General features: G+C 61.8%; 40 protein-coding genes and 5 pseudogenes. 30 read left to right on the top strand and 15 right to left on the bottom strand.

What is annotated here, in order from left to right; genetic code table 11:
• Positions 1 to 53: 53 nt before the first annotated feature.
• The 3 genes and pseudogenes from ACODTY_RS20890 to ACODTY_RS20880 all read left to right on the top strand — a co-directional run.
• Positions 54 to 260 (top strand): annotated as a pseudogene (locus tag ACODTY_RS20890) (YqaA family protein); the annotation flags it as partial.
• Positions 260 to 553 (top strand): hypothetical protein, encoded by a 294-nt coding sequence (locus tag ACODTY_RS20885; protein WP_488996119.1) that lies wholly within the window; start codon positions 260 to 262, stop codon positions 551 to 553. The pseudogene ACODTY_RS20890 and the gene ACODTY_RS20885, both read left to right, overlap by 1 nt.
• 256 nt (positions 554 to 809) lie before the next feature.
• Entirely contained in the window at positions 810 to 3,197 is a 2,388-nt protein-coding gene (locus ACODTY_RS20880; RefSeq protein WP_488996120.1) for a phosphoketolase family protein, read from the top strand.
• 32 nt (positions 3,198 to 3,229) lie between these two features.
• Here the strand turns inward: ACODTY_RS20880 and ACODTY_RS20875 are convergent, their stop codons facing one another.
• Together ACODTY_RS20875 and ACODTY_RS20870 are read right to left on the bottom strand one after the other, a co-directional pair.
• Positions 3,230 to 5,143 carry an acetate/propionate family kinase gene (locus ACODTY_RS20875; RefSeq protein WP_488996118.1) on the bottom strand — a complete coding sequence of 638 codons (1,914 nt, stop codon included), beginning with the start codon at positions 5,141 to 5,143 and terminating at the stop codon, positions 3,230 to 3,232.
• Positions 5,144 to 5,882: 739 nt separating this feature from the next.
• The gene (locus ACODTY_RS20870) at positions 5,883 to 6,350 is read right to left on the bottom strand and encodes an antitoxin Xre/MbcA/ParS-like domain-containing protein (protein WP_488996117.1); all 468 of its coding nucleotides are present in this window, start codon (positions 6,348 to 6,350) and stop codon (positions 5,883 to 5,885) included.
• A 495-nt stretch (positions 6,351 to 6,845) separates the two neighbouring features.
• On the opposite strand from ACODTY_RS20870, the gene ACODTY_RS20865 reads away from it, so the two are divergent.
• Positions 6,846 to 7,904, top strand: a complete 1,059-nt coding sequence (locus tag ACODTY_RS20865) for a porin (protein ID WP_488996116.1) — start codon at positions 6,846 to 6,848, stop codon at positions 7,902 to 7,904.
• Positions 7,905 to 9,292: 1,388 nt separating this feature from the next.
• Positions 9,293 to 9,526, top strand: coding sequence for a hypothetical protein (locus ACODTY_RS20860; RefSeq protein WP_488996115.1), 234 nt, complete (start codon positions 9,293 to 9,295; stop codon positions 9,524 to 9,526).
• Between the two features lie 237 nt (positions 9,527 to 9,763).
• Here the strand turns inward: ACODTY_RS20860 and ACODTY_RS20855 are convergent, their stop codons facing one another.
• From ACODTY_RS20855 to ACODTY_RS20830, 6 genes are all read right to left on the bottom strand, one after another.
• A complete protein-coding gene (locus ACODTY_RS20855) occupies positions 9,764 to 10,141 on the bottom strand; it encodes a hypothetical protein (protein ID WP_488996114.1) in 378 nt (125 codons plus the stop codon).
• A 15-nt stretch (positions 10,142 to 10,156) separates the two neighbouring features.
• Positions 10,157 to 10,849, bottom strand: a complete 693-nt coding sequence (locus ACODTY_RS20850; RefSeq protein WP_488996113.1) for an ABC transporter ATP-binding protein — start codon at positions 10,847 to 10,849, stop codon at positions 10,157 to 10,159.
• Between the two features lies 1 nt (position 10,850).
• Entirely contained in the window at positions 10,851 to 11,984 is a 1,134-nt protein-coding gene (locus ACODTY_RS20845; protein WP_488996112.1) for an ABC transporter permease, read from the bottom strand.
• The gene (locus ACODTY_RS20840; RefSeq protein WP_488996111.1) at positions 11,981 to 13,126 is read right to left on the bottom strand and encodes an efflux RND transporter periplasmic adaptor subunit; all 1,146 of its coding nucleotides are present in this window, start codon (positions 13,124 to 13,126) and stop codon (positions 11,981 to 11,983) included. Before ACODTY_RS20840 ends, ACODTY_RS20845 begins: the two co-directional genes overlap by 4 nt.
• Before the next feature lie 3 nt (positions 13,127 to 13,129).
• Positions 13,130 to 13,726, bottom strand: coding sequence for a TetR/AcrR family transcriptional regulator (locus ACODTY_RS20835; protein WP_488996110.1), 597 nt, complete (start codon positions 13,724 to 13,726; stop codon positions 13,130 to 13,132).
• A 416-nt stretch (positions 13,727 to 14,142) separates the two neighbouring features.
• Positions 14,143 to 14,352 carry a hypothetical protein gene (locus ACODTY_RS20830; protein WP_488996109.1) on the bottom strand — a complete coding sequence of 70 codons (210 nt, stop codon included), beginning with the start codon at positions 14,350 to 14,352 and terminating at the stop codon, positions 14,143 to 14,145.
• A gap of 629 nt (positions 14,353 to 14,981) precedes the next feature.
• Here ACODTY_RS20830 and ACODTY_RS20825 point away from each other — a divergent pair.
• The 6 genes and pseudogenes from ACODTY_RS20825 to ACODTY_RS20800 all read left to right on the top strand — a co-directional run bounded on the left by ACODTY_RS20825 (position 14,982) and on the right by ACODTY_RS20800 (position 18,311).
• The gene (locus tag ACODTY_RS20825) at positions 14,982 to 15,326 is read left to right on the top strand and encodes a DUF3085 domain-containing protein (protein ID WP_488996108.1); all 345 of its coding nucleotides are present in this window, start codon (positions 14,982 to 14,984) and stop codon (positions 15,324 to 15,326) included.
• A 40-nt stretch (positions 15,327 to 15,366) separates the two neighbouring features.
• Positions 15,367 to 16,052: pseudogene (locus ACODTY_RS20820) on the top strand (sensor histidine kinase); the annotation flags it as partial.
• A gap of 18 nt (positions 16,053 to 16,070) precedes the next feature.
• Positions 16,071 to 16,688: a response regulator FixJ gene (gene fixJ, locus ACODTY_RS20815; RefSeq protein ID WP_488996107.1), complete on the top strand. Its 618-nt coding sequence runs from the start codon at positions 16,071 to 16,073 to the stop codon at positions 16,686 to 16,688.
• A gap of 143 nt (positions 16,689 to 16,831) precedes the next feature.
• On the top strand, positions 16,832 to 17,179 hold the full coding sequence (locus ACODTY_RS20810) for a hypothetical protein (protein WP_488996106.1): 348 nt from the start codon (positions 16,832 to 16,834) through the stop codon (positions 17,177 to 17,179).
• 92 nt (positions 17,180 to 17,271) lie between these two features.
• Positions 17,272 to 17,547: pseudogene (locus ACODTY_RS20805) on the top strand (cyclic nucleotide-binding domain-containing protein); the annotation flags it as partial.
• Positions 17,548 to 17,723: 176 nt separating this feature from the next.
• Positions 17,724 to 18,311 carry a DUF1419 domain-containing protein gene (locus ACODTY_RS20800; RefSeq protein ID WP_488996105.1) on the top strand — a complete coding sequence of 196 codons (588 nt, stop codon included), beginning with the start codon at positions 17,724 to 17,726 and terminating at the stop codon, positions 18,309 to 18,311.
• On the opposite strand, the gene ACODTY_RS20795 is transcribed toward ACODTY_RS20800, so the two are convergent.
• Complete coding sequence (locus ACODTY_RS20795; RefSeq protein WP_488996104.1) at positions 18,262 to 18,729, bottom strand: hypothetical protein; 468 nt, start codon at positions 18,727 to 18,729, stop codon at positions 18,262 to 18,264. The two genes, ACODTY_RS20800 and ACODTY_RS20795, sit on opposite strands and share 50 nt — an antisense overlap.
• A gap of 59 nt (positions 18,730 to 18,788) precedes the next feature.
• Here ACODTY_RS20795 and ACODTY_RS20790 point away from each other — a divergent pair, with 59 nt between their 5' ends.
• Complete coding sequence (locus ACODTY_RS20790; RefSeq protein ID WP_488996103.1) at positions 18,789 to 23,882, top strand: N-6 DNA methylase; 5,094 nt, start codon at positions 18,789 to 18,791, stop codon at positions 23,880 to 23,882.
• A gap of 36 nt (positions 23,883 to 23,918) precedes the next feature.
• Here ACODTY_RS20790 and ACODTY_RS20785 read toward each other — a convergent pair whose 3' ends face one another.
• Complete coding sequence (locus ACODTY_RS20785; protein ID WP_488996102.1) at positions 23,919 to 24,422, bottom strand: RES family NAD+ phosphorylase; 504 nt, start codon at positions 24,420 to 24,422, stop codon at positions 23,919 to 23,921.
• 8 nt (positions 24,423 to 24,430) lie between these two features.
• Entirely contained in the window at positions 24,431 to 24,781 is a 351-nt protein-coding gene (locus ACODTY_RS20780; RefSeq protein WP_488996101.1) for an antitoxin Xre/MbcA/ParS toxin-binding domain-containing protein, read from the bottom strand.
• A 339-nt stretch (positions 24,782 to 25,120) separates the two neighbouring features.
• Between ACODTY_RS20780 and ACODTY_RS20775 the strand changes: the two genes are divergently transcribed.
• The 8 genes and pseudogenes from ACODTY_RS20775 (at position 25,121) to ACODTY_RS20740 (ending at position 31,590) form a co-directional block, all read left to right on the top strand.
• Positions 25,121 to 26,794: a ParB N-terminal domain-containing protein gene (locus tag ACODTY_RS20775; RefSeq protein WP_488996100.1), complete on the top strand. Its 1,674-nt coding sequence runs from the start codon at positions 25,121 to 25,123 to the stop codon at positions 26,792 to 26,794.
• Between the two features lie 87 nt (positions 26,795 to 26,881).
• Entirely contained in the window at positions 26,882 to 27,352 is a 471-nt protein-coding gene (locus ACODTY_RS20770; RefSeq protein ID WP_488996099.1) for a hypothetical protein, read from the top strand.
• A complete protein-coding gene (locus ACODTY_RS20765) occupies positions 27,349 to 28,236 on the top strand; it encodes a DUF7007 domain-containing protein (RefSeq protein WP_488996098.1) in 888 nt (295 codons plus the stop codon). Before ACODTY_RS20770 ends, ACODTY_RS20765 begins: the two co-directional genes overlap by 4 nt.
• Positions 28,233 to 28,589, top strand: a complete 357-nt coding sequence (locus tag ACODTY_RS20760) for a hypothetical protein (RefSeq protein ID WP_488996097.1) — start codon at positions 28,233 to 28,235, stop codon at positions 28,587 to 28,589. The genes ACODTY_RS20765 and ACODTY_RS20760 overlap by 4 nt, the downstream gene beginning before the upstream one ends.
• Positions 28,590 to 28,810: 221 nt before the next feature.
• A complete protein-coding gene (locus ACODTY_RS20755) occupies positions 28,811 to 29,002 on the top strand; it encodes a hypothetical protein (protein ID WP_488996096.1) in 192 nt (63 codons plus the stop codon).
• Between the two features lie 34 nt (positions 29,003 to 29,036).
• Positions 29,037 to 29,582 (top strand): annotated as a pseudogene (locus tag ACODTY_RS20750) (DUF7673 family protein).
• Positions 29,583 to 29,739: 157 nt separating this feature from the next.
• Positions 29,740 to 30,330, top strand: a complete 591-nt coding sequence (locus ACODTY_RS20745; RefSeq protein WP_488996095.1) for a hypothetical protein — start codon at positions 29,740 to 29,742, stop codon at positions 30,328 to 30,330.
• A gap of 333 nt (positions 30,331 to 30,663) precedes the next feature.
• The gene (locus ACODTY_RS20740) at positions 30,664 to 31,590 is read left to right on the top strand and encodes an ArdC family protein (RefSeq protein WP_488996094.1); all 927 of its coding nucleotides are present in this window, start codon (positions 30,664 to 30,666) and stop codon (positions 31,588 to 31,590) included.
• A 281-nt stretch (positions 31,591 to 31,871) separates the two neighbouring features.
• Here ACODTY_RS20740 and ACODTY_RS20735 read toward each other — a convergent pair whose 3' ends face one another.
• A complete protein-coding gene (locus ACODTY_RS20735) occupies positions 31,872 to 33,626 on the bottom strand; it encodes a putative bifunctional diguanylate cyclase/phosphodiesterase (RefSeq protein WP_488996093.1) in 1,755 nt (584 codons plus the stop codon).
• A 66-nt stretch (positions 33,627 to 33,692) separates the two neighbouring features.
• Positions 33,693 to 34,679 (bottom strand): GlxA family transcriptional regulator, encoded by a 987-nt coding sequence (locus ACODTY_RS20730; RefSeq protein ID WP_488996092.1) that lies wholly within the window; start codon positions 34,677 to 34,679, stop codon positions 33,693 to 33,695.
• Positions 34,680 to 35,088: 409 nt separating this feature from the next.
• On the opposite strand from ACODTY_RS20730, the gene ACODTY_RS20725 reads away from it, so the two are divergent.
• The 6 genes and pseudogenes from ACODTY_RS20725 (at position 35,089) to ACODTY_RS20700 (ending at position 37,954) form a co-directional block, all read left to right on the top strand.
• Positions 35,089 to 35,388: a type II toxin-antitoxin system RelB/DinJ family antitoxin gene (locus tag ACODTY_RS20725; protein ID WP_488996091.1), complete on the top strand. Its 300-nt coding sequence runs from the start codon at positions 35,089 to 35,091 to the stop codon at positions 35,386 to 35,388.
• A gap of 3 nt (positions 35,389 to 35,391) precedes the next feature.
• The gene (locus ACODTY_RS20720) at positions 35,392 to 35,685 is read left to right on the top strand and encodes a type II toxin-antitoxin system RelE/ParE family toxin (protein ID WP_488996090.1); all 294 of its coding nucleotides are present in this window, start codon (positions 35,392 to 35,394) and stop codon (positions 35,683 to 35,685) included.
• Between the two features lie 661 nt (positions 35,686 to 36,346).
• Entirely contained in the window at positions 36,347 to 36,667 is a 321-nt protein-coding gene (locus ACODTY_RS20715) for a DUF736 domain-containing protein (protein ID WP_488996089.1), read from the top strand.
• A 318-nt stretch (positions 36,668 to 36,985) separates the two neighbouring features.
• Positions 36,986 to 37,150: a hypothetical protein gene (locus ACODTY_RS20710; RefSeq protein ID WP_488996088.1), complete on the top strand. Its 165-nt coding sequence runs from the start codon at positions 36,986 to 36,988 to the stop codon at positions 37,148 to 37,150.
• A gap of 120 nt (positions 37,151 to 37,270) precedes the next feature.
• On the top strand, positions 37,271 to 37,540 hold the full coding sequence (locus tag ACODTY_RS20705; protein ID WP_488996087.1) for a type II toxin-antitoxin system Phd/YefM family antitoxin: 270 nt from the start codon (positions 37,271 to 37,273) through the stop codon (positions 37,538 to 37,540).
• Positions 37,537 to 37,954 (top strand): annotated as a pseudogene (locus ACODTY_RS20700) (hypothetical protein). Before ACODTY_RS20705 ends, ACODTY_RS20700 begins: the two are co-directional and overlap by 4 nt.
• Here ACODTY_RS20700 and ACODTY_RS20695 read toward each other — a convergent pair.
• Positions 37,938 to 38,243 carry a WGR domain-containing protein gene (locus ACODTY_RS20695; protein WP_488996086.1) on the bottom strand — a complete coding sequence of 102 codons (306 nt, stop codon included), beginning with the start codon at positions 38,241 to 38,243 and terminating at the stop codon, positions 37,938 to 37,940. The pseudogene ACODTY_RS20700 and the gene ACODTY_RS20695 overlap by 17 nt on opposite strands.
• Before the next feature lie 437 nt (positions 38,244 to 38,680).
• Positions 38,681 to 39,163, bottom strand: coding sequence for a helix-turn-helix domain-containing protein (locus tag ACODTY_RS20690; protein ID WP_488996085.1), 483 nt, complete (start codon positions 39,161 to 39,163; stop codon positions 38,681 to 38,683).
• 353 nt (positions 39,164 to 39,516) lie between these two features.
• On the opposite strand from ACODTY_RS20690, the gene ACODTY_RS20685 reads away from it, so the two are divergent.
• The 4 genes from ACODTY_RS20685 (at position 39,517) to ACODTY_RS20670 (ending at position 42,916) form a co-directional block, all read left to right on the top strand.
• Positions 39,517 to 39,903: a plasmid mobilization protein gene (locus ACODTY_RS20685; RefSeq protein WP_488996084.1), complete on the top strand. Its 387-nt coding sequence runs from the start codon at positions 39,517 to 39,519 to the stop codon at positions 39,901 to 39,903.
• A 215-nt stretch (positions 39,904 to 40,118) separates the two neighbouring features.
• Positions 40,119 to 41,741 (top strand): relaxase/mobilization nuclease domain-containing protein, encoded by a 1,623-nt coding sequence (locus ACODTY_RS20680; RefSeq protein ID WP_488996083.1) that lies wholly within the window; start codon positions 40,119 to 40,121, stop codon positions 41,739 to 41,741.
• A gap of 264 nt (positions 41,742 to 42,005) precedes the next feature.
• On the top strand, positions 42,006 to 42,449 hold the full coding sequence (locus ACODTY_RS20675; RefSeq protein ID WP_488996082.1) for an Xre family toxin-antitoxin system antitoxin: 444 nt from the start codon (positions 42,006 to 42,008) through the stop codon (positions 42,447 to 42,449).
• Positions 42,431 to 42,916: an RES family NAD+ phosphorylase gene (locus ACODTY_RS20670; RefSeq protein WP_488996081.1), complete on the top strand. Its 486-nt coding sequence runs from the start codon at positions 42,431 to 42,433 to the stop codon at positions 42,914 to 42,916. The genes ACODTY_RS20675 and ACODTY_RS20670 overlap by 19 nt, the downstream gene beginning before the upstream one ends.
• Positions 42,917 to 43,069: the final 153 nt, after the last annotated feature.

Genomic DNA, 43,069 nt, shown 5'->3' with positions numbered 1-43,069 from the left:
AACCGGGGTCCCTTTTACATGAAAAAAAAGGGTCCCGATTCCGCGGTCATTGACAGTCGGCCCTCGACCGCGCGACGGGATGGTATCGGCGATGGGGCCGGTGGAGCCTGCTGCTCTCTTGGACGCCGATCGGCGGCGATGCGTTGACCGTCGCCGCCGGCGTGCTGCGCGAGCCTTTCTGGAGCTTCCTGGTCCTCGTGACGATCGCGAAGGCAGGACGCTACATCGTCCTTGCGGCGATCACACTGGGACTGATGTGATGTGGCAGATCTATCGACAACTCGTTGCCGTCCAGCGCCAGATCTATCTCACCGGATCGACCGCGATCCTGCCGTGCGGGCTGGCCGTCTCGCTGCTGCTTTCTGCCGTTCATGCCGGCATGTCGGTGCTGATCGCACTGCTGTCATTGCCGCTGGTCTCGATAGCGCTCGGCAGCGTCGCCGCTGCTGGAGGCACTGAGCCGGGGCCTGCTCGCTACTTTGATCGCCATTTCGCGCATCGGCTTTTTCTCCTCGCGGTCCACCGCCATTTCACTATTGTAGCATCAAGATAACGCCTGGTGAGCAGAAACACGCTCATGAAACGGTTGCCTTGATTTCGATCATATATCGGCGGACCTATAGCCAATAGGATAACCTGATGATCGGACGCGGGCGTGATGCAGTCAGGATTGGCTTGGTCGAAGCAAGTAGGTGGCCGGCAGCGCTTGTGTAGTCGGCGGGGAAGGAGAGGCGGAGATTGCCGAAACAGCTGACGAGAGGCAATCAACAGCCTGGCTTACATCAGGTATTTCCACAACGGAGCTCGAGATGGCGGCCCTGGATGATGCGCAACTGGCTCTGATTGACCTCTACTGGCGCGCTACCAACTACGTATCGGTCGGCCAGATCTATCTGATGGACAATCCCCTGCTGCGCGAGCCGCTGAAGGCCGAGCACGTGAAGCCCCGGCTTCTCGGTCACTGGGGCACCACTCCTGGACTGAACTTCATCTACGTGCATCTGAATCGCATCATCCAGCAACACGGCGTCGACATCCTCTATGTCTGCGGCCCCGGTCATGGCGGACCCGCAATGGTTGCCAACACCTACCTCGAGGGTACCTACAGCGAGATTTACCCGGAGATCACGCCGGACGAGGAGGGTTTGCGCAAGCTGTTCCGGCAGTTCTCGTTCCCGGGCGGCGTCCCCAGCCACGTCGCCCCGGAGACGCCCGGCTCCATCCATGAGGGAGGCGAACTCGGCTACGCTCTTGTCCATGCCTTCGGTGCCGCGTTTGACAACCCCGACCTCACGGTCGCCTGCGTCGTCGGCGACGGGGAAGCCGAAACGGGCCCGCTCGCTGCCGCGTGGCACTCCAACAAGTTCCTGAATCCGAAAGTTGATGGCGCGGTCCTGCCGATCCTGCACCTCAACGGCTACAAGATCGCAAATCCCACTTTGCTTGCGCGCATGTCGGACGCGGAACTGTGCGATCTTTTCAGGGGCTACGGATACGAGCCGCTGTTCGTCGAGGGGCACGAGCCGGTCCCGATGCACCGCGCAATGGCGCAGTCCCTGGACCTGGCCATGGATCGTATCCGCGACATCCAGCGGATGGCGCGCGCCGAAGGCTGGCAAGGCGAGCGCCCTCGCTGGCCGATGATCGTCCTGCGTAGCCCCAAAGGCTGGACCGGACCAAAGGAGGTCGACGGCAAACGAGTCGAGGATTTCTGGCGCTCGCACCAGGTCCCGGTTTCCAACGCTCGCGGTGATGCCGGGCATCGCAAGATCCTGGAAGAGTGGCTGCGAAGCTATCGGCCGGAGGAACTGTTTGACGGCAATGGTCGCCTCATGCCGGAGATCGCCGTCTTGGCGCCTGAAGGCGGCAAGCGCATGGGAGCGCAGCCGCACGCCAATGGCGGATTGCTGATGAAGGAACTTGTCCTGCCTGATTGGAAGAGCCTCTCGATCGATGTCGGCAGGCCCGGGAAAACCATGGCCGAGGCCACCCGATTCATGGGGACATATCTGCGCGAGGTCATCCGCCTCAATGCCGAGGCAAGGAACTTCCGCCTAATGGGACCGGACGAAACCGCCTCGAACAGGCTTGATGCCGTCTTCGACGTCACCGACCGGGTCTGGATGGAGAAGATCGAATCCTACGACGTGCACCTGGCTCGCGAGGGCCGCGTGATGGAGGTGCTGTCGGAGCACCTCTGCCAGGGCTGGCTGGAGGGCTACCTGCTGACGGGGCGGCACGGCGTGTTCTCTTGCTACGAGGCCTTCATCCACATCGTGGATTCCATGGTCAATCAACACGCCAAGTGGCTGAAGGTCTCGGCCGAACTTCCCTGGCGCAAGCCGATCGCCTCACTCAACTATCTCCTGACCTCGCATGTCTGGCGGCAGGACCATAACGGTTTCAGCCACCAGGATCCGGGTTTCGCCGACTTCGTCGCCAACAAAAAGGCCGACACCGTCCGCCTCTATTTTCCGCCCGACGCCAATACGCTGCTCTGGGTCACGGACCACTGCCTGAGGACCTGGAACCGCATCAACGTGATCACGGCAGGCAAGCAGCCGCAACCGCAATGGCTCACTGCCGAGCAGGCGGAACGCCATTGCGAGGCGGGCGCCGGGATTTGGGAATGGGCCGGCGCCTGTGTCGCGGAGGAGGAGCCGGACGTGGTGATGGCCTGCTGCGGCGACGTGCCGACGCTGGAGACGCTTGCCGCGGTCGGCCTGCTGCGCCGCGAGCTACCTGATCTTCGCATCAGGGTGGTCAACGTCGTAGACCTGATGACGCTGCAATCCCACACAACACATCCGCACGGATTCACCGACGCGGAATTCGACGCTCTGTTCACGAGGGACAGGCCTGTGATCTTCGCCTACCACGGCTATCCCTATCTCATTCACCGCCTCACCTATAAGCGGACCAACCACGCCAATTTCCACGTCCATGGGTTTCAGGAAGAAGGCACGACCACCACCCCCTTCGACATGGCGGTCATGAACCAGCTCGACCGCTTCCATCTGACCATGGCCGCCGTCAGACGGCTGCCGAACCTTGGCGTGACTGGCGAACGGGTGGTCGAGAGGTGCGAGCAAGCGCTGGGTGAGCATGTCTCGTATGTCCGGCAATTCGGTGAAGACATGCCCGAGATCCAGGAATGGAGCTGGCCTTACAAGACGGCCGCGGAGGCACGAGCCTGATAGGGCTTGACTGGCGACGCCATGCGGTCGCTTCAGGCTTGGATGAGTTCACCGAGCGCGGCCACATCGATCCCTGCCGCATTGGCCTCGTCGGTGTCGATGTGCACCTCCGTGAAGGAGTGCGTGCCCACACGTACCAGCGTTCGCCCGAAGGTGAGGGCGCGATCATCGTCGGCGACGCGGACGTCGACATACTCGCCGTCCCGGATACCGAGCCGCGCTGCATCGGCGGGATTGGTATGGATGTGCCTTGCCGCGATGATGAGGCCGTCGGTGGTGAAGCTTCCGGCAGGCCCCTCTATCGTGACCTGAGGTGTAGCCTCGAGCCTGCCGCTGTCGCGCACGGGCACGTCGATGCCGAGCGCGAAACTGTCGGTGCGGGATACTTCGATTTGCGTTTGTTCGCGCAGCGGTCCGAGGATCGCGACACGCTCGAGCTTGCCGTTTGGCCCGATGAGCGCGACCCGTTCCGCTGCGGTCCAATGGCCCGGCTGTCGCAGCGGCGCCGCCTGGTCGAGCATGTAGCCCTTGCCGAACAGCCGATCGACGGCCTCGCGGGACAGGTGGACATGCCTCGCCGAGACCGCGATCGGCAGGCGCAACTGGCCCCCTGGCTTGCCAGCAGCGAGCGCTGCAGCCGTCTCGCGGGCGATCATGAGTTGTTCCGCCGTCTCCGTCACGAAGACGCGGACGCGGGAGCCGTAGGCCTGGATCTGCGGCGCCGCATTGCCTGACAGGTTCACGGCCGTGTTGCGGTCGTGGTCGAGTTGCAGGCCCATGAAGTTCAGTCCGTCGCAGACGCGCCGGCGCATGGAAGGGGAATTCTCGCCGATGCCCCCGGTGAAGACGATCGCGTCCAATCCTCCCATGGCTGCCGCATAGGCCCCGACATACTTCCTGGCGCGGTAGGCGTAGATCTCGATCGCGAGCTGGGCTTGGGGGTCCCCCTTCGCCGCCCTGTCCTCAATGTCGCGCATGTCGGGCGAGCCTGCCAGCCCCTTCAGCCCGCTGTCGTCATACAGGGCATCCTCGATCTCCTGTACCGACAAACCGAGTTCGCGCGACAGGAAGCCGAAAGCACCTGGATCCACGTCTCCGGAGCGGGTTCCCATCACCAGCCCCTCAAGCGGTGTCATGCCCATAGAGCTGTCCATGCTTTGCCCACGGTTGACGGCACAGACGCTGGCTCCATTGCCGAGATGGATGCTGACCAGTTGGAGGTCGGAAAGCGGCCGGCCGATCTCCGCGGCTGCTCGTTGAACCACGTATTTGTGTGAGGTTCCATGGAACCCGTAGCGGCGAAGGCCGGCATCTCGCCATCTCGCCGGTACCGCATAGGTGGTTGCGAAGGCTGGATTGCTGAGGTGGAAGGCCGTGTCGAACACCGCGAGTTGAGGTAGGTCCGGCCAGAGGCCGCGGCAGAGCCGCACGGCTTCCAGATTGGCTGGAAGGTGCAGCGGAGCAAGCGGCGTCAGCGCCGCGATGGCCTCGACCGTTTCGTTGTCCAGCGGTGTCGGCGAGGTAAATCTTGCGCCGCCATGAACGATCCGATGACCCACCGCGTCGATCGTGTCCAGGCCAAACCGCTTCAGCGCAACCGGGACTCCTTTCAGTGCTTCGCCGGGGCTGTTGAATTCAGCAAGTCCGCGCTCGTCGGTTTCGCCATGGCGGAAGCGGTATTCGCATCTGTCGTTCCCGAAGCGTTCGTAGGACCCCTTGAACACTTCACGCGTATCCGTTCCAATGCAGAAGACGCCGAACTTGAGGCTCGAACTACCGGCGTTGAACACGAGTATCTGCATGCACTGCCCCTTGCGCTGGGTGTTCGACGCGACCTTGTTCGCCGATTGTCTCGCAGCAGTCAAACGCCGGTAGGCCTGGCTTGCGTCCACCGTCTGGCTCGTGGGCGTTGTCCCGGTGCTTGCAGCGCTCGTGGTCGAGATCATGCGCAGCCTGCTGCACGGCCAGGTCGATCTGGATATCGGGGCGGCTCTGTCGATGTCGGCTGCGTTCCTGTTCAGCGAGAACGCTTGTGGCCGCCGTCGTCGCCGTCATGCATTCCGGCGGGGAGCGAGGACATCCCTCAAGGAGGGAACCGGTATTTGGAGCCAAACTTATAACAGCAAGAAGTGTTTCATGCGCGGATTGGTTGACGATATCGAGGTCCTAACCGAGGGGAAACTCATCTTGGCGACAGGCTCGGCCCGAGCCTGTCGCCAAGCTTTGGTCGGGCCGGGCCACCACCTCCGGCTTTAAGGTTGCAAACACATTGTTACACTGTTAAACAATCCGTGAGGCAGAGCCTTGATCTCCAGCAGAAACTGCCCGCTCACGCGGGCCTTTTTTGGTCTCGCAGAGAAGGTGACGCGTCACCGCCTCAAGTCGCGCCAACCTCGCGGCCTGCCGTGCAAAGCGTTCAGCGTTTCGACGAGGGCAACCTGCAACTCGCTGAGGCCGTCATAATGCGCCTTGAACGGCGTTAACCGCGCCTGCACAGCACTTCTCTCGCATTGTAACAGCATTGCCTGCCGCTCGATGCGAGCCTAGCTTCCCTTTCCAATGGAATCGGACCGCTTCGTTCTGGGTATGCAACAAAATAGGAACAAACCCCTTGGGGAGTCAAAGGCAGTGCTCAGGCAGCCGCGAAAGGCTACCGAGTGAGGTCACGCTTGACGGTGGGTCGCACTATTCCTCGCTTTGAGCGGCTTTAACCACCGATTCGACTTCGCCGCGCAGCAGGGCGTCTATTGGCGCGCCGTTGGTTATGGTGTTTTTCGTCACCAGCCACTGCCATGCCCGCCTCTGGTCGCCGAATATTGAAACCACGTCAGCAACGCCGTTTGCCGGACGTCCGTCAACGAATTGCTTCAGCGGAAAAACCGGCTTTCGGCTGGTCCGACTGCTGATCGCAACAACCTCATTGAGTTTCTGCCATCTATAGAGGGTAGATCTCGGAATACCGTAGTGTCGCTCAATCAAGGTCGGTCCTGCGACCGTTCCTGCCCAATCATCTGCAAGCTGCAATGTATCTTCTTGGATCGCTTCGGGACGGAAACGCTTCAGCTTTTTCCTGACCGACTGGGTTGCCGCCCCCACGACATCGGCCACGAAATCATTCGCAAAATCCGTTGCATCAGCCTCAAGCGACAACATGGAGCGTTGGATGACTTGCGTCTGCGACGCCAACTGCGAGGCTATAACAGCCGCGAGTCGAGATGCCACGCGGACTGCCGGCAACTGAATGGTAGGGTCGTTCTCTTTTAATATGCGTTCCAATTCAGCGTAAAGCGCGCTCTCCAGACTCACCCTTCTGGAAAGCTTTACTTTATGGGCGTTTCGCGAGAATCGACGTCGAGTTACCATTGGTCACAAACACCGGATTTCGGTCTTGGCGGGCCCGAAAGTTAACAAGAAGTTTCCCCACTACCCCAAATCGTGGCGTTTCTGCAACACCGGTTGGGGATAGAGTCCCTGCCGGCCCCAAACGAATGCAATCATTGTTGAACCCGGCGGATCGATGGGTAATGTCACTTTCGAAGGAGAGGCGCGGTGCGCGTCTTTTTCGGTAGTGGGGATGGGGCAGGGAACGCTGTCCTTCAGCAAAAAATACCCAGACCCGTTTTTTAACTTTTGACTGGAGGTCAGAAAATGAACATTAAGAGCCTTCTTCTCGGCTCCGCTGCGGCTCTGTTCGCAGTCTCCGGTGCGCGCGCCGCCGACGCTGTCGTCGTTGCCGAGCCGGAACCAGCTGAATACGTCAAGATCTGCGACGTTTACGGCACTGGCTATTTCTACATCCCCGGCACCGAGACCTGCCTGCGCATCGGCGGCTATGTCCGTTACGACATCGGCGTTGGCGATCGCGAAGGCCATCAGGACGTCACCGACGTTCGCGACGGCAGCCTGAACGACACCTACCACAAGCAGGCCCGTCTCTCGCTCCGCACCTGGACCGGTTCGGAAACCGAGCTCGGCACCCTGAAGACCTACACGGAAACCCGTTTCAACTTCCGTGACGGCCATGACACCAACCAGTCGACCTGGTCGCTGAACTTCGCCTGGATCCAGCTCGGCGGTCTCCGCGTTGGTAAGGACGAGTCGGTATTCTCGACCTTCACCGGTTACGCTGGTAACGTCATCGACGACACGATCGTTCCTTATGGTCCGTTCGACACCAACCTGATCAGCTACTACTTCGACGCTGGCAACGGCTTCTCGGCCGTGGTCTCGCTCGAAGAAGGCGCTGGTGTTGACTCGGTCGACAGCTACGTTCCGCACGTTGTTGTCGGCGCGAAGTACACCCAGGGCTGGGGCGGCATCTCCGCTGTTGGCGCTTACGACAGCAACTGGGAAGAGTTCACCGGCAAGGTTCGCTTGGACGTGAACGCTTCCGAGCAGCTCTCGCTCTTCGTGATGGGCGGCTGGGGCACGTCGGATGACGTGACCGACCTCCTGAACGGTGGCCAGAACTTCTACAAGAACTGGGGTGGCGATTGGGCTGTCTGGGGCGGCGCGTCCTACCAGGTCAACGAGAAGACTGCTCTCAACCTTCAGGCTTCTTATGACGACGCAGAGACCCTCGGCGTTGTTGCCAACGTTGCCTACACGGTTGTTCCGGGCTTCACCGTCACGGCTGAAGTCGACTACTACGACACGCCTGTTGACGATGGCATCGGCGGCATCCTGCGCTTCCAGCGCTCGTTCTAATCAGCTGACAAGCTGAGAAATACAGCCCGCGGTCTTCGGATCGCGGGCTTTTTTTGTTGGAGCAGGGGGCTGAGGCAACTCGGCAAGAACGGCCTCTACCGTCGGCGCTTCCCTTTCCCTTGACGCAACTGGTCAGTCGCATAGAGGCGTAGAGCCAACCAGCATCGCGCCACATGCCTCCGCGACCGCCAACTCCGCACGCCTCCTCGATTTCGCTATTCCAAAGCGTGGCGCATCGCTTCTTCCCGGCCGCAATTGTACTTGCGTGCAAACTATCGATCTGTGCTTGCCGCTGCTTCTCGCTCATCATTGCAAACACGGTGCGAACTTTAAGCCCGCTTGATGAAACAGTGCGCCGATGTGGCTTTCTGAGCCTTACACCTTTAATGGCTAGACGAGCATTCAAGCGAATATTACCGCTGCCGTGGCGAGCGCGGCCGAGGCCGGCAAAATCGCCGTCGGTTTCCCTGATGCCACCGTCGTGCCAATCAGCTTTAATGCAACTTGACGTTTGACTTCTGCTCTTCACAGGCCATTTCCGTTACGATCGCCGGAATCTCGTGCTCCCTTGAAGCTGCCGCTCGTCCGTGGTCGCCGCCTGAACGGTTGCGCCGCAACACAACCTCGCCTTTTCCGCACCTGTTGGGTCCTGGCGCTGTTACCTGTCTTACGGCAAGCACGGCGCCGGGGCCAAGACTCCGGACCGATTCAAATGAATGCCATTCTGGCAATCGCACACCTGCGAGGCAGTACCGAATGGCCTCGACGCGGGTAATGAGGTGAACGTTAAATACAGCCACACTTTTCCGATCAGGGGAACCAACAAGCTGCGGCGCTTCAAGGCGTGGGTACTGCCACTGGCTCCAAACGTCGCAATAAGCACGCCTCCACAAGGACGGGTAAAGGTGGCGACAATGTTTTTTCGCCTCAAGTCGGAAAGACTGCGATGTTCTGATGGCTAAATTAGCTGGTGCAAACGATCACTGCGGGGGCTATAGCTGACGGTGTGAAGCCAGCTATAGCCCGAGACCTAACCGGGTCGCTGTGCGACCAAAGTACCCACTCCCTTGCCACTCGCCGGAGATGTGCTTTACGCAGGGTAAGGAAGGATGCCGTGAGCCGCTTTTCGATTTTCTGTGCTCCGGATGGTCGATGGACCGTTTGGTATATTCGGGCCAAGGAGCCGGCGGTATTGTCTTGAACACCGCTGATCGATTTGCCAAAAACAAGAGCGGAAACACTGCGGCGGCTGCTAGAGCAACTCACCGATGGAGACCGTAAGCGTAAGCCCTCCCAGTAACAGGGCCGTCCCAATTCGGCACAGAGATAACCTAAATCAGTGGCATACAGCTTGCATTCGCCTTTTCCGATACGATCGGAGGAGCCATATGCGCATTGTTGCCCAGCCCGCAAAAAGACTAAACGGCACGGTCAAAGAGCTTTTTGACCGTCCCCTCGCGTTGCAAGATATCACTGTCGACGGTGAGGAAACCGTGGTTACCCTCATTGTAAAGGACATCTACAGCAAGGGGTCGAACCAGCGCTATACGATCACGCTGAGCGCCGATGACCTGGCGATGATCCTTGATGACAATCAATATCTGCTACAAGCTGCCGAGTAGCGAACCCCAGCCTGTCATCCTTGCTGGTCGCCGTCGATTAAGTTTATCCCGCCTCATGCAACGGCCCCGGCCGGTGCCGGGGAGCCATCTTCCGGCCCGCGGCAATCGCCATGCCGAGGACGGTGGGGAACGTGAGGGTTAGCGAGAGGTCGATGCGCGCGACGTGCTTCACGGCGGCTCTATGCCGGCGCGATCACGGCTTGGCGCCGCCGCTGCGTGGCTGGATGAAGGTTTTGATCAAGCGGCATTTTTGCGCCGCAAGGCAAGCGCTGCAACCACAGTCCAGATGCCGGTGCGCAGGATCATCGCGCCCATGGTGCGCGCTTCCCAGGCGCCACCATGCCAGACATGCCACAGAAAGGCGACGAATACAGCCAGCGTCGCCACGGCGATGCCGAGCGAAAGCAACGGCGCCCATACCGTGCTGCGCCACAAGCCGATCCCGGCCAGAACATAGGCGAACCCGGCAAGGAAGTTGAACCGTAGCACAAAGGGCACCGCCGCACCCATGTCCACACCGCCGAATATCGCCCTGCCTCCCGAAATAATGGTCAGCAGGCCGAAGATCACGGCCACGGCTGCTGCGACGGTCAGGGCGCGGGGTCTTGCGGGCATGGGAGGTCTCCGCAGTCAGGCGCCGGCGAGACGGCCATCGCGCAAATGGATCAGGCGGTCGAAACGGTCGAAGATCTTCTCGTCATGGGTGACGGTGACAATGCAGGCCTCCTGCTCAACGGCAAGCTTCCTCAGCAGGTCCATCACAAGCCCGGCCCGCGCGCTGTCGAGCGCGGCGGTCGGTTCGTCGGCAAGAATGATGCGGGGACGATTGGCCAGCGCGCGGGCGATCGCTACGCGCTGGGCCTCACCACCCGACAGCAGAGCAGGCTTGACCATCGCGCGGTGGTCGACCTCAAGATAGTCCAGCAGTTCGCGCGCCCGTACTCGCGCCTGGTTGGCGGACTGGCCAGCGAGGTTCAGCACGACCGCGACGTTCTCCTCGGCAGTAAGGAAGGGCAGGAGATTGTGCGCCTGGAAGATGAAGCCGATCTTGTCGAGCCTGAGACGCCTCAGGTCTCGCCGGAGCCATCTGCCGTCGAACACCGGCTCGCCATCCAGCACCACCCGTCCCGCCGACGGGGCGAGGATACAGCCGATGATGTTGAGCAGCGTCGTCTTGCCTGACCCAGAAGGCCCCAGCAGCGCGATCACCTCGCCAGCGCGCACTTCCAGATCGACGGAACGCAGGGCGTCGACGCGGGTCTCGCCCTCGCCGAAATGCTTGGCCACGCCCTTAACCTCGATCAGGGTATCGCCGAGCGCCATTTCAACTCCCGAGCGCAGTGGCCGGATCGACCTTCATCGCAGCCCGCACACCCAGCGCGGAGGACAAGAGGCAGACTGCGGCAATGATGCCGGCAAGGACCATGACGTTGAACGGCTCCAGCACCACGCGGCGTGGAAAGTAGTCCTTGACCGTCAGGATCAGTATCAGGCCGATCCCCCAGCCCGACGCGCCGAGGATCAGCGCCTGCTGCACGATCAGCGCAACGATGGTCCGATCAGGAGCGCCGATCAACTTCAGCGTGGCGATCTGCTTCAGCTTCTCCATGGTCATCGTATAAATGATAAGGGCGATCACGACGGCGCTGACGGAAAGCAGGATGCCGAGGAACAGCCCGATCTGGCGGCGTGCCTTGTCCACCACGGAGGCGAGCAGGAGTTCCTCCTGTTCGGCCTGGGTCATCGCGACGAGATGTTTCCACTGGCGCACGGTCGCGCTCAGTAAATCGACGTCGGCGCCCGGCTCCATCCGGGCGATGACGGCAGCGACGGAAGCGGACTTGACGGAGACAGTCCCGCGCGCGGCCTGCACCCGCTGGGCGGCCGGGTCGAGTTCGGTCTGAAGCGCCATCGCATCAGCAAGCGTCACATAGACAGCCGGATCGCCGCCCGAGTTCATTGCCCCCTCGACGAGCCCGACCACGGTGAAGCGGTGGCGGCCGAGCCGGATGGTCTCACCGGGCTCAAGGCCGGTCTTGTGGTCGGCCACCAGTTCGAAATGGCTGGCGCCGATGCCACGCCCCTCGGCTATCACCTGCGGACCGCCGGGGCGCCCCAGTTCGAAACCGACGATGTAGAGCCTCAGGGTGCGCCCGGCATGAGAAGCCTCGACATTCTGGTAATTGATTGCGCCAGCCCCGGCCACGCCGGGCATCCGCGCCACCGCGGCGCGAGTGTCCGCTGGGATGCTGGACGCTTCTGCAAAGGGGCCTTTTGTTCCGGCCTCCACCACCCAGACATCGGCCGCCGGCGCCTTCACCACCGCCAGCGCATCCTCGACAAGTCCGTTGTAGATGCCGATCATCGCCAGGACGACCGTCAACAACAGCCCCAGACCAAAACAGGTCAGGACGAAGCGGAACAGCCCGTGGCGGATGTCCTTGAGCGCGAGGTTCATGGCGCCGCGCCGACGCGAGCGCGCCGGCCTTCAGCTGCGCCTTTCGGTGGCCGGGCAACGATTGCGACCTCCTCGGGCAACCCGCCCGTAACCTCGACGCGGCCGCGATCGTCGCGGGCGCCGAAGGTCAGTTCCTCCCGCGCGAGGCGACCGTTCTTTACCGTCCAGACCGTGCCGCGGTGGCCGTCAAAGCCGACGATCGCCGTCTCCGGCACCATCAGCGCGCTGGTGCGCGTCCCGGTGGTGATACGCACCTCCGCCTGCTCGCCGAGAAACATCGCGGCCGGGCAGTCGGCGCAGGTCAGCCAGACGCGGCGCTCCTCGTTCACTCGGTCGCTTTCGAAGCCGATGCGGGCGATGACGCCGTGGAACTCGGCCGACGGTTGCGACCGCAGCCGGATGGTGCTGGGTTGGCCGAGGACAAGCTGGCCGGCGCGTTCCTCGTCGATATAAGCCTGAATCCAGATGGACGTCGGATCGATAAGGGTGAAGACCGGATCGCCAGCCTTCAACACCGCCCCAGCCTCGGCATGGCGGGCGACGATCACCGCGTCATAGGGCGCGACCAGCCGGTGGTGGGCGAGAAGGGTATCCTCTTGTTGCAACGCTGCGGCTGTGTCCAGGCTTTGTGCCCGGGTTACTGCCAGATCGGCCTCGACGACCGCCAGATCGGCGCGCGCCACATCCTCGTCACGCTGCGCCTCCTCGGCACGCTGGATTGTGGCGATGTCGCGCTGCGCCAGCCCCTGCTGGCGGCGGTTTGCCGCCTCGCGCTGCACCAGCATGGCGCGGGCGCGCACAACCGCTGCCTTGGCCTTGGCAAGATAGGCCTCGTTCGCGGCCACAGCAGCGCGAGCACGGGACACGCGCGCTTCCTGTTCGGCCGAGTGAAGAACCGCGAGTTCCTGCCCCCGGACCACGCTGTCCCCGGCATCGGCGGCAAGCAAGGTTAGGGCGGCGCCCACCTCGAAGCCCACGCGGCTGAGGATCCGCGCTTCGACCGTGCCCAGCCCATAAACGCGAAGGGCTACATCGTGTTCAGGTTGGACGATCGTCACCGTCAGTGGACGCTCGATAAGGAACAAGAAGCCGGCCCCGGCTGCGACCGCCAAAAGGAAGCCCAAAAGCCAGATGCGCCGCATGGTCTACTCTCCTTCCTCGGATAGAAGCTGGCGTTGCACATCGAAGAGCCGCAGCCCTTCGCGCTGCAGATCGAAGTCGCGCGTGCCGAGCGCCCAGCGGATTGCCATCCCCTGTACAAGCGAAGTCAGCAACGCCGCCGCGTCATTCGCGGCGATATCGTCGCGCAACAGTCCCGCTTTCTGTCCGGCATCGACCTCCCGTGCGAGCAGGCTGTGAAAGGCCATGAGCCTGCCACGAAACGTGGTGCGCAGCTCCGCGTTGGTGACATTCAGTTCGCGCGAGAACAGCAGCGTCGGAAGGGCAGGGGTCGCGGCGATCTGCGCAAACTGAGCAGCGACGAGTGCGCGCAGGCGGACAAGCGGCCCCTCGCTGGTCCTCAACGCGTCGTCCCAGGCCGATGCCAACCTATCGGCTACCTGCTCGGCCACAGCCTGCCATAGCGCGGCCTTGGTCGGGAAGTGCCGAAACAGCGCGGCTTGCGACACTCCGATCGCCGACGCCGCTGCCCCGGTGGTCACCCGGTCAGGTCCGATCCTGTCGGCCAACTCCAGAACGGTGGCGACGATCTCGGCCTTGCGAAGGTCCGCCGGCTTGCGCATGAGTTTTCCAATAAGTTAGTTATTAATCACGAACATAACTATGCTGATCCGTACCGTCCGTCAATCGCTGAGGGTCCCATTTTGGATAGATTGTCTGTACCTTGCCTCTGCTCCATCGCGCTGATCCCCTCTCGAAAGTTGCGCGACGTCATCCTCTAGATGCAGCGAGACTGAGTCTGGCCTCCATTGGGGCGAAAATAGCCCCAAGCAGGGGCCCTCATCCTGTGGAAATCACAGACGCGGCAAAAGAACCCCGGCCAAGGAGAGCCGGGGTTAATTGACAACGTCGCGTCTCCGAGAGGGACTCCGGAAACGCTTTCATATTTATCAACCGCACGTCAAACAGTCTTTGTGGTGGCGCAATAAAAGCAGGTGCCCTAGGCAGCAGGGGGAATAAGGGCAAATAGCTCGACGTTTCACGTGTCGATCGCGGAGCGCTTTAGGCGCGGCTTTTCAGTTTCTACGTTCACGGCCCAGTTCACCGCTTCCGGCACGGCATCCACTTCCCGCAGATAGCTCATCCACATGGGCTCGCCTTGGAAGATCATGTTCTCCGGATTGCCGTCGAGGGCGCATAGAGCGCGGGCTGCTCGTTCCCTTGGTCGACGTGGGTTCGGCTTTACCATGGCTGATCGTCCCACCTTACCTGACAGCTCACAACATGCACAAAAGCCGCAAACAGGCATAGTCTTCCGGACCCGTCGGCCTTCCCCTTGTCGTTTCAAGTACGGTATCTGCCTCATCGAGGTTGACTGGCCATAACAGCTTGCACTCAAACCTGGCATCCTCGGGCACGGCGACACGACGGCGCAGGGCCGTGCGCTGATTTCTCGTTCCGGTTAGGCTTGTTGGATCTGCCTGATCTGTGCCTCTTGCCGCCGAGTGCCACAAACAGCTCCACTCCAATCGGGCATTTCGCCAGCGAAAACAGGTAGATCGAGCACCTAGTAGAATTGTTGCGGAATGCAGGAGAGCGTTCCGAGTTTCAAATCTTCGTCGGCCCTCTCAACCCCAGTGCCGCCGGAAAGTATGATCGCTTCCCTCAACTCCATGCACTCATTCTTGCTCAGATCTTTCGCGACAAGAGTCATCTTGTTGCTGACCGCGTGGAGGAGGACATACAATTCCCCAGAGAATACGGAGCTGGTTGCCAAGCACATGACGGCGCAAGTCGCGATGGCAATAGAATGTCTCACTGTGCTGATCCATCTGTCTTCTGACAGCTAAGCACTGTGGCAGAGCTGCGGCAAGCAGGATGGCCTGTCCGTCCGTTGCTGAGTTTCTGAGTGGTCTCGGTTGTCGGTCGTCAGCCTCCCTTGCCGGCCATTGGATTTGCAAGATCACGTCCCCGCGTATCCAGGGTGCCGATCCCGACCAGCCGGTCGTAAACGATGGGCACGGCCTGCCGGTCTGCGGATGTTTCCGGGGGGGCGATATCGACTGGTGGAACTACAAGCGCCGGCATTTCGGGGGCGATGATGGCATCGAGTTCATTGAGGCGGGGCGCCTGATCCCGCTTTTCGACTGCAATATGCCGGCGATGCACCTCAATATTCAGCTCACCGAGACCGAAATCGCGCTCTCGCTGATCATCCGCTGAGCTTTTCCAACATTTGCACGTCCGCTCCCCTGGCCGGCTTGTCGCCCGCCTTGCACGACAGAATGAACTGGTAGAGATGGCCTCGACGCTTGCGCATGAGCTCAACCAGCCCCTTGCTGCCATCGCGAACTATTCGCAAGGCTGTGTCCGCTTCCTGAAGGAGATGGACGATGGAGCTGCCGCACATATCCGGGAGGCGCTGGAGGAGACGGCGAAACAGTCGCTCCGCGCCGGAGGCATCATTCGGCATCTCCGCGAGTTCGTCACACGCGGCGAAACAGAGAAATCCCCTGAAAATGTGCGCACGCTTGTTGAAGAAGCGGGGGCGCTGGCCCTCGTAGGTTCACGGAAATGGGCGTGCGCTCGGTGTTTGACTTCGCACCGAACACGGAGGATGTCCTGGTCGACAGGGTCCAGATTCAACAGGTGCTGCTCAACCTGATACGCAATGCCATGGAAGCCATGCGCGAGAGCGATAGGCGCGAGCTGCTCGTGCGGACCACTCGGGATGGCGACCGCTATGTTACGATCGAAGTGGCTGATTGCGGACCGGGCATATCGGACGGGGTAGCCCCTCGACTTTTCCAGCCTTTTGTCACGACAAAGGCGAATGGCATGGGCACCGGCCTTTCAATATCCAGGCGCATTATTGAGGCGCACGGCGGGCAGATCGTCGCCAGTCGGAATGGCAACGGCGGCGCCACGTTCCGGTTGTCCCTGCCTTAGCCGAGCAGGAGGCGTCAAATGCACGATAGCAACTATGTGGTCCACATCGTCGATGACGAGGAGCCTGTCCGCAAATCGCTCGCCTTCTTGCTGACGATGGTGGGTTTTACGGTCCGAGTGCATGACTCAGCGACAAGTTTTCTCGCGGCGGCATCGAACATAGGCAAAGCCTGCCTTGTCACCGACCTGAGGATGCCGGGCATGAGCGGTGTTGAGTTGTTGGAGCGGCTAAACCGACAAAATGGCATGATACCGGCTGTCGTTATTACCGGCCATGGTGATGTACCGATGGCGGTGGCCGCGATGAAGGCCGGGGCCGTTGATTTCATCGAGAAGCCATTTGAAGATGAAGTCTTGGTCGAGGCTATCAAAAAGGCGGCGAGCCGGCTTGGCGACCCCGAGACACGTGTCGAGGATATCACAGTGCTACGGGCCCGCCTCGAGCAGTTGTCTGAGCGGGAGCGTCAAGTCATGGCTCTGGTCGTGTCAGGCCTTCCGAACAAGACGATCGGCTACACTCTTTCGATAAGCTCACGTACGGTCGAGGTCCATAGAGCCAACATCATGCCGAAGATGCAGGCTCGCAGCTTGCCCGAACTTGTGCGCATGGCGATTTCGTTAGGCTTTGACGCCTGAGACGTCGGTGAAATCTGGCCGATACCGGGCCTTTAGTACTCTCGCCCCCCTCCACTTTGATCTGCCTCAATGCCCGACGTTGTCGGGATGTTTAGCCGTACAAGTCTGGTCCAAATCACACGACAATCGTGGAGTCCAATCAGATGGCCGGACCGATCGTTCTTGTGGCCGCCCCGGATGCGGTTTTCAGGCGCTCGATCGTTTTTGTACTGGCGAGTGAGCGTTTGGAGACAGATGCCCATCGCTACGCCGCCAGCGCTTTCGCGTCGCCTGAAGCCCGTCAGGCCGCTTGTGCGGTAATCGACGACGAAGCTGTCGAAAGCTGGAAGGATGCGCCCGCTCAATTCGAACAATTCGCCAGGCCCATCATCCTCCTGGTCAATCTCTTAGGGAAGGTCCCGGATGCACCCCTTCTAAGGCAACTGGTCAAACCGTTTCTTGGCGAGCCTCTCATCAGGACCGTGCGGGAGGCAATCGCTGGCTCATTCTGACACCAGTACGTGGATTCCCTTACGGACATAACCGAATTTCGGCAGGCTACATTTCGAGCGACTGTTCCCTTATGATCACTGAGGGACCAGCCATGAATACCTACGAGATTTCCAGGGCCTTCTTCCATGCAGGCGGAACGCCCGTGGGGCGGGACACGTTCCCGGCACCGTCGAGCGGCAACCTTCAGGCGCCCACGTTCTTTGCGGCCGGCAAGGAAATCTACGCGCAGGGTGAAACGTGCGGGAACCTTTACAAGGTCGAATTTGGCGGCGTGCGCGTCTACCGGCTCTTGTCGGATGGACGCCGTCAGATCTCCGCTTTCCACCTTGCTGGCGAGACGTTCGGATTCGAAGCTGACAAGACCCACTGTGAAATCGCGCCGGATAGCGACCCTACGCAAGACAGGCTTAATCTACTGATTTCATTACGAAAATGGTCGAGAGTTGAGGGACTCTAGAAGGCACCTATCATGGCCCTCAAAAATCTCGGGAAGAACAACTGAATCAACTATTTGAGTGTCCTCGTGCCCAGGGTCACTGTTCGGTGCAACTTCACAATCAGGGCATCGCCGATCACCGGCAGATGTTCCGCATGTTCGATCGCCACGCACAGCGACCAAACCGCTTCGAGGACGACGCAGCCACCCTCTACCGGGGCGAGTGGTTCGAGATTTCTCGGGCCGAGCACCATTACATGTTCAACGTTCTGCCGCCGCTGTTCATGCGGGGCGAGATGTTCGCGCTACGCGAATTTCTGACGGGCCGGATCACAAGCATCTTTTATGAGCTGAGCATCGGCGGCACGGTCCGGTTTTTCCATGCCTATTGCGATCTCGGAGAAACCGGCTCGCCGGATCGGATGCGCGATGCGATCTGCGACCGCGAGTTGAGACCGGTGCGGGCAATGACGCGCGAGGAGCGCATCGAGCACATCTGGTCGAGCACCCACGATGACTATCGCGGCTATGCCGACTGGCGCTTTCCGAACGACATGCGAGGAAAGCGCGTCGTCATCGTCTATCTCTCCGGTCAAGCCCATCCCTTCAAACTGCTCGACCAACTCACGGACGACGAGATCGCGGTCAAGCTGCCGGTGCATCTGCGCCACCTCCCTGACGCGATTGCTGCGTGATGGAGGGGACGATGTTCACGTTCCCCATCCTTGCGGTTGGCAAGGTCATCGAGCGCGGAATTGCCGACGAAGGCCAATGGCGGTTTCCGCCTTCCGCTTGGCCCTTTCTCGGCGGCCGTGCACGCCCGCCCCGGTTTGTGGCTGGTTGGAACCCAAGGGCGTCTACATCATGCCGGAAGGCGGCGAACCGCTCATTATCTATTCCGAGCAATGCCATCCCAAAGGCGATATCGACTGGTGGTAATGCAAGCGTCGCCATTTCGGCGGCGATGACGGCGTCGAGTTCATCGCAGCCAAGCAGTTGATCCCACTCTTCGACCGCAACCTTCGCGCCACGCATATCAACATGGATCTCACCGAGGACGAAATCGTGTTCTCGCTGACTATTCGCTGATTCCCCTTCAACCGCAGCACCCATCGAGCGGCCGGCTTGCCTGGCCGGTCGATCGCGTGCGCCTTAATCACGGAGAAATCCCGATGTCCAACGATCCCTTCACCATCGACCTCTTCGGCAACACCGCGCTTTCGTCCGGCCTCGGACTCGGCGTCACCGCCTTCGCGGGCGATTTCGATCCTGACGACGATCCCGATCCCTTGACCCCGGCTCCGGCCATGCCGCTGCCGAAAGCCGCGAAGCCGGAGCCGTCTGTCTCCCGGTCCCGTGGATCGAATTTCTGTCTTGGCGGCGATCGCGGGCTGGCGCGTGGCTGGAAGGAGCGGGCGCGAGACAATATCGCCGCCATCCGCCTTGCCGCCGAGATCGAGGCGGCAGAGCGGCCTGCCACGCTTGAGGAGCAGGAGACGCTGATCCGCTTTATCGGCTTCGGTGCATCCGACCTTGCAAACCACGTCTTCCGGCGACCCGGTGAGATCGAGTTCCGCAAAGGCTGGGACGAAATCGGCTCGGCGCTTGAGGACGCCGTCGGCGATACCGACTACGCTTCGCTAGCGCGTTGCACGCAGTATGCCCATTTCACGCCGGAGTTCATCGTGCGGGCGATCTGGTCCGGCCTCCAGCGTATGGGATGGCGGGGCGGTCGGGTGCTGGAGCCTGGAATTGGCACGGGACTGTTCCCGGCGTTGATGCCGGCAGGCCTGCGCGATGTCTCCCGCATCACCGGGATCGAACTTGACCCCGTCACGGCGCGCATCGCCCGGCTATTGCAGCCATGGGCAAGGATCCTCACCGGCGATTTCGCTCGTACCGAGCAGCCGGCGAGCTTCGACCTCGCCATCGGCAATCCACCCTTCTCCGACCGCACCGTGCGGTCGGACCCGGCATACCGCTCGCTCGGTCTTCGTCTGCACGATTATTTCATCGCGCGAGCGATAGACCTGTTGAAGCCGGGCGCGTTTGCCGCCTTCGTCACCAGCTCCGGAACCATGGAAAAGGCAGATTGTACGGCGCGCGAGCATATCGCGAAGTCGGCCGACCTGATCGCCGCCATTCGCCTGCCCGAGGGTAGTTTCCGCGCCGATGCCGGCACCGATGTCGTGGTCGACATCCTATTCCTCCGCAAGCGCAAGATCGGTGAGCCGGAAGGCGACCAGTCCTGGCTCGATACAGAGGAGGTGCGGCCGGCGACCGACGACGAGGGCGCGATCCGGACTAACCGTTGGTTCGCCCGCCATCCGGATTTCGTGCTTGGCACGCACGCACTGACCTCGGGTCCCTTCGGCGAGACCTACACATGCCTCCCGCGGAAGGGCGAGGAGCTGGCGGCCGCGCTCGACGTGGCCATCTCCCTGCTCCCGGAAGACCGCTATGACGGCCAGCCCACTGAGATCGATTGCGATCTGGAGCATGCGGTCGACAGCGCGCCGGTCGACCTCCCCTCCGAACGGCATGTCCGTGAAGGCAGCTTCTTCGTCGACAATGCCAAAGGCCTGATGCAGGTCATCGACGGTGAACCTGTCGCGGTGAAGGTCCGTAAGGGCCGAGATGCCGATGGCATGCCGGAGAAGCATGTCCGCATCGTCCAGAGGCTGATCCCGGTGCGCGACGCCGTGCGCGAGGTGCTGAAGTGCCAAGAACTCGACCAGCCCTGGAAGGAATTGCAGGTCAAACTGCGCATCGCCTGGTCGAGCTTCGTGCGCGATTTCGGCCCGATCAACCACACCACCGTCTCGATCGCGGAGGACGAGGAGACCGGCGAGGTGCGCGAGACGCACCGACGGCCCAACCTCGCGCCGTTCCTGGATGACCCCGATTGCTGGCTCGTCGCTGCAATAGAGGACTACGATCTGGAGAACGACACGGCGCGGCCCGGACCGATCTTCTCCGAACGGGTGATATCCCCGCCAGCGCCGCCGGTCATCGCAAGCGCCGCCGATGCGCTCGTTGTCGTGCTGAATGAACGCGGCCGCGTCGATCTCGATCACATCGCGGAGCTTCTGCATCGCGATCCGGACGATGTCGTCGCCGAGCTTGGCAGCGCTATCTTCCGCGACCCCGCCGATGGTTCCTGGCAGATGGCCGACGCTTATCTGTCCGGCCCTGTCCGCGATAAGCTGAAGGCGGCGGAAGCGGCCGCCGCACTCGATCCCGCCTATGAACGCAACGTCGTGGCCCTTCAGGCCGTGCAGCCGGTGGACCTTCGGCCCTCCGACATCACCGCGCGTCTCGGTGCGCCATGGATTCCTGCCGCCGATGTCGTCGCCTTCGTCAAGGAGACGATGGGCGCTGACATCAAGATCCACCACATACCGGAACTGGCGTCGTGGACGGTGCGGGCGGGCCAGCTCGCCTATCTCGCCGCCGGCACGTCCGAATGGGGCACAAACCGGCGACACGCGGGCGAGTTGCTGACCGACGCGCTCAACAGCCGCGTGCCGCAGATCTTCGACTCGGTCACGGAGAATGGCAAGGAACGCCGCGTCCTCAATGTGGTCGACACCGAAGCGGCCAAGGAAAAACTCCAGAAGATCAAGGACGCTTTCCAGCGCTGGATCTGGTCCGATCCGGATCGGACCGATCGGCTGGCACGCGTCTACAACGACCGCTTCAACAACATCGCGCCACGCAAGTTCGACGGTTCGCACCTTCAATTGCCGGGCGCCAGCGGAGCATTCACGCTCTACCCGCACCAGAAGCGTGGAATCTGGAGGATCATCGCGGCCGGGTCGACCTATCTCGCCCACGCCGTCGGCGCCGGCAAGACGATGACCTACGCGGCCGCGATCATGGAGCAGCGGCGGCTCGGCCTCATCAACAAGGCGATGGTGACGGTGCCCGGTCATTGCCTGGCCCAGGTCGCACGCGAGTTCCTGGCGCTCTATCCGATGGCCAGGATCCTCGTTGCCGACGAGACCAATTTCACCAAAGAGAAGCGCGCCCGGTTCCTGTCGCGTGCCGCCACTGCGAACTGGGACGCGATCATCATTACGCATTCGGCGTTCCGGTTCATCGGCGTGCCGGCCGTCTTCGAGCAGCAGATGATCCAGGACGAGCTGGAGCTTTACGAGAAGCTTCTTCTCGACGTCGACGACGAGGACCGGGTCTCGCGAAAGCGTCTTGAGCGCTTGAAGGAAGGCCTGCAGGAGCGTCTGGAGTCGCTTGCCACGCCCAAGGATGATCTCCTGACTATCGCCGAGATAGGCATAGATCAGATCATCGTCGACGAGGCGCAGGAGTTCAGGAAGCTCTCTTTCGCCACCAACATGAGCACGTTGAAGGGTGTCGACCCGAACGGCTCGCAGCGCGCCTGGGACCTCTATGTGAAGTCCCGTTTCATCGAGACGAAGAATCCCGGCCGGGCGCTTGTGTTCGCCTCCGGCACGCCCATCACAAATACGCTCGGCGAAATGTTCACCCTGCAGCGGCTTATGGACTTTGCCGCGTTGATGGAGCGCGGCCTGCACGAGTTCGACGCCTGGGCGTCGACCTTCGGCGAAACGGTGACGGAACTGGAGCTGCAGCCGTCGGGCAAATACAAGCCCGTCTCGCGCTTCGCCAGCTTCGTCAACGTGCCCGAGCTGATCGCCATGTTCCGGTCTTTCGCGGACGTGGTGATGCCGGAGGACTTGCGCCAATACGTGAAGGTCCCTGCAATCTCGACCGGCAAGCGCCAGATCGTGACGTCGAAGCCGACGCAAGATTTCAAGAACTACCAGTTGGTTTTGGCGGCGCGCATCAAGGCGATCGAGGAGCGCAACCGTCCGCCGCAGCCCGGCGACGACATTCTGCTCTCCGTCATCACCGATGGCCGGCACGCCGCGATCGACCTGCGCCTTGTCGATACCGACAACGACAACGAGCCTGATAACAAGCTGAACAGGCTCGTCGCCAACGCCTTCCGCATCTGGCAGGAGACGGCGGAAAACACCTACGTCCGCGCCGACGGCAAGCCGTACGAACTTCCGGGCGCGGCGCAGATGATCTTCTCCGACCTCGGCACGATCAGCGTCGAGAAGACTCGCGGATTCTCGGCCTATCGCTGGATCCGCGACGAGCTCGTCCGCCTCGGCGTGCCGGCCTCCGAGATCGCCTTCATGCAGGAGTACAAGAAGTCGGAGGCGAAGCAGCGGCTGTTCGGCGACACACGCGCCGGCAAGGTGCGATTCCTGATCGGGTCGTCCGAAACCATGGGCACCGGCGTCAACGCGCAGCTTCGGCTGAAGGCCCTGCACCATCTCGATGTCCCCTGGCTGCCGTCGCAGATCGAGCAACGCGAGGGTCGCATTGCGCGTCAGGGCAACCAGCATGACGTGGTCGACATCTACGCCTACGCCACCGAGGGCTCGCTGGACGCGACGATGTGGCAGAACAACGAGCGCAAGGCCCGGTTCATTGCCGCCGCACTTTCGGGCGATACCTCGATCCGCAAGCTGGAGGACCTCGGCGAGGGGCAGGCAAACCAGTTCGCCATGGCCAAGGCGATCGCCAGTGGTGACCAGCGTCTGATGCAGAAGGCCGGGCTCGAAGCCGACATAGCCCGGCTGGAGCGTCTGCGCGCGGCGCATATCGACGATCAGCATGCCGTCCGGCGGCAGCTTCGCGACGCTGAGCGCGAAATCGAACGCTGCACCCGCCGCGTTGCCGAAATCGGGCAAGACATTGAGCGTCTGGTTCCGACCGGTGGCGATGCCTTCGCTATGAGCGTTGGGGGCAAGTCCTACTCCGAGCGCAAGGATGCGGGCCGGGCGCTTATGAAGGAGATTCTGACCTTGGTGCAGCGCCAGCAGGAAGGTGAGAGCGTGATTGCCTCGATCGGCGGGTTCGATCTCGAATTTGCCGGCGAGCGGACCGGCGGGGAGGGATATCGCTACGCCACCTTGTTGCTGCGCGCAGGCGTACAGGACGAGACCGAGTTGCCAGTCACCGTGACGCCACTCGGCGCGGTTTCGCGCCTCGAGCACGCCATCGGCGGTTTCGAGAACGAGCAGGAGCGCTATCGCCAGCATCTCGCCGATGCGCAGCGCCGGCTCGCCTCCTACAAAGCCCATGGCGACGGCGGTGAGTTTGCGTTCGCCGGCGAGCTGGCCGAAAAGCGCCGGCAGCTCGCAGAGGTCGAGACGGCGCTGGCGAAGGATATCGACGGCATTCACGAGCCCGCCGCAATCGCAGCCTAGTTCTTCTGTAAGCTGGATGGGCGTATCAGCGTCCGGTCACCGGTATCGCGAAAGCCGGCTCTCGTCGTCGATCAATGTGAGGCGGGATGGCGCCGCCTCGCCCCATTTCCAAAGCACAAGATTGAGATCATCGCCGCCCGCGCCGGGCGCAAAGCTTCCGACCAGTAGTCCACTATATCCGGCCTCGACGAGCCGTCGGGCGAAAGCTTGCGTCCTAGCTTCCCCAGTCGCCTTCATCTGGTCGCGCCAGCTTGCGTCGGCGAGCGCCGCGGCGTCCATTCCTTGGTCGCCTAGAGCGGCATCGTCCCGGCAATCGAAAACACGCTCGATGTCGGCGTTATAAGACACCAACGTTGTGGGTTGGAGGTTTCCGACCTGGTTTGCCTCCCGCAGCGCAGTCATAACAGAGAGCGAGGTATAGAGCGCCGACATCCCCTTGCGATTGAAACGCCCCCCATAGAATTCCGCGCCACGACCCGATAGCGGTTCGCGTGCGTAGATCGGATTCAGCGCCCGATAGAGTGCCCCTTGGAAATGCATGGTCTGGATCAGGCGTAAACGCCGGCGTCGACCGCATCGATATAGTTGAGCACGTCATCGGCCTGACCGTCACGGACGAGCTGCATTGCCGTCAGACCGGAAAAGCCCGGCAACGGCTCCGAGCGATACCAGGCATAGGCCATCAGCGCCGAGCCGAAGCGCGGCTCAACCTTGTTGAGGATCTCCGTCACTTCGCGCAGACGGCGCTGGGTCCTATCGGACCGGATGCGGTCCTTGCGCTGGATCGCGTCTTTTCCAAGCCCGGCCGTGCGGGCGATCTCTTCGCTGGTGGTGCGCAAGGCGTCCGCGATCTTGCGCGGCGAAAACAGGCCATCGTCGGCATATTGAGCAAGGCCCATAGCGCTTACCTCCATTCCGGAAAGCCAATCATTATGACGCAATATAGCGTCAATTTCCGCGGACTTCAAAACAAATCTATGAAAAGGGGAAGGGAACAGAAAATAGAAGGCTCGCTCGCAGATCGGGTGGGCCGCTGGCGCTGGCGCTCAACCGCGCCGCTCGCGATCCCGGCCCGGCGTTCTGCGCAGGGCTGTAAGCCCCGCTTGGCCGGCCAGGCCCGGATGCTCGGCCGCAGTTGCACCGGCCCGACCGCTCCGCGGGCCGGAGGGGGTCTTCGGCAAGAAGACAGAGATGGACCGGCAAACGGCCGCGTCCATAACCCTGAAAAGGAGCATTCCATGTACCTCATGAAGATGGACCCGCGCGCTTTGGTGGAGAACCCCAACCACTCGCGCCAGACCAAGTCGTCGCCGCAGGCCGACGCCCTTCTGCTGGCCTCGATCAAGGTGATCGGCATCGTGCATCCGCCTGTTGTCACACCGCAGAGAGATGGCAGCAACGGCTTCGTCATCGAGGCCGGCCGGCGCCGCGTCAGGCTCGCGGTCAAGGCAGGCATCGAAGAGATCGACATCCTCGTCAACGATGCTGACAACGACAGCGCCACCACCGACGGAGCCATGCGCTCTTTCGCTGAGAACATCGCAAGGGAGCCGCTCAATCCCGTCGACCAGTGGCGGGCGATCGAGCGCCTGATCGCTCTCGGCTGGACGGAGGAGGCGATGGCGGTCGCATTGACCCTTACGCCGCGGCGGATCAAGCAGCTCAGGCTGTTCGCCAAGGTGCTGCCCGCCATGCTCGACCAGATGGCCAAGGGCGACATGCCCAACGAGCAGCAGCTTCGGACCATCGCGTGCGCCTCTCTCGACGAGCAGAAGGAAGTCTGGAAGGCGCACAAGCCATCCAAGGGCGATCCCAGAGTTGGTTGGTGGAACGTGGCGAACGCGCTGGCCAAGACCCGCATGTATGGCAAGGACGCCAGTTTCGACGACGAGCTGGCGCGCGCCTACGGCATCGAATGGGAGGAAGACCTGTTCGGCCCGGCCGACGAGGATGGTCGCTACACGACCAATGTCGAGGCGTTCTTGGGCGCGCAGCAGGAGTGGATGGCAAACCACCTGCCGAAGCGCGGCATCATTACCGAGGCCAACAATTGGGGCCAGCCGGTTCTGCCGCCCAAGGCCGAGCGCGTCTACAGCAGCAAGCCGGCAAAGTCCGATTGCGTGGCCATGTATCTCGACCGCGACGGCAAGGTGCAGAGCGTGACCTACCGCATGCTGGAGAAGAAGAAGGGCAAGGGCGCCGATGACGATATCGGCTCTGTCCCGAAGGCCCGGCCGCCCGTCACCAACAAGGGCCAGGACATGATCGGCGACTTCCGCACCGATGCGCTGCACGAGGCGCTCGACCGCGCTCCGATCGAGGACGACACGCTGATGGCGCTGCTGATCCTCGCCTTTTCGGGCCAGAACGTGTCGGTCAGGACCGATGGCGGCCAGTCGTTGTACGGCAACAGCCAGTTGGCGAAGCACGCTGCGACGCTCTTCGACGCCGCGGGCCAGCTTCAGTACACCGAGGAGACGTTGCGCGTTGCAGCACGCCTCACGCTGAGCGAGGTTCTGTCGTGCCGGCGCAATGCCTCCAACAGCGGCATCGTCGCGCGCGTTGCCGGCGACGCGATCGGCGCGAACGTGTTCCTGTCCAACATGGGCACCGACCAGTTCCTCTCGTGCTTGTCCCGGCAAGCGCTTGAGGCTGCCTGCACCGGCACGGCGGTGCTGCCGCGTGCGCGGGTGAAGGACACGCGCGCGGCCCTTGTCGACCACTTCAAGGAGGAGCGTTTCGTCCACGCGAGCGCGCTGTTCGCGCCGGACGAAACGAAACTGGCGGCCTGGCTCGCTACCAACGCTCCCGATCCGGAAGAGGACGAGCAACCCGAGACCGCCGACGAGGCGGCCGATGCCTCGGAAGATCCCCGTCAGGCTGAGGGCGAGTTCCGCGAAGCGGCCGAATAGACGCTTCCCATTCATCTCCGATCGACATCCCGCCGCCGGCCCGTCCGGCGGCGGCTTTGTTTTCACCATCCAGAGAAGGAGGACACCATGTCCGCTTCATTGATCTTAGACCTCGCGCCGCTCGGCGCAATCGTAAAATATTCCGACGGCACGCCGCGACCGCCGGAGCGTCATCGCAAGAAGCTTGCGACATGGAAACACCGCAACAGCGCCGGTCGCCTGGTCGCCAAGCAACCCAGTCGCGTCATCGGCAACACCACGATCGCGGACTCCTTCAAGCTCCACGAGGGTGACTTCGGTAAAGGCGCTGCCGTCGTGTTGCGCGTCTACCGCAGCTTCTCCATCGACAGCGACCTGTCCTTCACCCTGGTCGAACGGCCGGCCATCGGCTCGGTGATCGTGCTCGATCGTCCCGACGGCGAGTTGGTACACGTCGCCGAGAGCGAAGCGGCCGCTCAGACGTGGCTGCAAAGCCACGGCTATCCCCATGCGGTCCTGCAGCCGATCACCGCCGACGAGGTCGCCGCCGCTGTCGTCGAGGGGAGGGCGGCAGTATGACCGCGCTCGCTTCTTCGGCTCACAATAGCGAAGTCCCCGGATTTCCGGGGGTTTCATTCGGCATCAGCGCCGACGGCATGACCGTCGCGCTGGTCGGGGATCACGCTTATGGGATGGTTCCTGCCCGCGACGGCAAGCACTTTCTGGCCAGCAGCTGGCGCATGCGTCGCCCTATGCCCGAATGGACGCGGGAAGATTTCTACGGCCATTACGGCGAGCTTGCCGACGTGGCCGCGTTCCGCGTCGCCGTGCTCGAACGCGCGGAACACCAGCGCGAATTGACCTCGCTTACCCGCCGGGACGCGCACGTTACGGCCAGCACGCCGTGGGGGCCGTCCCAGAGCGCGACCTTCTACGCCGAGGATATCGTATTTCACAGCACGGCCGGCCACGGCGGGTTTCAGCTGTCGAGCGCCCGCAACGCCAAGGTCCACCCGATGCTGCGCGCGGCAGGCGGCTGGTACGAGGAAGACGAGGCCTGGGCTATCGTCGCCATCACCTTCCCGCACCTGTTCACCGCCTTCGAGCGGCGCTGCGCGGAGCGAACCCTCAAGGACAGCTGGCCCGACGCCTGGGAGAAAATCTTCGGCACGGTGCTCCAGCCGGGGGAATCCCGCACGAAGGACCAACGTGCCTTCGAGCGGAAACATAGAAACGACTGGATCGTCGTCTCGGCGATCACGTCCGAGCATGAAGAGGGCTTCGTCGAAGTTGTCGCCACGCCGGGTGGCAAGCGGGGCGCGGGGACGGAGGAACGCCGGTTCCTGGTTCCCTCGCAGGAATATGAGGTCGGCCGTTTCGGCTTTGTCATCGATGTGGGTCGGCATCCCGTCTATAGCGGCCCGTCGAGCTTCATCGGCTGGCAGGGGAGGAACGCGTCATGACCCGTCCACCCGAGCGCCACGCGCAGCTTGCCCGCATGGAGGAAGCACGCCGGCAGATCCAGCGCCAGCTCAATATGATCGAGCGGCAGATCACGCGGCGGATGACGGCGCTGATCCCGCAATTGCAGCCGCGTCGAACCGCCTATCGGTGCGGCAAGTCGCCCGATCCGAGCGCGTTCCTCGAACGCTACCGATCGAACCTTGCGGCGCTTACGGCCGAGCGCCAACCCGAGATTGATGCGCTTTCGCGCAAGCTCGCCCGGCAGGACCGGGCGATCCTGAAATTTCGCGAGCGTTTTGACGCCCAACCCGGTGAGGCGACATCGAGCGCCAGAAAACCACATGCAGCATGAAAGGAGACGAAGATGCCAATTTATACCGTGGAAACCACCTACCGTCTGCCAGTCTATCGCAGGCGGGACTACGAGGCCGCTACGCCTGAGGAAGCCTGTAGTCTTGCTCTCGACGACGAAGGCTGGGGAGACGCCGAGGAGGACGTTGATACGTCCGGCGAGACCTATGTCATCGGAATATGGAAGGGCAGGGATGCCGCGCATTCCGGCGAGAGATCGCGGTGCCGGAGGAATTTGGCGAAACCGTTCAGCGCAAGGCCGATCTGTTCGACACCTTGGTCGCGATCGTGCGGGAGCCAGCGCGGCCGATGGGTCTGTCGCAGCACCAGTTCGAGCACTGGCTTCCGCGCGCGCTTTCCGTTCTGGCGAAGGCCGATGCGATTGCAGGCGCCCCGGTGTCAGAGGGTCCGTGACGTGTTATAGCGCAACGGGCAGGGAGTATTCGCCATGGACGAACCGACACGCGAGGCATTTGAGCGCCTACTTCGCATCGCCCGCAGCGATACCGGCCAATCGCGCCGTGTCGCGGACTTCATCCTCGCATAGTGGAACGCGGACGGCCTCGGCGGCTTCGACCTGGCCGACGTCTTCGCAGTCGACAAGGCGATCGCCCGCGACATGACGAGCGTTTTCGCCTGGCTCGCCAGCCGGGTAGAAGCCGAGTATCCCGTCGACTATCGAGCGCAGATCGATGAGATCATTCGACTCTGGCGTCCCCAGGTTTGGAGCGGGCGTCGAAGACGGCCTGAGCCATATCGCGTAAGCCGCCGCACGGCGCGGGATCCGGCTTCTTCATCGGAGACCGCGGGACCGGATCCGTCATGCGGATCCTTTCCTGCCTGTGGTCTGTCGAAACGCCGGCCCTTGCCGGTCCCCTTCGGATCAAGGTGCGCTCGTAAACCGGCAGCCGTGCGCTTCAAGGCCGCTTCGCGCCGCCTTGCGGCCGGGCCGTCCGATCTCGCCAAGGCAGGCCCGCGTGTTGCGCGGGGCTGAAAAGCCCCGCTGGCACGCAAGCCGGCCTCGCTCGATTCCGTCCGCCCCGGACCCTGAAGCGCCCGTCTATCCGCCGGTTTTTCCCGAGCACGCCCGAAGGGAGGGCCGGCAAGGGCCGGCCCGAGCTTTCGGCCGAACCGAAGGAAAGGACATCCCCATGGCAAAGAAATCCGCTCCCGCACCGCGCCCGACCGCTCGCGTTGTCTCGCTGCGCAAGGGCACGACCCTCGAAATGGTCCGCCTCGCCTGCCCAGACGCCACGCAGGCCGCCCTAATCGCCGAGAATTTCGGATCCCCAGTGATCGACAGCGACGGCATCCGCGAGCTTCACGAGCGCATGATCGTCGAGACTGCCGATGCGCTCGGCGAAGGCCTCGGCGAGCGCGCAATGCAGATCCATCTACAACGCATCGTCGGCTCCTATGTCGGTTCCGCCCACGGTGCGGGCCAGTTCTATAGCCGGGCGGTGACGGAAGCGCGCGACCTGACGGCAAAGGCCGCCAATGACCTGCGCGACGAAGACCTCGACGGTCCGGTCGGATTCGAAAGCGCCGCCCAGCGCAAGCGCGAGTTCGCCGCCGACATGGGCATCCAGGCCCACGCGTTGCGCATGGCCGCCGAAGGTGCCGTCGCGGCTTACGAGCATGTCGTCGGTGAACGCTGGAAGCCTTTCGAGCACCCCGTCGAAAACCCCGGTCACACGCTCGACCGCAAGGCGGCGGAGATGCAGATGGCGGCTCTCGGTTGAGCCTCTATCGGGCGAGGCGTCGGCCTCGCCCCTTCTTCGATCTGAGCAGGCCGGTCCCGGACGGGGTCGGCCTGTTCCCGTGTCGCCGCATGCCCGAAAGCAAGGAAGGGAAGGGAGGGAAAGGGCTGCGCCCATCGCGGCCCGTCCCGGGGGGCGGTCCTGCCGGGGCCGGCGGTCCGCGCAACGGCTCTGCCGTCCTCCTCTTCGTTCCGGCCCTTCCCGCCCGTCGCGGTGCGACGGGCCCGGTCGGGTGCGCTGGCCCTCCTCATGGCCCCGGCACTGGACCTCCGCGACGGGCCGCGATGGGCGCAGCCCCGAAACGGAGAACAAGAAATGACCGACAGGAAATCCGGCCCACGCGCCGACGTCTATACCCGCATCACCGAACGCATCGTCGCCGATCTCGAAAAGGGTGTGCGCCCATGGGTCCAGCCATGGGGAGCGCGCAACGCCGGCGGCCGGGTCACGCGACCGCTGCGTCACAACGGGCAGCCCTATACCGGCCTCAACGTGCTGCTCCTCTGGTCGGATGCAATGGCGCGCGGCTTCGCCTCGCCGATGTGGATGACCTTCAGACAGGCCTCGGAACTCGGCGGATATGTGCGCAAGGACGAAACAGGCACGACCGTCGTCTACGCCAGCCGCTTCACCAAGACCGAAGTCGACGCGCATGGCGGCGAGGTCGAACGGGACATCCCGTTCCTCAAGGCCTACACCGTCTTCAACTGCGAGCAGATCGACGGTCTTCCCGATCACTACTACCACCGGCCCGAGCCGGCCATCGATCCGGTCGTGCGCATCGCCGAGGCGGAAAGCTTCTTCGCCAACACCGGCGCCGTGATCCGGCACGGCGGCACCAAGGCGTTCTTTTCGCCGTCCAGCGACCATGTGCAGATGCCACCGTTCGAGACGTTCCGCGACGCTGCGAGCTATTACGCGGTGCTCGGCCATGAATGCGTCCACTGGGCCGGCGCGAGCCATAGGCTCAACCGCGACCTCAGCCGCTACCACAAGGATCTCACTGAGCGCGCACGCGAGGAACTTGTCGCCGATATTGGCGCCAGCTTCCTCTGCGCGGATCTCGGCATCGTTCCCGAAATGGAGCTTCGCCCCGACCACGCCAGCTATGTCCAGTCGTGGCTTACCGTGCTGGAGGGCGACGGGAAGGCGATCTTCCAGGCCGCGGCCCACGCGCAGCGTGCCGTCGCCTATCTGCACGATCTCCAGCCGCAGGCGGAGACGGATCGGGAGGCGGCCTAGGTTTCCGCTGACATTGCCGCTGCTGCGCGGCGCTTGCTGGTCGGGTGCCGGCGGCCTGCTTCGGCGCCGGCGCGGAGTCCGCCGCTATACTCGTGATGCCGAGCTTGCCGGGCGGGCACTTCGTTTCTCAAGGTAAGAAATGACCGGATTCGACCCTTAATTGGACATTCGAGCCTCATCGGGAATTCACTGCAAGCTGCCATTCAGACGCCGCAGGTTCCATCCCTTGAGTATTGGCGGGCTGCTGTCTCGGCTTGTGAACGCAAAGCACCGAAGCGGTCTCACGCTGCGTCCGCTGGATCTGTCGAATTGCGCGCTGACCGAGCGGTAAAGCCTTCCTCATTCGTCGGGGCTCCGAACAAGTAGCCCTGGCCTACAGGACAGCCCATGTCGCAAAGCATATCCCGTTGTGCGTCTGTTTCGACGCCCTCAGCGACAACGGTCAGGCCAAGGGCGCGCCCCAACTCGATGACGGCGCGGACGATGATCCTCTTGGAGGACTTCGTCGCCAGTTCGCTAATAAAGGTGCGGTCGACCTTGATCTCCGTGACCGGAAACGTTTCTAGCGAGCGCAGGTTCGAATAGCCCGTGCCGAAGTCGTCGACCGAAAGTCCAACGCCGATCTGCCTCAGGCGCTCGAAGGGGTCTCTCACGCCGGGTGTGTAGTTGAGAAACATACTTTCAGTGATCTCCAGCGTCAGCCATGCGGGTTCGGCGCTGGTCAGATACAGCACACGGTCCAGCATTTCGGCCATGTCGTGCCGCAGGAATTCCCCCGCAGAAACATTCACCGAGAAGCGCAGTGGCTTCTCGCGCTGTGCATTGATGCGTCGGGCAAAGGTCGCGACCGTGGTCAGGCTTTGCTCGGTGAGATCCAGCAGCAGACCCGATCGTTCGGCAGTATCGATGAAACTGCCGGGCAGTTGACTGCCGAAGAGGGGGTGGTTCCAGCGGATCAGCGCTTCGGCCCCAAGCCACTCACCAGTGAGCAGGTCGACCTGAGGCTGGAAATGATACTCGAACTCGTTGTTGGCCACCGCCAGCTTCAACTCCCGCGTCAATCGCACGCGTCGGCGGGCCTGCTCATAGTCCACGTCGCGAAATCGGCGCGGACCAGCCAAGGGGTCGGACTTTGCCGCCCAGAGTGCGGTCCCGGCATTGCGAATGAGCGAAATCGCACTGCTCCCAGGCTGACCGATCGCGTAGCCGATCGCGAAACGAAGGGAGACATTGGCACCTGCCACCACGAAGTCTTCGGCCAGGGCAGCCGAGACCAAAGTGACGATCGCGTCGGCACTTGTCTCATCCGGGAGTTCGAAAGTCAGGGCAAACTCATTCGCCCCCATCCGGGCCACCAGCGCAGCGCCTACATCCCGCAGCCGCCGCCCGGTTTCGGCAAGCAGGGCATCGCCGACTTCGAAACCGTACCCGGTGTTGAGATCGTGAAAGCCAATCGCGTCAAGCTTCATGACGAGAAGCGTCGCAGCGTGCTTTGCAAACTGCGCCTCGGCAGCCAAGAGGAAAGATTGGCGGTTAAGGCAACCCGTCGTGCCATCAAGGTTGGCAGCGCGATCCAGGGCGATTTGCGCCTGCCGGATCGCCGAGACGTCACGCAGTATGCCGACAAAAAAAAGGTCGTCGCGGATCCGGGCAGGTCTGAGGCTGAGGTTGTTCCAGAACGCTGAACCATCCCTCCGATAGTTTCGCAGCGTTGCGTCCACAGGTTCACCCGCCTCGATTGCGGCGCGAATGCGGGCGATCTCCGGTTGATCACGTTCATTGCCCTGCAGGTAGCGGCAGTCCTTTCCCATGACCTCGTTGCGAGTATATCCCGTCAGGCGTTCAAAGGCTTTGTTTACATAGAGCAACGGCGAGTTGGCGCCCAAGCGCTGTGCGATCGCGATCCCGTCGGACAGTCCGTCGACCAGCGTGGGAAGGATCAACCTCATCGCGTCGGAGCCGAGCAGCCCATGTTCGGCCATGGTCGAAGCGCGCTCCTTGAAATCCGATGGACGTAGCGTCTTGAATTTTGCCATGACATGAGAGATGGGCCTCCGCCCGAACCGGAGCAATCCGACGCCCAGGCGGTTTTAGGACAACGGTCAGCCGTTATCGGACAAATTGGGCCTCGCGCCGTCGCCGGAGGTCCGGAATCGATCGCGGTAGTCGGACGGCAACACTCCGACATGCGCGAGGAAGGCACGGCGCATGGCACGCGCCGAACCGAACCCGCTTTTTTCCGCGATCGATGCGATCGGCAGCCGGCTTCCCTCCAGGAGGAAGCGCGCCACGTCGACACGCGTCAGGTCGACATACTCGGACGGCGAAATCCCGACCTCCTGCGAAAAAACGCGCGTAAAGTTCCGGGCGCTCATTGCGGCGATCTTCGCCAGGGCAGTGACCGAGAGGTCCGCCGACGGATGGTTCAGGACATATTGCTGGACTTTGTAAAGGCGGCTGCGGTCGATCGCCTGGGCCGCGAGATGCACGCTGAACTGCGATTGGTCACCTGGTCGCTTCAGGAATACCACCAGTCGGCGCGCGACGTAGAGCGCCACTTCCCGACCCAAATCCTCCTCGACGAGCGATAGGCCGAGATCGATCGCCGCACTGGACCCGGCCGACGTAATCATCGCACCGTCCCGGACGAACATCCGATCGCCTTCGACACGCGCTGTAGGAAAACGCTCAGCGAGCAGGGACGCAAACTGCCAGTGCGTCGTCACGCGCCGGCCTTTGAGCAGCCCCGCCTCACCAAGCACGAATGCGCCCGTACACACAGACCCGTACCGCCGCGTCTGGGGAGCCCTGCCGGTCAACCAGTCAACGACCTGCTTGCCCGGGCTCTGAGGAACTCCCACGCTGCCGGCCACAAGCAGGGTATCAGGGAGATGTGGACACGTATCAAAGGCGAAGTCAGGCAGCACTCGCAACCCGGAGGCGCAGCGGATGACGCGATCAGTCTCGCCAATGATCGAAACTTCGTAGAAGATTGTGCCGGATCTCGCGTTTGCTTCGGCGAACACGTCCATGAGACCCGCAAGTTCCAGCGAGTGGACATCGGCAGGCACGAAAATGACGACGCGCATGAGGATAATCTCCTCACCTTCTGCCAGACCCGAAGTGTTCGACGACATGGGTCGCCGACACCGGTCCATTCTGCAGACGGTCGCATAACGCTGCTAAGTCGTCAAAGTGAAACAGGTCGTATGCCGGCCGGCGCAACGCAGCACCGTACTTATCCTAGAACGTCGACTTGGTACGACAACCAGGACTATTCTCCGTACTGTAGACGCTCATTGTGGAGCATTCTCATCGAAGTCTGTTCGCTTGTGCGAACGACCGCTTTTCGGCGGGGGCTCCCGAAACCCGCCCGTCCGCTTTCCACCCAACAACTGTCGAAGCATTGCCCGATAGGACATCCTTGAAGATACAGCATGCAATCGGGGTGGCATTCGTCATTCAAGTGCATTACATTGCTCTTAGAAGGAGGCGATCATGCCTGCAAACGCATTAGTTCAGACGCGGATCGACGCAGAGGTCCGCGACCGCGCATCGGTCGTCCTGGAAGGAATGGGCCTTACGGTCTCGGACGCGGTCCGCATCCTTTTAACCCGCACGGCCAACGAGGGCGCGCTCCCGCTCGAACTGCTGTCAAACAGCGAGGTCCACGACGCCTGGTTCCGCGCCAAGGTCCTGGAGGCTCTGGAGGACAGCCGCCCCGACATTCCCGACGATGAGGTCGAGGTGCATTTCGCCGAGCGGCGCGCGTCCGCGCGGCGCAAGATGGGTGCCTAGCACGTGAGGCTGACCTGGTCGGCCTTCGCGCTCTCCGATCGCGACGACATCTTCACCCATATCGAAGCTCAGAACCCCGCAGCGGCGGTCGCCATCGACGAGCGGATCGTCGCGGCGGCGCAACGTCTTCGCGATTTTCCCGAAAGCGGCCGCCCGGGCCGCGTCTCCGGTACGCGCGAACTGGTCGTCACAGGAACGCCCTATGTCGCGGCCTATCAGGTGACCGGCGAGACGGTTCGGATCCTGCGCGTGCTGCATGGCGCCGAGCAGTGGCCCGACGAGCTTCCCGACGGCTGAGGTCACGCTGTTTCCGCGCCCGGCAGGGCGCACCGTTGAACCCCCGCCTTCTGGCGTGCTCGCAGCAGGTAGCACGGTTCGGGCGCTTCGACGGCTCGGGACCAACACGGGCATCGTCCTTCACGCTCGGCCGCACCGCGTGATGGTGCTTGATGAAGCAGGCTGAGCAGTTTGACCCGGACGCTGCGCTGGCCGATGTCGGCGAACATTCACCCGGCTGCGGCCTCGGACGTCACTGTCCGCGATGCGGACGGGCTATCAGGGGGCGTTGGCTGGTCGTGTCCGGGCAGGCATCCGGGAGAGGGGAGGGCGGGGGTCGGCGCATTGTTGTCGTCGGCGCTGTCATTGAACGCACCCGATGAGCGTGGGGCCATGTTCAGGCACGGTCCCGCCTTGCGGTTCGGTGCGCCCAGGCGGCCTCGAAAGGGGCTGGTGTGACCGAAGGCCGACTGCGTCTCGATCGCCTTCCCGCAACGATCGGCCCCGGCAATTTTCCGCCGGCGGCTGCGCCGCCTTTGCATCGCGAAGCAAAATAGCCGTTTCCGGCCGCCCTCCACGATGTTTCGGCCCTGCGGGTGCGGGGTCGATCGCCTCCGGTCCTTACACCGCCATCGAGGCCGCGATGGGCGCGGTCCGAGCAAACCGGAAAGGTACCTCTACCATGGCTGTCATCGGCGAATTCACGACCAGCGGCAACAACAGCATCGCCGGCTTCGTCCGCACACTCAACGTCAGTTTCAAGTGCCGATTGAACCCAATCGAGCGCGTATCCCGCGACGCCCCGGATTTCCGCATCACTGCCGGAAACGGCGTCGAGGTCGGCGCCGGCTGGAAGGCCATCTCGGACGACGGCGAGGAATACGTCTCGGTCAAGATGGACGATCCGAGCTTCAACGCTCCGATTTCGGCGGCCCTGTGGCCGAGCGAGAAGGAGGGCGACTATGCCCTGATCTGGAGCCGCCCGAAGCGGCGCGACGCCTGATCCCAAGCGTGAAGGAGCCCCGTCGCAAGGCTGGGCTTCAGCCGCGCACGATGAAGCCGGATCCGGGCATCGAGCCCGGCTCCGGCTTGCAGAGCGCTTAACCGGAAACGGGGGTCTGCTCTGATCGTCCCATCGTGCCATGGCGTTCCGAAGGCCTCAAGGACGAGCGGTACCCCCAATTTTTCAGCCGCCGCCCAAAGGGACGTCGCCAGAAAATCGGCTCCCCCGCCCGCCGCTGGCGGTCGCTGTGCGATCCTTGACCCCTCCGGCCCGCCATGACCGCCGGCGTCGTCCTTCACAAACATTAAGGAGATGACGATGTCGATCGATCAACACATTGAGGAGCTTCGGGCCGAGCTGCGGAACGCCGTCGACCGCGACGAGCGGCGCTGGGTCGAGGAGGAGCTGGCGATGGCACTGGCCGAACGCGAGGCGATCTGGGCCGAGCAGGAAGGCCTCGCCAGCAGCGAGCCGCCCTTTTAAGGACAGCGTCTCATCCGTGACGCGCCAGTGGCCTCGGTCGCCGCCGCCTCCTTACAGCATTTGCACAAGAGCTGTCTTTGCTGTAAATTGCAGCAAAGTCAAAATTATCAGGAGGTTGTTATGCCGCGTTCAGGTAGATCCTATTCCACCAGCGAGTTGTCCCGGAAGTCTGGCGACATCATCGCCGAGGCGCTGCGCCGGCCGGTGACGATCACCCAGCGCAACAAGCCGCGCCTCGTGCTTCTTAACATCGAGGACTATCAGCGGCTGATGCGCCAGTCGGACATGCGGACGGCCGGAACCATCGAGACCATGTCCGACAGCGTGTTCGCCGAGTTTGAGGACGCCGTCGAATCCTATGCGCAAGAGGATGAGACAGGGCGGCCATGAGGTACAACGACTTCCGGATCGCAACCGTCATCCGCTACCCAATCTATGGGCGCGGTAAGCCAGCACCGGCGAGACCGAGGGCCGCAAGGAGCGGGGCCCGTCGCGGTCGGAATACGCATCGCACGTGCGAATGGCGATCTCGTGCTATTTTTTCCGATCACCAGCCTGGAGCCTGAGACGTCGCGGTTCGCGGCGGAGATTCCAGCAATCGAAATGCGCCGCGCCGGACTCGATGCCGACGGGCGTCTCTGGATCATCCTTGACGAGTTCAACTCCGATATCGTCGGCAAGTCCTACTATCTCGAACCCGAGCCGCCGATCGGCCGCTTCAGCAAGGCCTTTTTTCTGCCGCTACTGCGCGATTTCGTTGCGCGGCGGCGCAGGAAAGTCACCGAGGTCAACCGCGTCCGTTAGAGTCGGGCTTGCTGTAGCCGCGCCGCCTCTTCGCCCCGGCGAGTCGGTCGAAGGCGAAGGCCGCTGCCTTCGGTGCGTCGAAGGTCTCCATCATCGACTGGCCGCTCGTGCCGATGCGACCCCAGTTGCGGATGACGGAAGCTCCGCCGAACAGGGTCGGCTGGAGAACGAGCACATAGAAGCGCCGCATGTTTCGCGACGGGTCGATGCGGCGAAGATGAACCGGACTTGCTTCCTCATGTTCCATGACCGGAGCCTCGCTTCCTTCGGAAGCTGCGTCCAATGACATTGTTGAATCGATCCCGTCCGAACGATTCATGATCGTGATGGATAGCTGGACGTAAGGGACTTTGCAGCCTTTTGACTGTTTCCCCCTCAACTTTAGGCCCTCAGATCGGGCTACCTTGTCCGATCCTGCGCCATCGGCCTTGCCATACTGTGCCTCATGGTCGCGTTGTTCCCGAATGGGCTGTGCACGTTGACGCCCCCTTTTGCCAAGTTGACCTGGGACGAACTACGCCACGTCGCATTCGGCGGTTCCCACTCACGAGCTCAGAAAGCAGGAATGGGTACCGCTTCCTGACGAGAGCGCCCTCGCTTTGCGAGAGAAAGGGCTCGCTCCCCAAGCCACGGGTGCAACGGCATTTATGAATCGCGGAAACTGGACTGATTTATTATTATGTGCATTGGCATCCGGACAGAGATCGGTTCTCGAGAAAGCTGATGTCAGCTTTCTTTAGCTGCCTGTCCAGATCCACCGGATAACTCGCCCACCAGCACAAGCAGGGACTCAACGGCTTCCGGCCGCATTCGCGACATGAGCCGCATGAGTTGGATTCGATTTTGCGCCTCCTCCGGAGTTTCACCAAAAAGGTGAGGAGCCGCCGCGAAGATCATCTCCATCGGTTCGAAACCAAGTATTTCACTGAGATGAATCAGGCGGGTGACGTTCAGCTTCGCATCGGCGCGCTCATATCGTCCGTAGACTTGGCCGGAAATTCCCAGCAATTCTGCAAGTTGCTCGCGGGTCAGACCTGCTTTGCGACGAACCTTTGCAAGGAACTCACTGAGGGCAGCGTCCATTTCGCTGAGCGAAACAACACCATCCAAGCCTTCCTTGCGCCATAGCGGTCGCTCGAAGTAATCCGGTTCGCTGGTCTCAACGAGACCGCGTTTCGAGCGAAATTCCTCTAACTCCCGTGCGGCCATTCACCACCCGATTGCCGTTAGCGCGCGACCATCGCGCCATTCGTGATCGACCTTATTGGTCTTGGCCGCGACGTCCCAGCAGCCCGTATAGGTGAATAGCGAAACCCTCCCCGATTGCAAGGTGGGTGCTGCCCTGAAATCGAGGCAAGCCGTTGGGGAGGACAAGCTTATGGAAGTAAGCTTTTAGCTTATATATTTAAGGGATTTACGGCCTATGTGAGATATTTCATTAGCAATGTGCTTGGCAGGATACGGAAAAATGTGTTACATTTTCCTGCAATCGAGGAACCAGTCCTCGATTCCCGGCCTCCGGCCGTAGCCCAACAGGGGGCGTTGATGAGGACGTTGTGGGAATGATTTGCAGGGCCCGTATAAGGCGCGAGCAAGTTGCCCACGTTCGTCTTTCCGACGAAGAGTTTTCGGCTTTGAAAGCGGCTGCAAGACATGCAGACATGTCTGTTTCCGCTTTTCTTCGCTCCCTGGCGCTCGAGGGTGCGGGGAAAGCGCCATTCCTGAGTCCTTATGACGAGGCGCTTTTCCAACTGCTTCGCCAAGACCTGCGCTCGATAGGCAATTGCATGGACCAGTTGACGCGGACCCTGAATATTCGCGGTTTCGTTGCAAGTGTCGAACTTGCTGCGGCGATAAGCGACGCCAGAGCAGTTGCGACCACGGTCGGAGTCGAACTTTCATTGATGACGAAAAGCGCCTCTGTTCGGCGTCGGGGCGGAAGAGGCTGATGGAATTCCTTCCGGGCGCCTTTGAACGTGAGTGGGAGCGACGGCGCGGGGCGCTGCTTCACGAACTCCAGGTAGGACGGGACCGGACGTTCGAATGGAGCTGGCGCAGAAGGGCAGGGACAGCAGACCTAGCCGAAACACCCGGCAGAAGGCGGCGGCGTTCCAGCGGATGGGAGGGCTTGCGGTCCAAGAGCGAAAAGGAACCCGAACGGTCCATGCATCGGCGCTTCGAGGCACTCGCCCGTGGTAGCCAGCCAGTGGTCGTCAAGGTTGCCTCTTACGGAGGAGCAAGTCGTGTTGGTGCGATGATCAACTACGCAGCTCGCGAAGGACAGCTCGCAGTCGAGAACCAGTATGGCGAGCAGATTTCGGGCAGGAGTGCTCTATTGGATATTCGAACCGGGTGGGATCATCTATTGGACAACCGCGCCAGCAGCAGGGACGTCGCTCTCTTCAATGTCGGGCTCGCTCCTGCAGCTTTCCAAGATAGAGACAGCTATTCAGTTGCCCGCAAAATCCTGAAAGCAGGACTTGGTGACCGGCGCTTCGTCTTTGCCATCGATGAAGGACAGGAAAAACTTTCGTTGCGCGGTGTTGTTGTACTTCACGCGGGAACTGGGGAACGTCTGACTGGTGACAGAAAGGCGGCCGAGATTGTCCAACAACGACTTGTCAGAAGTGAATTCGGAAGTTGCATCGAAACATGTTTTCAGTTCCATGGCTATGGCAACGGCGTCCGGTTCGCGACGATGCGTGTGCGCGATCTCGTCGCTCGTTTTGAAGGAGAGGTCCAGGACGAGTCTGGCCGCTCAATCGGCGCGCAGGAAATCGCCAGTGCCCTTGTCCAGCTGGATTGGCGCCATGAAATGCACAGTCGCAAGGGTAGGGATGTCTTGCATCTCATTGTCTCTGCGCGCACCGGAACCGACGTCGTTGCATTTCAAGATGCTGTCAGAGGTTTTCTAGGGGATCAATTTGCAGGGCATCGCTATGTTTTTGCCGTCCATGATCCATCGCACGATCCCAAGAAGGTGGTGGAGGGTGGCCAGCGACCCCATGTTCACGCCCATGCCATCATCACCATGCGCGCCGAAACAGGGGAGCGCATCGTGACCAGCCCACAGGTCTTCCGCAAATGGCGAGAACTCATGGCGGAGAGGGCCCGCGAGCATGGCATCGACATGGAACTAACAGATCGGCGAGATCAGGCGAGCCCACCGGCCTACACACACAATCAGGTACGGCCGGTGAGCTACGCCGGACGGACCAAACATGAAGGCACGAGTGAAGCTGCACAGGCGCGCTACGATGCGAAGCGCCGGAACATCGAGACTTCAACCACAGCTGAGCGCAGCCGTACCTATGTGGCCGCGGCTAAGGCAGTATGGCGCGATCTTGCATGCGTTCCCGAAGACAAGGAACTTAATGCGTATGCAGCTGCACAAGTCGCCCGCTTCAAGATTGCTCGGCACAATATCGAAAGGACATCGTTAGACGTCCACTCGCCAGGTAATGCAGAGATTTTGAAATCCCTCGCCAAAGTAGAAGAGGTCGCCATGCAACGGATGACACGTCCCGAATTTGAGGCATACGAGAGGCAGGTCGAGACCATGCTCACCGGCTTAGAGGCGAACTTCCCACCCTCGGAACGACATGACTATGAAGAGATTGCTGCAGCCGCGCGTGATATTGTCCAAATTCGTAGGGAATATCTGGAGCTTAAGGAACAAGAGACACAAGCACCATTCAATAAGCGACCGGAGAGCCAGAGCGAACCGGCACGCGGAGTCAAAGAAAGATACGAAAGGGAACACGGCGACCCTGAGCGTGAAACCTAGGCGCCGGCTGACGCTAGACATGAAAATCGATCGTACTGCGCCGCTCTAACAGCTTGGCTCAGACCGCCGCAACAAAGAAGGAAAAACCACCCACCTTGGCTGAAACCCCCAACCCAAACCATACAGGAAGGTGGGTCACTTCTCGACGAAGATCGAGACTCAGTCCGCTGTGGAAATCAACAATAGTAGGCCTCATTAGCTGCCTGCCCTTGTATTTGACGGCAATGTGCCCTAAATTTCGGGGCAGATTGCCGGAGTCGGTTTGTGGCCACCGTTACTACTGTCATTGAAGAGGTCTCACGCAAGCTCGGCGGGCCGAGTGTCCTCGGGGCGGATATCCGCTCGCAAGCGGATCTCGCCATGATCGTCCGGCGGAGATTGCCATTGGCCGCGCTAAAGGGGTTGTCGCGGGCAGGTCTCAGCGATCAGGAGATTGAGCGGTTCGTTATACCACAGCGTACACGCCGCCATCGAGCCGACAAGAACCAACCGCTGACGGTTGAAGAGTCCGACCGGGCCGTGAGGTTGGTGCGTGTCCAAGCGCTTGCGGAAGAGACCTTTGCGGACACAGCAAAGGCCAATCGGTGGCTGCGCAAGGAACTGAGCGAATTGGGTGGGGAGACGCCTTTGAGCGTCGCTCAGACCGAGGCTGGCGCCCGCGTCGTGGAAACGATCCTTGGGAAACTTGCGTGGGGCGCCGCAGCCTGATGCGGCTGTGGCGGCTTTCGAGCCTCCAGTATGCGAATGCGCTGGACGGTGGCTATGGCCTTCTATTCGACGGTCGTTGGAACACCGTCGGACATCCCGTGACATATGCGGCGACGTCGCCCTCGCTTTGTATCCTGGAAAAGCTGGTCCACGTTGAAGAGCCCGCGCTCCTGCCAGAACTTGCCATGGTTATGTACGATATCCCGGATGAGATGCCGGTCTCGCATCGAACAACCGATGAGCTTCCTGTTGAGTGGCGGCGGCATGAAGCTATGACGCAGCGCCTTGGCGACGAATGGCTCACGGGAATTGATACCGCGCTGCTCTTCGTTCCATCGGCAATCGTACCGATCGCGGATAGTCCTGATTGCAATGTCTTGATTAATCCTCGCCATTCCGAAGCGACAGCGATCCAGATCGCAAGGATCGAACCGTTTGATCTGGATGTACGGCTATTCAGGGAATGAATCTTCGGGCTAGTCACAGCCGATATTGAAAATAATCGTTGTATTTCAGTTATTTATTAAGTTCCATAAGATAGATTATGCGACTTTTACATATTGGTGGGTGCGTTCTATTTTGAACTGCGACTTCGCAGCGATACCAATGGCTTGTCGTAT

The sequence above is a fragment of the Mesorhizobium sp. FG116 genome (assembly GCF_057809835.1).
This window is presented reverse-complemented; position numbering and strand designations above follow the sequence as displayed.

Excerpts from the sequence above, each read along its gene's own strand:
- ACODTY_RS20710 (WP_488996088.1), top strand. The coding sequence starts at position 36,986 with ATGTCGATCGATCAACACATTGAGGAGCTTCGGGCCGAGCTGCGGAAC.
- ACODTY_RS20885 (WP_488996119.1), top strand. The coding sequence starts at position 260 with ATGTGGCAGATCTATCGACAACTCGTTGCCGTCCAGCGCCAGATCTAT.
- ACODTY_RS20840 (WP_488996111.1), bottom strand. The coding sequence starts at position 13,126 with ATGCGGCGCATCTGGCTTTTGGGCTTCCTTTTGGCGGTCGCAGCCGGG.
- ACODTY_RS20870 (WP_488996117.1), bottom strand. The coding sequence starts at position 6,350 with ATGTTGTCGCTTGAGGCTGATGCAACGGATTTTGCGAATGATTTCGTG.
- ACODTY_RS20795 (WP_488996104.1), bottom strand. The coding sequence starts at position 18,729 with ATGGGTGCTGCGGTTGAAGGGGAATCAGCGAATAGTCAGCGAGAACAC.
- ACODTY_RS20835 (WP_488996110.1), bottom strand. The coding sequence starts at position 13,726 with ATGCGCAAGCCGGCGGACCTTCGCAAGGCCGAGATCGTCGCCACCGTT.
- ACODTY_RS20855 (WP_488996114.1), bottom strand. The coding sequence starts at position 10,141 with ATGCCCGCAAGACCCCGCGCCCTGACCGTCGCAGCAGCCGTGGCCGTG.
- ACODTY_RS20765 (WP_488996098.1), top strand. The coding sequence starts at position 27,349 with ATGACCGCGCTCGCTTCTTCGGCTCACAATAGCGAAGTCCCCGGATTT.
- ACODTY_RS20695 (WP_488996086.1), bottom strand. The coding sequence starts at position 38,243 with ATGTCATTGGACGCAGCTTCCGAAGGAAGCGAGGCTCCGGTCATGGAA.
- ACODTY_RS20760 (WP_488996097.1), top strand. The coding sequence starts at position 28,233 with ATGACCCGTCCACCCGAGCGCCACGCGCAGCTTGCCCGCATGGAGGAA.
- ACODTY_RS20790 (WP_488996103.1), top strand. The coding sequence starts at position 18,789 with ATGTCCAACGATCCCTTCACCATCGACCTCTTCGGCAACACCGCGCTT.
- ACODTY_RS20725 (WP_488996091.1), top strand. The coding sequence starts at position 35,089 with ATGCCTGCAAACGCATTAGTTCAGACGCGGATCGACGCAGAGGTCCGC.
- ACODTY_RS20740 (WP_488996094.1), top strand. The coding sequence starts at position 30,664 with ATGACCGACAGGAAATCCGGCCCACGCGCCGACGTCTATACCCGCATC.
- ACODTY_RS20830 (WP_488996109.1), bottom strand. The coding sequence starts at position 14,352 with ATGGTAAAGCCGAACCCACGTCGACCAAGGGAACGAGCAGCCCGCGCT.
- ACODTY_RS20680 (WP_488996083.1), top strand. The coding sequence starts at position 40,119 with ATGCATCGGCGCTTCGAGGCACTCGCCCGTGGTAGCCAGCCAGTGGTC.
- ACODTY_RS20845 (WP_488996112.1), bottom strand. The coding sequence starts at position 11,984 with ATGAACCTCGCGCTCAAGGACATCCGCCACGGGCTGTTCCGCTTCGTC.
- ACODTY_RS20735 (WP_488996093.1), bottom strand. The coding sequence starts at position 33,626 with ATGGCAAAATTCAAGACGCTACGTCCATCGGATTTCAAGGAGCGCGCT.
- ACODTY_RS20810 (WP_488996106.1), top strand. The coding sequence starts at position 16,832 with ATGGCCGGACCGATCGTTCTTGTGGCCGCCCCGGATGCGGTTTTCAGG.
- ACODTY_RS20685 (WP_488996084.1), top strand. The coding sequence starts at position 39,517 with ATGATTTGCAGGGCCCGTATAAGGCGCGAGCAAGTTGCCCACGTTCGT.
- ACODTY_RS20825 (WP_488996108.1), top strand. The coding sequence starts at position 14,982 with ATGGCCTGTCCGTCCGTTGCTGAGTTTCTGAGTGGTCTCGGTTGTCGG.
- ACODTY_RS20780 (WP_488996101.1), bottom strand. The coding sequence starts at position 24,781 with ATGGGCCTTGCTCAATATGCCGACGATGGCCTGTTTTCGCCGCGCAAG.
- ACODTY_RS20865 (WP_488996116.1), top strand. The coding sequence starts at position 6,846 with ATGAACATTAAGAGCCTTCTTCTCGGCTCCGCTGCGGCTCTGTTCGCA.
- ACODTY_RS20715 (WP_488996089.1), top strand. The coding sequence starts at position 36,347 with ATGGCTGTCATCGGCGAATTCACGACCAGCGGCAACAACAGCATCGCC.
- fixJ (WP_488996107.1), top strand. The coding sequence starts at position 16,071 with ATGCACGATAGCAACTATGTGGTCCACATCGTCGATGACGAGGAGCCT.
- ACODTY_RS20875 (WP_488996118.1), bottom strand. The coding sequence starts at position 5,143 with ATGATCTCGACCACGAGCGCTGCAAGCACCGGGACAACGCCCACGAGC.
- ACODTY_RS20860 (WP_488996115.1), top strand. The coding sequence starts at position 9,293 with ATGCGCATTGTTGCCCAGCCCGCAAAAAGACTAAACGGCACGGTCAAA.
- ACODTY_RS20745 (WP_488996095.1), top strand. The coding sequence starts at position 29,740 with ATGGCAAAGAAATCCGCTCCCGCACCGCGCCCGACCGCTCGCGTTGTC.
- ACODTY_RS20775 (WP_488996100.1), top strand. The coding sequence starts at position 25,121 with ATGTACCTCATGAAGATGGACCCGCGCGCTTTGGTGGAGAACCCCAAC.
- ACODTY_RS20730 (WP_488996092.1), bottom strand. The coding sequence starts at position 34,679 with ATGCGCGTCGTCATTTTCGTGCCTGCCGATGTCCACTCGCTGGAACTT.
- ACODTY_RS20785 (WP_488996102.1), bottom strand. The coding sequence starts at position 24,422 with ATGCATTTCCAAGGGGCACTCTATCGGGCGCTGAATCCGATCTACGCA.
- ACODTY_RS20880 (WP_488996120.1), top strand. The coding sequence starts at position 810 with ATGGCGGCCCTGGATGATGCGCAACTGGCTCTGATTGACCTCTACTGG.
- ACODTY_RS20850 (WP_488996113.1), bottom strand. The coding sequence starts at position 10,849 with ATGGCGCTCGGCGATACCCTGATCGAGGTTAAGGGCGTGGCCAAGCAT.
- ACODTY_RS20770 (WP_488996099.1), top strand. The coding sequence starts at position 26,882 with ATGTCCGCTTCATTGATCTTAGACCTCGCGCCGCTCGGCGCAATCGTA.
- ACODTY_RS20690 (WP_488996085.1), bottom strand. The coding sequence starts at position 39,163 with ATGGCCGCACGGGAGTTAGAGGAATTTCGCTCGAAACGCGGTCTCGTT.
- ACODTY_RS20705 (WP_488996087.1), top strand. The coding sequence starts at position 37,271 with ATGCCGCGTTCAGGTAGATCCTATTCCACCAGCGAGTTGTCCCGGAAG.